This window comes from Frankia umida, from assembly GCF_023242945.1.
In the GTDB taxonomy this organism is placed as follows: Bacteria; Actinomycetota; Actinomycetes; order Frankiales; family Frankiaceae; genus Frankia; species Frankia umida.
This window is the reverse complement of the sequence record NZ_JALKFT010000038.1, coordinates 1-42,901: the sequence shown is the minus strand read 5'-3', so window position 1 is coordinate 42,901 and position 42,901 is coordinate 1. Positions and strand designations below refer to the sequence as shown.

Genomic DNA, 42,901 nt, shown 5'->3' with positions numbered 1-42,901 from the left:
TGGTTGATGGCGGTGCCGCGGATGACGGCGTGGATGGAATGGCCGAGGCGCTGGGCGTCGCTGAGGCGTTCCAGCACAAGAACGGTGACTCCTTCTGACCAGCCGGTGCCGTCGGCGTCGGCGGAGAAGGAACGGCAACGTCCATCCGGGGAAAGACCGCGTTGCCGGGAGAACTCCACGAAGGTCTCCGGGGTCGCCATCACCGCCACCCCGCTGGCCAGCGCCAGGGTGGATTCCCCCGAACGCAGGGACTGCACGGCCAGATGAACCGCTACCAGGGATGAGGAGCAGGCGGTGTCGACGGTGACCGCCGGACCTTCGAAACCAAGGACATAGGACACCCGGCCCGACGCCACGCTGCCCGCGCTGCCGGTGATCCGGTGACCCTCCAACGATTCCGGCGTCGCCCCCTCGCCCGCGGCGTAGTCGTGGTACATCAGGCCGCTGAAGACGCCGGTGGGGGTGCCGCGGAGGGTGTCGGGGTCGAGGTGGGCGTGTTCGAGGGCTTCCCAGCTGGTTTCGAGGAGGAGGCGTTGTTGGGGGTCCATGGCGAGGGCTTCGCGGGGGCTGATGCCGAAGAACTCGGCGTCGAAGGCGGCGATGTTGGTGAGGAAGCCGCCGGTGTGGGTGTAGGTGGTGCCGGGGTGGTCGGGGTCGGGGTGGTAGAGGGTGTCGAGGTTCCAGCCGCGGTCGGTGGGGAAGGGGCCGATGGCTTCGTTGCCGGTGTCGAGCAGGTGCCAGAGTTCGTCGGGTGAGGTGATGCCGCCGGGGAGTCGGCAGGCCATCCCGACCACGGCGATCGGCTCCCGGGAAGCGGCGGGCTCACCGGTCCGCCCCGACGCCGCACCGGTGGCCGCCGTGGCGTCAGCGCCCACAAGCCGTTCCAGCAGGTGGCCGACGAGCCGGTCCGCGGTGGGATGGTCGAACAGGATGCCCGCGGGCAGCCGCTGGCCGGTCACCGCGGCGAGCCGGTTACGCAGCTCCACCGACAGATGCGAGTCGAGCCCGAGATCCTTGAAGGTCCGGGTCAGGTCGGTCGCTTCCCCACCGCCGAGGACCGCCTCCACCTCGGCGCGGACCAGCCGCAGCAGATGGGCGTGCCGGTCGCCGCGGGGCAGCGCCGCGACCTGCGCCGCCAGCGAGTCGTCCGCCGGCGGATCGGCCACCGGTCCGCGGTCGGCGTCGACCGTCGGGGCCGTGCTGTCCGCGGCCGTGCTGGTGGGCACGGCGTTGGTGGGCACGGCGGCGTCCAACCAGTGCCGGCGTCGCTGGAAGGCGTAGGTGGGCAGGTCGACGGGTCGCACGGGATGACCGGCGAACGCCGGCTGCCAGTCCACGGTCAGGCCAGCGGCGAACGCGTCGCCCACCGCGCCGTGCCAGCGGGTCAGATCGCCGTCGTTACGGCGCAGGGTCGCGAACGCGCGGCCGTCCACCCCGGCGTCGTCGAGGGTGTCCTGGACGGCGACGGTCAGCACGGGATGGGTGCTGGACTCGATGAACAGCCGATGCCCGTCGCGGGCGAGCGCACCGACGGCGTCGTGGAAACGCACGGCCTGGCGCAGGTTGGTGTACCAGTAGTCGGCGGTCAGGGTGGTGGTGTCGGCGATCAGGTCCCCGGTGACGGTCGAGTAGAAGGGCACCTGGGCCGGCTGGGCGGTGATGTCCGCCAGCGCCGCCAGCATGGGCTCGCGGACGGGCTCGACGAACCGTGAATGCGAGGGATAGGCGATCGGGACCAGCCGGACGAAGATCCCGTCAGCCTGGGCGCGGGCGATCAGTGCCTGCAGCGCGTCGGGTGGGCCGGCCACGACGCAGGACCGGGGACCGTTGACGGCGGCGAGGGTCAGCTGGCCGTCCCAGCGGGCGACGTACTCGGTCGCGTCGGCGGGGGGCAGCCCCAGGGTGGCCATGCCACCCAACCCGACCAGCGTGGTCAGCGCCTTCCCGCGCAGCGCGACGACCTTCGCCGAGTCCGCCAGCGACAGGGCACCGGCCAGGTGCGCGGCGGCGATCTCACCCTGGGAGTGGCCGACCACCGCCGCGGGGATCACGCCGTAGGACTCCCAGAGCCTCGCCAGGGAGATCATCGCGGCCCAGAGCAGCGGCTGGACCACATCGCTGCGTTCCAGCAGCCGCGGGTCGTCGATCGCCTCGTCCGGGGACCAGTCCAGGTAGGGGGCCAACGCCTCCAGGCAACGGTCCCAGGCCGCGCGGAACCGGTCAGACCGTGCGCGCAGCTCCCGGGCCATGCCGACCCACTGCGAGCCCTGGCCTGGAAAGACGAGCACCGGACGGTCGGCGCCGGCCAGCGGCGGGCCGAAACCCGCGATCGTGCGGCCCTCGGCCAACGCGGCGAGCTCCGTGCGAAGCGTGTCACGGTCCGCCGTGACGATCGCGGCTCGATGTTCGAACGTCCGCCGGGTGGCGGCCAGCGAGTAGGCGACGTCGGCGAGGCCGGCGTCCGGGTGCGCCGCGAGATGCTCGTGCAGCCGAGCGGCCTGCCCGCGCAGCGCCTGGCGGCTGCGGCCCGACAGGGTGAACACCAGCGCGTCCGAGCCCGCCTCGGTGGCACCGCTGGTCGGCGCGGTCGACGGGGGTGCCTCGGCCAGCACCAGGTGGCAGTTGGTGCCGCCCATGCCGAACGAGCTGACCCCCGCGATCAGGGGGCGTCCGGTCGTTCGGATCGACTGGGTGCGGACGTTGACCCGCAGGTTCAGCTCGTCCAACGGGATGCGCGGGTTCGGGGACTCGAAGTGCAGGCTGGCCGGCAGTGTCCCGGCCGCGACGCTGAGAACCGCCTTGAGCAGCCCGGCGATGCCGGCGGCGCCCTCGAGATGACCGATGTTCGTCTTGACCGAACCGACGAGCAGAGGCTCGTCCTGGCCACGGTCGCGGCCAAGGACGGCGCCCAGCGCGGCGGCCTCGATCGGGTCGCCGACCGGGGTCCCGGTGCCGTGCAGCTCGACGAACCGGGCCGCGGATGGTGCTACCGCGGCGCGGGCGTAGGCGGCGTGCAGCACCTCCTCCTGCGCACCCTGGCGGGGGACCGTCAGCCCCTGACCGCCGGCGTCGTTGTTCACGGCGCTGCCGCGGATGACCGCGTGGATCCGGTCGCCGTCGGCGATCGCGTCCCGCAGCGCCTTGAGGGCGACCAGGCCGCCGCCTTCGCCGCGGACGTACCCGTCGGCGCGGGCGTCGAAGGTGTGGCAGCGCCCGGTGGGCGACAACGCGCCGAACTTCTCGGCGGTCCGGAAACCGGTGGCGTCCAGGTGCAGGTCGATGCCGCCGGCCAGGGCGAGCCGGCTCTCCCCGCGGCGGATGCTCTCGCAGGCGAGGTGCACGGCGACCAGGGATGAGGACTGGCCGGAGTCGACGACCAGGCTCGGCCCGGACAGCCCCAGCAGGTAGGAGACCCGGTTGGCCAGCAGGCCGCGGCTCTGACCGGTCAGGGTGTGCGGGCCCACGGCGGCCTCGCCCTGGCCGAGGGCGAGGCGGGCGTAGTCGTCCGCGATCGCACCGAGGTACACCCCGACCGGGCCCACCGGCGCCGCCGGCGGCTGGGAGCGGGTGTCCTCCAGCACCTCCCAGGCCAGCTCCAGGGCGAGCCGCTGCTGCGGGTCGAGGCTTGCGGCCTCCCGGGCGGAGATGCCGAAGAAGTCGGCGTCGAACGTGTCCACCTCGGCCAGGAAGCCACCGCGCAGGGGCCAGCCGCCGCTCGCTCGAGCCGGCAGCGGGCCGGCCGGCGCCACCCGGGCCGCCGGGACGTCACCGACCGCCTCGACCTCGTCGACCAGCAGCCGCCAGAACGCCTCCGGCGAGGCGGCACCCGGCAGCCGGCAGGCCAGCCCGATGACGGCCACCGCCTCGTCGGCCACCGAGCGGTCGGCCACCGAGCGGTCGGCCACCGAGCGGTCGGCCACCGTCCTGTCGGTCACTGTCCTGTCGGGCACTGTTCTGTCGGGCACCGTCGACTCGGACGGCGGCCGCGGCGTGCTGGTGGGGTGTTCGATGCTCATCGCTGTCCCTTCGGGACGAGCCGGACCGGAAGGTCGACGACCACTGCGTGCTTGTTGCTCGGGGTCCAGGCCACCGGCCCGGTCAGCTCGATCCGCTCGACCCGGTCCAGCAGTTCCTCCAGCAGGACGCGCAGCTCCAGCCGGGCGAGTTCACCGGCGAGGCAGCTGTGCTCACCGGCGCCGAAGCTCAGGTGCGGGTTCGGGTCGCGGCGCACGTCGAACCGGTCCGCGTGCGGGAACACGGACTCGTCCCGGTTCGCCGAGGCCCACCACAGGGTGACCTTCTGGCCGGCGCGGATGTGCGTGCCACCGAAGTCGACGTCGCGTCGGGCGGTGCGCCGGTTGTAGGGGTTCGGGGGGGCCCAGCGCAGGATCTCCTCGATCGCGCGGGGCAGCAGCGACCGGTCCGCACGCAGCAGGTTCCACTGGTCGGGATGCTCGGCCAGGGCCAGCACGCCGCTGGCGGCGGTGTTGCGCGGCTGTTCCACACCGGTCAGGAACAGCAGGTTGAGGTTCGCCGCCCGGTCGTACTCCGTCAGCGGTCGATCGGCCGCTCCCGCCGCGGCCGCCGCCGGCGTGCCGTCGGTCGCCAGCTCGCCGTTGGCCAGCCGCGAGACGACGTCGGCGCCGGGACATCCCCGCCGGCCGACCAGCAGCGTGCCGCAGTATTCGCCGACGCTGAGGCCGATGGCCTTGGACTGGTCGTCGACGACACCGGTGGTGCGGTTGACCAGTCCGGCCACCGCGTGTGTCCATCCGGTCAGGGTGGGCCAGTCGGTGCGGGGCGCGTCGAACAGCAGGCCCACGACCTCGGTCGCGAACGGTCCGGCGACCTCGGTCGCGAAGTTGCCCGTCCCACGTTCGACCGCCGCGTCCAGCAGCGCCGCCGCCCGTGCGCGGATCTCCGGTTCCAGTGCCCGCGCCGCCTCATGATCGAAAGCCGGCTGTAGCAGGTCGCGTAGCCGGGCATGGCGAGGATCGTCGGTCATCCCGATCAGGACGCCGGGGTGGACGCCCAGGGGCAGGTCGTCGAGATGGGTGCCGCCGCCGGAACGGCCACCGCCGCCCTGCGAGGAGAACACCGGGTCGGCGGCGACCGCGGCGATGTCGGCGTACCGGGTCAGGACCCAGAAGGCCTCCCCGTCCACCGAGGATCCCGGGGGGTGCAGCAGGACCGGTGCCTCGGCGCGTAGCCGGGCAAGCAGGTCGTAGGGGATGCCGTCGGCGAACCTGGTCCCATCGGTGAGATCGAGGTCGCCAGGCGTCGCCGGTGGTCCCGCGATCCCTGCGCCGCCGGGCGTGGACAGGGCGGTAGCGGTCGGTGCGCCCGTGCTGGGGGCGAGGTGTGCAGGTGTGCTCACGGGGCGAGCTCCTTCGGTCTGGGTCCGGGCAGCCGCAACCGGAGTGGTTCGCCTGCGCGGCTGGGCCGCCGTAACGCCGTGGGGGAGCGGCGCGGGAAAACAACGAGGGCCATGGTGCAGGCGATCAGCCGGACGAGCTGTGTGTGATCGGCGAACTGTGCGTGGGATCAGTGCGTCCGGTCCGTGCTGCGATCCCGACCCGCATTGCCAGAATGAGAATGCCGCCGCCAACGGTCGTCATTGCCGTAGCTGCCAGCCGGATACGACGTTAGTCGGGGTACACCCCTAGCGCCAACCCCAAGAGGCCCGGATGGCACCCCTGTGACCTGGGGTCTATTAGGGTCGCCAGGCCGACACTGTCGTGTTCCTGAAACAATCTCGCCGAAGTTCGCTGGGGTGTGTGCCGTATCACAGAAGAGTCGGTTTCCGCCCTGAGTAGGTGCGGTTAAGCTCTGTGAACTGCCTGGCAGGCGGGGTTTCCCACCGCACCCTGACGCCTCGGCTCCGGCTTCGGAGACTCGGCTGTCACTCGTTTCCCGGTTTTTTCTGTGCTGCATTTCCGTGTCTCTGGAGCAGATGTATGCGCTTTTCTCGAAGTCGCCGTCGAATTTCACTGTCCTTCGTTGTCGCCGCGACGCTGCTGGCCGCCTGCAGTTCAGGCGGTGGTTCGACCGCGGACCGGGCGACCACCCCGGTCCACGGTGGTTCCCTGACGTTCGCGACCGACACCGAGCCGATCAACTTCGACATCCACGTCAGTCCGCAGGACGTCACGGCGCTGATCCAGCGCAACGTGTTCGACTCACTCGTCTACCAGGACGCCAAGGGGGCCCTGCGGCCGTGGCTGGCCAGCTCCTGGGAGATCTCCCCGGACGTCCGCAGCTACACCTTCCACCTGCGCCAGGGCGTGAAGTTCAGCGACGGGACCAGCTTTGACGCGGCCGCGGTCAAGGCGAACTTCGACCACGTCGTGGCGAAGTCGACCAAGTCGCAGTACGCCGCCAGCCTGCTGGGCCCGTACGCGGGCACCGAGGTGATCGACCCACAGACGGTGAAGATCAGCTTCACCCGGGCGTTCGCCCCGTTCCTCCAGGCGGCCAGCACCGCCTACCTGGGTTTCTACTCACCGAAAACGCTCGCGGCCAATGCCGCCAAGCTCAGCGCCGGCGGGCCGACATCCGTCGGGACCGGTCCGTTCGTGTTCACCAGCTACACCAAGGGCCAGAGCGTGGTCCTCACCCGTAACCCGGCCTACGCCTGGGCCCCGCAGGGCGCCGGGCACACCGGCCCCGCCTACCTGAACACGCTGACCATCCGCTTCCTGCGGGAGAACTCCGTCCGGGTCGGCGCGCTGACCAGCGGGCAGATCGATGTGGCCGGCTCCCTGCCACCGGCGAACGTGCGGACCGTGAGCGCCAACAGCGGCCTGCAGGTCCTGCGCCGCGACGCCGCGGGCGGCAACTACAACATCTACCCGAACATCTCCCGCGCCCCGCTGAACGACGAGAAGCTGCGCAAGGCGCTGCAGCTGGGCATCAACCTGTCCACCGATGTGCAGACCGTGTACTTCGGCCAGTACAAGCGTGCGTGGAGCCCGATCGGGGCCCTCACCCCGTCCTATTCCTCGGCGGTCGAGAACAGCTGGCCCTACGACGCGGCCAGGGCCAACCAGCTGCTCGACCAGGCCGGCTGGACCGGGCACGACTCGGCCGGCTACCGGACGAAGGACGGTAAGCGACTCACCCTGCGCTGGCCGATCGTGCCGTCGCTGATCCGCGAGCAGCGTGACGTTCTCGGCCAGGCCATCCAGGCGGACCTGCGCAGGATCGGTGTCGAGGTGGTGCGGCCAAGCCTGGACCCGGGCACGTACATCGACGCCATCTACTCCGGTGACTACGACCTGCTCGACCTGAGCTGGGCCCGTTACGAACCGGACGTGCTGCGGCTCGCCTTCCACTCGAAGAGCACCGCCGCGAGCGGTGGGCAGAACATCTCCTTCCTGAACGATCCGCAGGTCGACACGTGGACCGAGACCGGCGAGGGAACGTTCGACCAGAAGGTGCGTGACCAGGTCTACGCGCAGACCCAGCAGCGGGTGATCGAACAGGCCGCGGTCATCCCGGTGTACACGCCGACCTACATCGTGGGGGCGGCGAAGTACGTGCGGGACCTGGGCTTCGACACGAACGCCTGGCCTCGTTTCTACGACGTGTGGCGGGACAAGAAGTGACTGCCCGGCTGCTGCTGTTCGGCTCCAGGCGACTGGCGGCCGCGCTGGTGGTGATGCTGGGGGCGGCGACGCTCGCCTTCGGCGCCCTGCACCTGATCCCCGGCGACCAGGTGGCGATCCTGCTGGGCCCGAACTCGGCGGCCTCGCCCGAGATCCGGGCCCAGATCAGGGCTGACTACGGCTTCGACCAGCCGGTCGTGGTGCAGTACGTCCACTATCTGGGTGATGTGGTCCGGGGTGACCTGGGGCAGTCGTACCAGCAGCAGCAGCCGGTGACCGCCCTGATCGGCGACCAGTTGTGGCCCACCGTCCAACTGGCGCTGGCCGCACTGGGCCTGGCCGTCCTGTTCGCGGTGGCCTCCGCGGTGCTGACAGCCGGACGGCGGCCGCCACTGCGCTCGGTGGCCTCGGCCTGGGAGCTGGTCGCGGTCTCCACACCGCCGTTCTGGATCGGCCTGCTGTTGCTGACCGCGTTCTCCTTCCAGCTCTCGCTGTTCCCGGTCGCCGGTGCCGGCGACCTGCGGTCGCTGGTACTGCCGGCACTGGCCCTGGCCCTGTCACTGGCCGGGGTGCTCGGCCAGGTGCTGCGCGAGGGGCTGGAGGCCACGCTCACCCAGCCGTTCGTGATGACCGCGCGGGCCCGCGGCCTGAGCCAGCTGGGGGTCACCACCCGGCATTCGCTGCGCCACGCCACGGTCCCGTTGCTCACCCTCGCCGGCTGGCTGACCGGCACGTTGATCGGTGGAGTGGTGCCCGTGGAGACGGTGTTCGGCCGGCCGGGGATCGGCGCGCTGATCCTTCAGGCGGTGGCGACCAAGGACATGCCGGTGGTGATGGGAGTGGTGCTGTTGTGCGCGCTGGCCTTCGTGGTCATCTCCACCCTGGTCGACCTGCTCGCGCTGGTGGTTGACCCCCGGCTGCGGGCCGAGGCGGTGGCGGTATGACCGTCCTGGACGCCACCGGGGCCGAGCGTTCCGGCCGGCTGCGCCGCGGTGCCGGTGCCGGTGCCGGTGCCGCCCGGGCCGCCCGGGCGGCCCGGGCCGGGCTCACCGGCGCGCCGGTGCCGGTGCTGATCGCCGCCGCGGTGCTGGTGCTGGCGGCCCTGCTGGTCGTGGCGCCGGGGCTGGTCGCCGGCTCGCCGACGCAGACCGACCCGGCCGCGGCGCTGCGCGGCCCGACCCCGCACCACCTGTTCGGCACCGACCAGCTTGGCCGGGACGTGTTCAGCCGGGTGGTGCACGGGGCCCGGCCCTCACTGCTGCTCGGCTGCGGCGCGACCATCATCTCGGTGCTCGGTGGGGCGCTGCTCGGCCTGGTCGCCGGACTCGGCGGCCGGTACGGCGACCAGGTCCTGATGCGGGTGATGGACATGCTGCTGGCCCTGCCCCCGCTGCTGGTCGCCCTGGTGGTGATCTCGGTGCTGGGTTCCGGCACGGTCAACGTGCTGATCGCGATCGGGGTGGCGTTCATCCCGCCCTACAGCCGGCTGGTGCGGGCGGAGGCGCTGCTGGTGCGGCGCTCCGGCTACCTGGAGGCGGCGGTGGGACTCGGCCTGTCACGCCGGGTGCTGACGGTGCGCCACGTGCTGCCGAACGCGCTCGGCCCGCTGCTGGTGCTGGCCAGCGTCGGTTTCGGTACGTCGCTGATCTACGCCTCGTCGCTGAGCTTCCTTGGCCTCGGCACCCGCCCACCGGCACCGGAATGGGGGGCGATGCTCTCCGACGGCCGTGACTTCCTGCAGACGTCCTGGTGGATCGCGCTCTTCCCGGGACTCGCGGTCACCGTGTCGGTGGTGTCCATCAACCTGGTCGGCCGCCACCTCCAGGGCCGCTACACCGGACGGACCGGCCGATGACCACCACCAGCGCATCCGACCCGTCCCTGACCGCCCGGACCGCCGCCGTCGGCGAGCCTCCCTCCGGCGGGGACGGCCGTGGCCTGGTCGTCGACGGGCTCGCGGTCACCTTCGACACCGGCGGGCAGTCGGTGCCGGCCGTGCGCGGGGTGTCGTTCGGCATCGAGGCCGGCCAGACCCTGGCGCTGGTGGGCGAATCCGGGTCGGGCAAGAGCGTCGTCGCCCGCACGATCATCGGACTGACCGGTGGACGCTCCACCGTCGCCGTGCGGGAACTGTCGTTCGACGGGCAGGACCTGACCGCGCTGCGTGAGGCGCAGTGGCGCACGGTCCGCGGCGGGCGGATCGCGCTCATCCTCCAGGACGCGCTGGTCTCCCTGGACCCCATGCGCACCATCGCGGCGGAGATCACCGAGGTGTTGCGCCTGCACCGCACGGTGCGGCGCGACCAGTACGACGAGCGGGTGCGCCAGCTGCTGACCGACGTCGGCATCCCCGACCCGCGGCGGCGGGCCCGCCAGCGTCCGCACGAACTCTCCGGCGGGCTGCGGCAACGAGCACTGATCGCCGCCGCCCTCGCCGCCGGCCCGCGGCTGCTCATCGCGGACGAACCGACCACGGCCCTGGACGTCACACTGCAGGTCCAGGTGCTCGACCTGCTGGGCCGACTGACCGACACCGGCGTGTCGCTGCTGCTGATCAGCCACGACCTGACCGTCGTCGCACGCCTCGCCGACCGGATCGCCGTCATGTACGCCGGGCGGATCGTGGAGCACGGGCCGGCGGACCAGGTGCTCGGGGACGCCCGCCATCCCTACACCCGCGCCCTGCTCGGTGCCGTCCCCTCCGCCCGCACCCGGGGCACCCGGCTGTCGGTGGGCCGGGCGACGGACCTGACCCTCACCGGGCCGGGCTGCCCCTACGCCGCCCGCTGCCCCGCGGCCGACGATCACTGCGGCACCCACGAGCCGGCGCTGACCGAGATCGCCCCCGGACAGTCGGTGGCCTGCTGGCATCCGACGCCCGGTACGGCGCACCCGCCGCTCGTCGGGCTCCCCGCGCCAGCCGTCCCAGCGGCTGTGGCGGCGACGGTGCCGCGTCCGGTTCCCGCGGGGGAGGAGCCGTTGCTGCGCGCGGACGGGCTTGGCCGGCGGTTCCGCTCGCCGGACGGGACCTGGCAGTCGGCCGCCCGGGACGTGACGTTCGAGCTGCGGGCCGGGCAGACACTCGGCATCGTCGGCGAGTCCGGCTCCGGCAAGACGACCACCGCGCGGATCGTGCTCGGCGCCCTGCGACCGGACGAGGGCACCGTCCACTTCGCCGGACGCCTGTGGAACGGCCCGGACGTCGCCGAATCCGCCCGGCGCGCCCACCGCCGCCGCATCCAGGCCGTCCACCAGGACCCGCTGAGCTCGTTCGACCCACGGTTCACGGTGGCACGTCTGGTCGCGGAGGCCGTCGCGGTCGCCGGTGTGCCCCGCGGCGCCGCCCGGCGGGCCCGGGTCGTGGAGCTGCTCGACACCGTCGGGCTCAGCGCCCGGCTGCTCGAGCGGCGTCCCCTCGAGCTCTCCGGCGGCCAGCGGCAGCGGGTCGCCCTCGCCCGGGCGATGGCCCCCGGCCCGGACCTGCTGGTCTGCGACGAGCCCGTCTCCGCGCTGGACGTCTCCATCCAGGCGCAGATCCTCGACCTGCTGGCCGACCTTCAGGCCGAGTTCGGTCTCGCCCTGCTGTTCATCTCGCACGACCTGGGAGTGATCGGGCATGTCAGCGAGCACATCCTGGTGATGCGCGGCGGCCTGGTCGTCGAGGCGGGGCCGGCCGAAGGGCTGCTCGCCGCGCCCGCCCATGACTACACCCGTGAACTGCTGGCCGCGGGCACCCTGCGGTGATCCCCGGACGATCACCGCGGAGTGCAGGGGCCGCCGAAACGGCCGCGGCTCGCGGAGGTGGGCGTCCCGATCGGGGGGAACCGGCTCAGAACAGGAAGTAGCGCTGGGCCATCGGGAGCTCGGTGGCGGGGTCGGCGTCCACAGGGTCACCGTCGATGCGGACGGTGAAGGTGTCCGGGTCGACGCGGATGTCGGGGGTGGCGGTGTTCTCGGGCAGGTCGGCCTTGCCGCGGCGGCGGACGTCGGCGACCGCGACGACCGGGGTGGCCAGGCCCAGCCGTTCGGCCAGGCCGTCCTCGACGGCGGCGGGGGCGACGAACGTCAGCGAGGTCGAGGCCGCCGGGCCACGCGCGGCCCCCCACATCGGGCGGGGCAACACCGGCTGCGGGGTGGGGATGGAGGCGTTGGCGTCACCCATCGCGGCCCAGGCGATCAGGCCACCCTTGAGCACGACCGACGGACGGACACCGAAGAACGCCGGGTCGTAGAGGACCAGATCGGCGAGTTTGCCGGGTTCGACCGAGCCGACGTGGGCGTCCAGACCGTGGGCGACCGCGGGGCAGATCGTGTACTTGGCGACGTAGCGGCGGGCCCGGGCGTTGTCCGCCGCGCCGTCACCGGGCAGGGCGCCGCGGCGGCGCTTCATCACATGGGCGGTCTGCCAGGTGCGCAGGACCACCTCGCCGATGCGGCCCATCGCCTGCGAGTCGGAGCCGATCATCGAGATGGCGCCGAGGTCGTGCAGGACGTCCTCGGCGGCGATCGTGGACGGACGGATGCGGCTCTCGGCGAAGGCCAGGTCCTCGGCGACGGCCGGGTTCAGATGATGGCAGACCATCAGCATGTCGAGATGTTCGTCAAGGGTGTTGACGGTGTGCGGGCGGGTCGGGTTCGTCGAGCTCGGCAGCACGTTGCCGGCCGCGGCCACGGTGATGATGTCGGGCGCGTGCCCGCCTCCGGCACCCTCGGTGTGGTAGGCGTGGATGGCTCGTCCGGCGATGGCGGCGAGGGTGTCCTCGACGAAACCGGCCTCGTTGAGCGTGTCCGAGTGCAGCGCGACCTGCACGCCGGCGGCGTCGGCCACCCGCAGGCAGGCGTCGATCGCGGCCGGGGTGGTGCCCCAGTCCTCGTGCAGCTTGAAGCCGGCCGCACCGGCCCGCAGCTGCTCCCACAACGAGTCCGGGTTGACCGTGTTGCCCTTGCCCAGCAGGACGATGTTGACCGGGTGGTCGTCCATCGCCGACAGCATCCGGGCGAGGTTCCACGAGCCGGGCGTCACGGTCGTCGCCTTCGTGCCCTCCGCCGGCCCGGTGCCGCCGCCGATGAGCGTGGTGATGCCGGCGCCGAGTGCCTCGGGGATCTGCTGCGGGCAGATCAGGTGGACGTGGCAGTCGACCGCGCCCGCGGTGAGGATCTTCCCGTTCCCGGCGATGATCTCGGTGCCGGGGCCGATGACGAGATCGGGGTGGACGCCGTCCATCGTGTCGGGGTTGCCGGCCTTGCCGAGAGCGACGATCCGCCCGTCGCGCACACCGACGTCAGCCTTGACCACCCCCCAGTGGTCGAGCACGACCGCACCGGTGATGACCAGGTCGGGGGCGCCCTGGGCGCGGGTGGCCAGCGCCTGGCCCATCGACTCGCGGATCACCTTGCCGCCGCCGAACACCGCCTCGTCGCCGGTGCCGGCGAGCTCGGGGCCGCGGCTGCGGTCCTCGGTGACCTCGATGAACAGGTCGGTGTCGGCGAGTCGAATCCGGTCCCCGACCGTCGGCCCGTACAGCGATGCGTAACGGGCCCGGTCCAGTCGGCTCACGCGCGCTCCCGCGACTCGTCGATGCGGCTGCCGGCACTGCCAGGGCTGCCAGCACTGCCAGGGCTGGCGGGGTCCTCTGGACGGCGGTCCAGGGGGCCGGCGGATTCCAGGCGCAGGCCCGGCACGATCCGGGCGCCGGCGAGCGGGACGAGATCGACCTCGCGTTCGACACCAGGTTCGAAACGGACGGCGGTGCCGGCGGGGACGGCCAGGCGATGACCCCAGGCGGCCGTCCGGTCGAAGTGCAGCGCCGGATTGGCGGCGGCGAAGTGGTAGTGCGAGCCGACCTGCACCGGCCGGTCGCCGGTGTTGCGCACGACCACGGTCAGCACCGGGCGTCCCGGGTTCGTCTCGATGCTCCCGGCGCCGGCCACGATCTCGCCGGGAACCATGCGTTCAGCGGTGCTCGTGGGCTCGCCGGTGCTCGTGGGCTCGCCGGTGCTCGTGGGCTCGGTGGCGCTCATGGGATCGGCTGGTGGACGGTGACGAGCTTGGTGCCGTCCGGGAAGGTCGCCTCGACCTGGACCTCGGCGAGCATCTCCGGCACCCCCTCCATCACGTCCTCGCGGGTCAGCACGGTACGCCCGGCGTGCATCAGATCGGCGACGCTGCGTCCGTCGCGGGCACCCTCGAGCAGGTACGAGGTGATGAGGGCGGTGGCCTCGGGATGGTTGAGACGTAGCCCGCGGGCACGTCGCTCCCGGGCGAGTCCGGCTGCGACATGGATGAGCAGCCGTTCCTGTTCATGGGGGCTCAGCAGCACGAAGGCGAAGCCTAGCAGTCGCCGGCCGCGGGCCGGCCAGGTTTCATCCGTGTTTCGTTCAGTGGTATTGCCGGGGGTCCCGGCGGACAGTGGACGGGTGGCCGGCGAGAATGGAGTTACTGGTAATTCACACGGGTGCGACTCGATCGATACTCCTCCTTTCTAACGTCCGGAGGATCGCCCACCGGTCCGGTGAGCCGGACGACGTCGGGAGTGTGGTGACAACAGGTCCGGATCGCGTCGGCGCGGGGGCCGGCTCGTGCGTGCGGCCGACTGTCCGGCGCTCGTGGCCGTGGCCGGCGTCGGACCGGGCGGACAGGCCCGGTCCGCCCTCGACCGCGAGGCTGTCTCCCGAGCCCGATCCGCGCCCGCCGGTCACCGACCCGGTGGACGGCCGGTTCTCGTTTGTGACGAACGAACCGAACGTGTTGTGGGTAAAAAGCTTCGACGTCACCACCTTTCTGCGCGCCGACGCCAATTATCCGCGGGCGTCCGGGACATTCATGGCCGGCGGGGTGTGGGTGCCCGCCATGGTGGTGAGCGTGGCCGGCATCGTGCGGTTCGCTGTGGCCGGCTTTCTCGAGGTGATCGTCCCCGCCCGGTACGAACCGAACCCGGCGGGAGGTCGCACCGGACGCTGATCGATCCGTTCGACCTACCTGGACCGTGGTGACCCTGATCCTTGTGACCCTGATCGTTATGACCCTGATCGTTGTGGCCCTGATCGTGACAGCAACCATTGTTGTGGCCCCCGTAGTGAGGGACGGCATGTGAACGTCGTACGCACCAGCCGCGGACCCCGGCTGATGTCGACACCCCCGCACGCCCCGGCGCGTACCCAGACGCCGGCCGTGATGCCCGGCGCCGATCGGGAGGATCCTCCCGCCCGGACCGGGGGGCCGCCGATCAGATCGGCGCCGCCGTCCACCGTCAACGTGCAACGACATGTCGCGTCGCCGGCCCAGATCGCGCGGCTGCGCCGGGTGGCCGCCGGGGAGGAGGAGGCCGACCTGGTCGTGCGCGGCGGCCTCGTCATGGTCGTGCACGACCAGAGCGTCCCCGACCAGAGCGTGCTCGAACGGGACATCCTCATCGTCGGTCGGCACATCGCCGCGGTGACCAGGCCGGGGGCCCTCGGCGGGCGGCGTTCCCTGGACGCCGAGGGCCGGTACGTCCTGCCCGCCTACGTCGACGCGGGCCTGCGGATCGAGGACACGCTGCTGAGCCCGGGCGAACTCGCCCGCCTGCTGGTGCCGCGCGGCACGGGCACCCTGCTCATCGACCCGACGGCGCTGGTCGCCTTCGGCGGGCCGGCCGGTGCGCGGTTCGCGACCGAGTCGACGACGCCACTGCGGGTGCTGGCCCGAACGGGCCAGGCCGCACCGCCCACCTCCGGCGATCCCCGGACGGTCACCGAACTCGCCGCCCGCGGCCACCTCGACCACGAGGTCCACCACGCCGTCGCCCGGGGCGCCACCCCGTGGGAGGCGATCCGGCAGGTCACCCTGCGACCCGCCCGCCGGCACGCCGTCGATCACATCCTGGGTTCGCTCGCTCCCACCCGACTCGCCGACCTTCAGGTCGTCACCAACCTGGCCAGCCCCGCACCACCCGACGTCGTGGTCCTGGGCGGTCGCATCGCCGCCGAGGCCGGTCGGCCGCTGTTCGACAACCTTGACCCGGCGCCGACCTGGGCCCTCGGGCGCATCCGGCTCCCGGAGACCCTGTACGCCGGTTCCTTCCCCTGTCCTGTGCCGGACCCGGCCGGGTCCGCGGCGGTGAGCATCGAGTCCGGTGGTTCGGGTTCGTCGTCCCGCCCTGGGCTGCGGATCGTCCGGCTGGCGCCGACCGCACGCGGTGGACGTCCCGTCGCCGACCCGTCCCGTGACCTGCAGAAGATCGCCGTCATCGGCGGCCCGCCGGAGGCGGTCACCGTCGATGTGGGGCTGGTCCGCGGCTGTGGGCTGGTCCGTGGCGCGCTCGGGTTCACCACGGCGCAGGCACCCGGGCAGCTGATCGTCATCGGTACCAGCGACGATGACCTGCTCACCGCGGCGCGTGCGGTGGAGGGCATGGGCGGCGGGTTCGTCGTGGTCGATCAGGGCTGGGTGCGGGCGGCCTGCCCGCTGCCGGTGCTTGGTCTGATGAGCGAGGCGCCCTGGGAGGCCGTGCTCGGCGAACTGGCCGCCGTCGACGCCGCCGCCGCCGACCTGGGTTGCCGTCTCGCGCAGCCGCTACGAACCCTGGCCGGCTTCGGCTGCCTGCTGCACACCCATCCCTGACTCCTGGCCGGACGTGAGCTGGGCGCGGACGTGGGTGGCACTGTCGTGCAGGTCCTGACGCAACCGTGTGCTGGCCTGCCAGGTACGCCCCGCGCCGTCAGCGTGGACGGTGACCAGACCGGCGCGCAGCAGGCCGAACAGCTTCGCGCGGGCCTGGGCGCGGTCGGTGGTGAGCAGCGCCGCCGCATCGGCGGTACGTAGCGCGCCGCGCTGCGTCACCGCGGTGAGCAGTTGCAGGTCGGCGCGGTCCAGCGGTTGACCGAGCCGGTCCCGCGCGACGACGAACCGGGCGAAGGCCAGGTCAGCGGGCCGTGCGGGCAGCTCCGCCACCACCACCCGCCGCTGGTCCGGGTGGTCGAACCGGGGGGCGGCGAGCCCGAGCCGCAGCTGGTCGGCGACGGCACGGCCGATGCCCGAACCGGTGCGCCGGGCGATCCCGGCCCGGCGGAAGGCATCCACCAGCAGGGCGTTCGGGGCCTGCGGCAGGCCGGCCAGCGCAGCCCCGGGACGGGCCGTGACCCTCGGATCCACCGGATTGGCGATCGTGATGGTGGCGTCCTGCCAGCGGACGTGCACCACCCCGGGTACCGCGTAGTCCCGATGGGTGAGGGCGTTGGCCAGCAGTTCCCGAAGCGCCGCCTGCGACCAGTCCGGCACGCCCACCCGGACCAGTTCGAACCGGATGACCAGGCCGCCGTGTCCCGCCGCAGGGGCGTCCGGCGGACAGATGCCCTAAGCTCGCCCTTCAACCGGGCGAGTGAGGGATCAGGGTCATCGAGCAACGCACGGGTACCGACGAACGCGACGATGGTGAGGCCTTCCTCGCCGCGTGGCGGGAGCTGCTGCGCGCGGTGCAGCGAGCCCGTGGTCGAGCCACCCAACGCCAGGACAGCAGCGGTCTGTCGATCGCGCAGTACATCATCATGGCTCCGCTGCGCGGCGGTTCGCAGACCATGTCGGACCTCGCGATCAGCGCCGGTGTGAGCGGCCCGACGGCCACCCGCGCGGTGACGAACCTGGTCGGTGCGGGCCTGGTCGAGCGGGTTCCCTCCGGTCATGACCGGCGTCAGGTGGCGGTCCACCTGACGCCCGCCGGCGAGCAGGCCCTCGCGCTCAAGGAGCAGGCGGTGCGCGCCTCCGAGGGCCAGTTCATCGCCAGCCTCACCCCGCAACAGCACCAGGAGGGCGCGATCCTGCTGGAGCGGATCGCCGAGCTGCTGGACGAGATCTCCACCTCCTGGTAGCCACCGAACTCCTGGTAGTCACCGAACTCCGGGTAGTCACCGAACCGCCTGCTGTCAGGTCGGGGTGGCCGCGGTATCGCCGCCCCGGCCGTCCGCACCGGCCCGGGAGACCAGAGCCGCGAGTGTGCGGCGCAGTGCCACCCCGGCCGCGTCCGCCCGGATACTGACCTCCTCCGGCACCGACGCCCGCACGGACACGGAGCCTGGGTCGGAGCTGGGGTCGGAGTCGGGGTCGGGCAGCGGCAGGCCCTCGAGGTCGAAACGTTCCTGCAGGGCGAGATCCTCGTCGAGCACCGCCTGCTCGAACGCGATGGCCTGGGCCATCCGGTCGGGGTCGGCGCCGAGGTCGTCCCGCAGCAGCAGGGTGTAGATCCGGGTGGCGCGCTCACCCTGCGGTTGCAGGCAGAACAGGATGGTGCTGGTCGTCGCGGCGTCGGGATACTCCAGGCGCAGCCGCAGCATGAACGGTGGCTGGTAGGCGTAGGTCGACCAGCGTCGCTGCACCAGCGGGTGCTCCCCGGTGGCCACCAGGGGATCCTCCGGATTGGCCACGTCCTGCTCCAGACGGACCAGGAAGCCCGCGCCGTCCGGCGCCACCCGGTAGGGGGCGACGAGGGTGTCCTCGCCGGCGCCGATCGTCGCGGCGTGCACGAACGGGAAGTGCGCGGTGTCGAGGAAGTTGTCGGCGAGCAGGCCGGCGCAGGCGCTGCTGTGCGCGGGGGGCAGCCACATCACGTCGAAGCCGGGCCGCGCCGCGTCGGGCAGGTCGATCAGGTCGGCCACCGGCGGCGCCGGGGCGATCCAGAGCAGACCGTGGCGCTCAGCCACCCCCCAGGCCGGGGTGGCCCTGGCCCGTCTGGGCGGTGGAACCCCGGGGCCGAGCGCCGGAATGGACGTGCACACCCCGTCCGGGCCGAACCGCCAGCCGTGGTAGCCACAGCGCAGCTCGCCGTCCTCGACCTGGCCGGCGGACAGTGGTGCGAACCGATGTGGGCACCGGTCGGTGAACGCCGCGAGCGCACCGCCCAACCGGACCACCACCCAGGCCTCGCCGAGCAGCAGCACCCGCAGCGGAGCGTCACCGAGTTCGGTCGCCAGAGCCACCGGATGCCAGCCGTGCCGCAGCGCCGGCTCGGTGTTACGAAGCAGCCACGCCATGATCACCTCGCGCTCGCCCGGTGCGGCGCTCGAGCCCACGCGGCGTCCGAGTCGCCGAACATCACTGTAACGTCGCGCCGCTAGGGTCGGCTGCCATGGGCTGGTCCACCTCTCCCACCAGCACGTCTCCCACCGGCACGTCGGTCGACCTGCCGGAGCGGGCGCAGGTGCTGCGCTCACACCGGGTGGTGCTGCCGGACGGTGAACGGCCCGCGGCGGTGCACGTCGTGGCCGGCCGGATCGCCGCGATCACCGGGTTCGACGAGGTACCCGCGGACGTGCTGGTCACCGACCTCGGCCCGTGGGCGCTGCTGCCCGGCGTGGTCGACAGCCATGTGCACGTCAACGAGCCCGGCCGGACCGAATGGGAGGGCTTCGCCACCGCGACCCGGGCCGCGGCCGCCGGCGGGGTCACCACGATCATCGACATGCCGCTGAACGCGATCCCGCCGACGACCTCGCTCGCGGCGCTCGAGACCAAGCGGGCGGTGGCGGCCGGCCAGATCGCGGTGGACGTCGGCTTCTGGGGCGGCATCATCGGCGCCGACACCCGCGGCCTGCGTGACCTGGCCGCGCTGCACGACGCCGGCGTGTTCGGCTTCAAGGCGTTCCTGGCCCCCTCGGGGGTGGAGGAGTTCCCGCACGTGTCCATGGACGTGCTCGCGGCCGCCACCCGCCACACCGCCCGGATGGGCGCCCTCACCGTGGTGCACGCCGAGGCCCCGGCGGTGCTCGAGGCGGCGCCGCCGGTGGTGGGCCGGGCGTTCGCGAGCTGGCTCGCCTCCCGTCCCCCCGCTGCCGAGCAGCAGGCGGTGGCGGGTCTGGCCGCGCTGTCCGCGGCGACCGGCGCCCGACTGCACGTGCTGCACCTGTCCGCCGCCGACGCGCTGGACGACCTGCTCGCCGCCCGGGCGGAGGGGTTGGCGTTCACCGCCGAGACCTGCCCGCACTACCTGACCTTCACGGCCGAGGAGGTCCCCGACGGGGCCACCGTCTTCAAGTGCGCACCCCCCATTCGGGGGCGGGCGAACCTGGACCGGATGTGGGACGCGTTGACCGAGGGGCTGCTCGCCGGCGTCGTCAGCGATCATTCCCCGTCGACCCCGGAGGTCAAGCGGATCGACACCGGCGACTTCGCCGCCGCCTGGGGCGGCATCGCATCCGTGCAGCTCGGGCTGTCCGCGGTCTGGACGCAGGCGCGCATCCGCGGGCACAGCCTCGCCGATGTGGTCGCCTGGATGTGCGCGGGACCCGCCGATCTCGCCGGTCTGCCGACCAAGGGACGCCTCACGGTGGGTGCCGACGCGGATCTCGTGGTCCTCGACCCGGACGGGTCCTACCTGGTGGAGCCCAGCATGCTGCGTCACCGTCACCCGCTGACCCCCTACGCTGGTCGTAGCCTGGACGGACTGGTCCGGGCGACCTACCTGCGGGGGGTGCGCGCCGACGGCGATCGCCCGCCGCGGGGGCGTCTGCTGGCACGGTGACGGCCCCGGTCGACCCGGAAAGAGGGAATCTGATGAGTGACGAGCCCGACCTGACCAACCTCATCGATCTGGCCGCGTCCCGTTTCGGCGGTACGGTCGTCGCCGTCAACGACGAGTTCTTCGCGTTCGCCGAGCGGATGCTGCTGTCCGAGCCACCGACCGTGCGTCCGGGTGTGTTCACCGAACGCGGCCAGTGGACCGACGGCTGGGAGACCCGCCGCCGCCGCGACCTGCCCGGAGCCGACTGGGCCGTGGTCCGTCTCGGCGCCCCGGGTATCGCCCGGGCGATCACCGTCGACACCACCCACTTCACCGGCAACGCCCCCGAGGCGGTCGAGATCCACGGGGCGACGCTCGCCGGCTACCCGTCCGCCGCCGAGGCCGCCGACCCCGCGGTGGAGTGGGTCGAACTGGTGGGTCACACCCCCATCGCCGCGGACGCGGTGAACGTGCTGCCCGTGGCCGAGCCGGGCCAGACCCGCATCACCCATCTGCGCCTGACGATCCACCCCGACGGCGGCGTCGCCCGGCTGCGGGTGCATGGCACGGTCGTGCCGGATCCCCGCCTGTTCGACCGGGTCACCTCCGACCTCGCCGCCGCCTATCTGGGCGGGGTCGTCGTCGCCGCCAGCGACATGCACTACGGCGGACGGCACAACCTCAACGCCTCCGGCGACGCCCGCGCCATGGGCGAAGGCTGGGAGACCCGCCGCCGCCGCGGTACGGGGCACGACTGGGCCACGGTTCGCCTGGCCACCCAGGGCCAGATCGTGCGGGCCGAGGTCGACACCCGCCACTTCCGCGGCAACGCCCCCCGTGCCGTCGAACTGTGGGCCGCCGACTGCCCCGACCTGATCGACCCGGATGACGTCGACGCCGTCACCGGCTGGTTCCCGCTGCTGCCGCGTACCCGCGTCCAGCCCAACACCCGTCACCTGTTCGACCTGGAGGTGCCCGTCCAGGCCACCCATGTGCGCCTGGACGCCATCCCCGACGGCGGCCTGGCCCGGCTGCGCCTGACCGGTGCCCCGACCCTGGTCGGCCGGGAGGCGCTGGCGATGCGCTGGTTCGACGCGCTGTCCCCGGACGCCGCGCGCGAGGAGCTGCTGGCCTGCTGCGGTTCGGAGGACTGGGCCGAGGCGGTGGTGGCCCGCCGTCCGTTCGGCACGCTCGCGGCGCTGCTGCCCGCCGCCGAGCAGGAGTGGTGGCAGGTGCCCGAATCGGCCTGGTTCGAGGCGTTCACCGCGCACCCCCGGATCGGGGAGCGCCCGGCCCGCACCCCGGCGCCGCCGACGACCGCCCGGGCCTCCATCGTCTCCCTCGACGCCCCCCGTCGGGAGCAGGCGGCGATGGACGAGGCGTCCGAGGAGACCAAGGCCGCGTTCGCCGCCGGCAACGCCGCCTACGAGGAGCGTTTCGGCTATGTCTTCCTGGTCCGTGCGGCCGGCCGCACCGCGCCGGAGATGCTGGATCTGCTCCAGCAGCGGATGACCCACGACGCCGCCGAGGAGCTGCGTGTCGCCGCCGGTCAGCAGGCGGAGATCACCGCGCTGCGCATCCGCCACCTGATCACCGGGGCGTGACGGGATGGGCCTGTCCACCCATGTGCTGGACACGGCCCTCGGTCAGCCCGCGGCCGAGGTCCGTGTGCGGCTCGAACGCGGTGAACCCACCGCAGGCTGGACCCTGCTCGCCGAGGCCGTCACCGACCCCGACGGCCGGATCACCGGCCTGCCCCTGACCGCACCCGGACGCTTTCGGCTGGTGTTCGACACCAGCGCCCGTTCGGCGTTCTTCCCCGAGGTCACGATCGCCTTCGAGGTCAGCGACCCCGCCGACCCGCACCACGTCCCGCTGCTGCTGGCCCCCTTCGGCTACTCGACCTACCTGGGCAGCTGACCGCGACGGTTCGCACTCCGGCGGTTCACGTCTCTGGCGGCCCGGTCTCTGGCGGCCCGGTCTCTGGCGGTTCAGTCCGTGGCGGTGAACTCGGGCTGGTCGAGCAGGCGTAGCCAGGTGCCGTCCGGCTGCCGGCGCACGACCTGCGCGCGGGCGCCGGCGCCGTCGCGGGGTGCGGTGGACGTCAGCGCGATGTCCCCGCTGACCAGGGTGGGCAGCGGCTCCTCCGGCTCGAAACGGGGTGCGTGCGTGAGCACCCGCTCCCACAGGGCACGGATGGCGTCGCGGCCCACCGTCCGCCCGCCCGGCGGGTAGGCCATCACCGCGTCCGGCTCGTAGAGCTCGGCGATGCCGGCGGCGTCCCCGGCGTTGGCCCGTTCGACGAACAGCCTGGTCAGATCCTCCGGCACACGGGCACGTTCCCGGGCGGTCGACAGGTTCGGATGCGACGTCATGGGATTCCTCCTTGGTGCTTCCCGCTGGCTTGGTGCTTCCCGCTGGCTTGGTGCTTCCCGCTGGCTTGGTGCTTCCCGCTGGCTTGGTGCTTCCCGCCGGCTTCCTGCTGCGCTCGGCTCCACGTCCACGCTGCGTCGGACGGGATCAGAAGTCCAACAGCTGGATCTGATGAGAAGTAGAATCAGCGCTTATGGAGCTGCGCCAGTTGGAGTACTTCGTCGCGGTCGCCGAGGAGGCGAACTTCACCCGGGCGGCCGAGCGGGTGCACATCAGCCAGTCGGGGGTCAGCGCGCAGATCCGCGCGTTGGAGCACGAGCTCGGCGCCGCCCTGCTCGACCGCACGGGTCGCGCCGCCACCCTCACCACCGCCGGCGTGGCCGCCCTCGAGCATGCCCGGCAGGCCCTGGCCGCCGTCGCCGCGGTGCGCGGTGCCGTGGACGAGGTGCGCGGGCTCGTCCGGGGCCGCCTGAACGTCGGCATGGTCGCGTCCTGCCTGGTCCAGCCCTGGTTCGAGGCGCTCGCGGCCTTCCACGAGGCCCACCCCGGCATCGAGCTGAGCGTCGTCGAGGACGCCTCCGACCGGCTGATCGGACAGGTCCGCGCCGGCACCCTCGAACTGGCGCTGGTCGGCACCGCCGCGGACGACGCCGCCCGCGACCCACGGATGCTGCCCGTGCTCAGCGAACCGCTGGTCGCGGCGGTCGCCCCCGACCATCCGCTGGCCGCGCGGCCCAGCGTCACCCTCGCCGAGCTCACCGCCCACCCGCTGGCCTGCCTGCCGCCCGGCACCGGCGTGCGCATCGTGTTCGAACGCTGCTGTGCCGCGGCGGGCGTCCGGCCGCGTTTCGCCGTGCAGGCGGCCGCGCCGGCGGCCGTCGCGGATCTGGCCGCCCGCGGCCTCGGCGTCGCGATCCTGTCCACGTCCATGGCCGACGGTCGCGCGGACAGCCTGCGCGCCCTGCCCATCGAGGACGCTCCGGTCTCCGCGCTGCTCGCCCTCACCTGGACCGCCACCCCCAGCCCCGCCCTGCACGCCCTGCTGCGCCACTGCCGCCGCACCTTCGCCCTGGACGATCAGGCGGGTCTGGCCGGGCGGCACGCCGACAGCTCGACGGCCTGATGAGCTGGCCCGATCAGTCGGGGACGCGGCCCGAACCGAACCGTGTCATCAGGTCGGCGACGGCCTCGGCCGGCGGCGCGGTGGTCTCGCCCTCGTCCCGCAGGCCGGCGAGGACGCCGTCGCGGTCGGCGGGGGAACGGTTCTGGCTGAGTTTCGCCTGCGCGACGATCGACTGGACGGCCATCTCGACGCCGACGATGGCCCGCAGCTGGCCGGTGACGAACTCCGCGGGGGCGTCGTCCACCGACCAGGGCCGCGGGCGGTGCCGCTCGTGCCGGTCGGTGAGACGGGTGACGACGTCACGCAGCCAGGCGGGCTCGTGGTGGAACACGACCGGGCCGGTGAAGTGGACGGACAGGTGGTTCCAGGTCGGCACGACCCGGCCGTGCTCGGCCTTGGTGGCATACCAGGACGGCGAGACGTACGCCTGCGGCCCGCGCAGGATGGCGAGCGCCGCGACACCCGGTTCGCTCCCGCGCCACTGCCCGTTGGCGCGCGCGATATGCCCGAGCAGTCGCCCGTGCGGCGCCCCGCGACCCTCGGCCGCCCCACCGGCTGGATCCGCGTCGCCGGAGCGGGTGAACGTGGGGTCGGTCTGGCCGGGGGCGCGGTCCCAGATCACGGGGACGAGGGTGGCGACCAGACCCGTGCCGTCGAAGGTGACCAGGTCGACGGCACCGATCCGCTCGACCAGCTCGGCGACCTGGTCGAGCTCGGTCAGCTCGAACGGGCGCGGCACGTACACGGCTGTGATCATACGACGGCGGTCGCGCGCGACCGCCCTGTCACCGGTGTGGTTCGGTCACCGGTGTGGTTCGGCCAGCGGCCAACCGCCGGCGGCCAGGCGGGCGCTGACCCGGGCGATGTCCTGGTCGCGGGCGGCGCCGTTGGTGAGTTCGGAGATCGCGGTGCGGACCGCGTGCACCGAGGCGGAGTCGTCCGCCTCGGCCAGGGTCGCGGCGAGCTCGTCCACCTCGTCGGCGGTGAGCTTGCGGCGCAGCAACGCGAACAGCGGCAGATAGTCGTGTTCGGGAACGCCCTCGGGATAGCCGGCGCGCAGCCAGCCGACGATCGAGGCCAGGAACGGGGGTAGCGCCCTGCTGCTCATGGTGATAATGGTCCTGTCTGAGGTTCCGGCGGCTTCAGGTTCCGGCGACGACGGAGTAGATGCCCCAGCCGATCCCGGCGAGCACGATCGCGAAGCACAGGGCCCCGGCGGCGATCCCCGCCGGATTCGACCCGAGGATCCGCTCGTCGGCGCCGCTCGTGGTGGCGGCGCCGCCCCGGCCGGGGAGACTGATGGCACGCAGGCCGACGGCGAACAGCGCGGGCAGGCCGGCGCCGGCCAGCAGGCCGAGGACGACGATCTTCCACAGGGCGTCAAGGTCGATCCAGGAGTTCACGGCCAGCCCCTCCTCTCGTGATGGCGCGGCCTCAGGCGGCGATGCGCTCGTGGGTCTCGGCCGGGACCAGAGCGCCGTCCCATTCCGCGTTCACGTTGTGGTGGCTGACCGGGATCTTGCGGGCCTGCCAGTACAGGGCGCCGGAGGCGATCACCAGCACCGCGAAGACGACGACGATTCCGGCCGTCCCGCCGATGCCCTGGGCGATGCCGTAGCAGGCGGCGCCGACCAGCCCGGAGGCGGGCAGGGTGAGCAGCCAGGCGGTGGCCATCCGGCCGGCGACGTTCCAGCGCACCTCGGCGCCGCGCCGACCGAGACCGGTGCCAAGGATCGAGCCGGTGGCGACGTGCGTGGTCGACAGCGAGTACCCGAAGTGGCTGGACAGCAGGATCGTCGCGGCCGAGGACGACTCGGCCGCCATGCCCTGCGGCGAGTCGATCTCGACCAGGCCCTTGCCCAGGGTCCGGATGACCCGCCAACCGCCCAGGTAGGTGCCGGCGCTGATGGCGATCGCACAGCTGACGATGACCCAGGTCGGGGCCTGCGCACCGGCGTTGAGGGTGCCGTTGGCGATGAGCGCCAGGGTGATGACGCCCATGGTCTTCTGCGCGTCGTTCGTGCCGTGGGCGAGGGACACCAGCGAGGCGGAGCCGATCTGCCCGATGCGGAAGCCGTGGTTGCGGGTGCCGTCCGGGACGCTGCGGCTCAGCCGGTAGATCAGATAGGTGCCGGCGGTGGCGATGAGCGCGGCGATAACGGGCGACAGACCGGCCGGAATAATGACCTTCGAGACAACTCCGTGCCATTTGACGCCGTCGCTGCCGGCGGCGGCGATGGTCGAGCCGATCACCCCACCGATAAGCGCGTGGGAGGAACTGGACGGAATTCCGAAGAACCAGGTGAGCAGATTCCAGGTGATTCCGCCGACCAGGCCGGCGAAGACGACGGTGAGCGTCACGTCGCCGGTGTTGACCAGGCCACTCGCGATCGTGGCGGCCACGCTCAGCGACAGGAATGCGCCGACGAGATTCAGTGCCCCGGACAGGGCGACGGCCACCTTGGGTGGTAGTGCTCCGGTTGCGATCGATGTTGCCATCGCGTTGCCGGTGTCGTGGAAGCCATTTGTGAAGTCGAATGCCAGTGCGGTCACGACCACCAGGGCCAGTACGCCGTCGTTCACATCGACTGTTGTAACGGCATGGCCGGCGGATGTCGACCCGTCCGATGCTGTGCGTTTTCCGGGCGACGGTTTTGTCGTGCATCCTTTGCCTGACGTTCACTGCCTGCACCGGAGTCGTTCGGTTTGGAATCCGAAACGGCCTGGCGGTGGCCGACCGCGACCATCCGTGACCGATCGCGGGCACCCTGGGCCGGGTGGCGCCGGGCACCGTCCGGCGTCCGGCGACGGTTGATTCGCCACCTTCGCGCTGGCAGGCTGAGCCCGGCGCGGGGCCGATCACGTGGGACAGGCCGATCACGTGGGACAGGGAGTGCTGGTCGATGACGCAACGGTTCGCCGGTCGGGTCGCCATTGTCACGGGAGCGTCGACGGGCATCGGCGCCGCCGTCGCGGGGCGCCTCGCCGAGGAGGGCGCCGCGGTGGCCGCCTCGGCCCGGCACGAACCGATGGACCCCCTCCCCGCGGGGTCCATCGTCATGCTTTCCTCGCTGTCGGCGGTCATGGGCGTCGGTGAACACGAACTCACCCGTATGGGCGGCATCGTCGACGGTGGCGCGGTGGCCAAGCTGTAGTACCGCCCGGCCCAGGCCGGCCCTGCCGAGACGACCCGAGGAGAACCGGCGATGCTCACCCCTTTCGACGACTACCCGATTCATTCGTCGGCCGATCCGATCGCCCATCCGGCCACCGGCGACCCCAACCACTACGACCGCTACTGGTTCAACGGCCATCAGAAGGACGGCCACTTCTACTTCGGCGCCGCGATGGGGCACTACCCGGTGCGGGGAGTCATCGACGCGGCGTTCAGCGTGGTGCTGGGGGGTGTCGAGCACTCCATCTTCGCGTCGGGAACGATGCCGCTCGACCGTTCCACCACGGTCGGTCCCATCCGGATCGAGGTCGTGGAACCGATGCGGACGATCCGTTACGTCGTGGCGCCGAACGAACAGGGCATCTCCTGTGACCTGACTTTTCGCGCGACCACCGTCGCCGTGGAGGAACCGCGCCAGCGGCGGATCTCGCCCGCCGGCATCCTCACCTCCGACCACACCCGGCTGACCCAGTGGGGCACCTGGGAGGGCACCGTCACCGTCGACGGCGAGCAGCTGCGCATCGATGCGGCGGACGTCTCCGGCACCCGCGACCGTTCCTGGGGAACCCGTCCGGTCGGCCAGCAGCTGACGATGAACATCCCGCGTCCGGAGTTGCAGATCTTCTGGTTGTGGGCGCCGCTGCACTTCGGTGACCGGTTCACGCATTTCGCCGTGCACGAGTACTCCGATGGCACCCGCTGGCTGGAGACGGCACTCGTACTCGACCCCGTTCCCGGGAACGTGGCTCCCTGGCAGGGCACGCCGGCCGGCGGGGTCCGGGAGGGCCGCAACATCCGCCACCAGCTGGAGTTCGAGCCGGGCCGCCGCGAGATCACACGGGCCGACCTGTGGTTCGACGACCCGGCCGAGGGTGAGGTGCACATCGAGCTGGAGAAGGTCCTGACCTTCCGGATGCGTGGCCTGGGCTACTGGCACCCGTACTGGACCCATGGCGCCAACCACGGCGAACTGGAGGTCGGCCGGGAGTCGATCGCCCTCGCCGATTTCGATCCCGTCGCCCGGACCTCACTGCACCTGCAGAATCTGGTGATCGCGAAAATGGGCGACCGCACCGGCGTCGGGGTGCTCGAACAGATCCACCTCGGTCCGCACACCCCGACCGGACTGACCGGAACCGTGGACGGCTTCGGCAGCTGACCCCGACCGGCCGCGGCTAACCCACCAGCCGGAGCACCTGGTCGCGGCGCAGCCCGGCGGAGCCGAGCGCCGCGTCGTCGACAAGGCCGGCTTCCAACGCCCGCAGGACGTGTCCGGCGAGCGCCCGCCCGGTCGCCGGCTCGTCCGCGACGGCCCCACCACCACCACCAGCCCCGCCGGCCCCGCCATCAACGGCCCCGCTGTCAGCGGCGTTCTCGTTCCCGGCGTGGGTGCGCTGGGTGGCGACGTACGCGCCGAGCCGGGCCAGGGTGTCGTCCAGTCCGCTGAGCAGGCAGCCGGCGACGGCGGCGTGCCGGCTCACCAGCTGCCCCGGATGCAGGTCCCAGCCCTGGTAGAGCCCGCGGTGCCAGGCTCGGCGGACCAGATCGGCGTGCCGACGCCAGGCCCGGTGCACGTCGGGGTCGACGGGCAGCAGGTTCGACGAGCCATCGGCGACGTCGATGCCGGTACCTGCCGCCACGAGCTGCATCATCGTCGTCGCGTACTCGACCGCCGGATGATCGCTGGCCTGGTCGGCACCACCGATTCCCAGCGCCGCGGAGTAGTCGTAGGTACCGACGTGCAGGCCGACGAGCCGGCTGGCCCGCCCCGTCACGCTCAGCGCCAGACCGGTCCGGACGAGCTCGGGCAGGGCCAGGACGGCGGCCGGGGTCTCCACCTGGATCTCGACGTCGACCGGCCCCGGCAACCCGAGCTGGTCGGTCAGCGCGGCGAGCACGTCGGCGAACACCCGTAGCTGCGCGGGCGCGCTCACCTTCGGCACGGTGATCACCAGACCCGGCGGTGGGCCGTCGTCCGCGCACAGAGCGGTCAGGAACAGGTCGAGGCTGCGCAGCCCCCGCGAGCGCACCGCGGGGTCCAGCGACTTCGGACGCAGACCGTAACGGGCCGGAAGCAGGCCGGCGGCGGCTGCGGCCCGCAGCGCCTCGGCCGCCCGCACCGCGTCGGCGTCCTCGGCGTCGTCGGCGCGCAGGCCGTAGCCGTCCTCGAGGTCTACCCGCAGGTCCTGCACCGGCTCGGTGGCGAGCACCCGCGTCACCTGGGCGTGGACCGCGGCGGCGATGGCCTCCGCCGGATCGCCACCGGTGGCGGCGGCGAGCGTGGCCGGGTCCGGCGCGTGCCGCGCCAGCAGCCGCTGGGCCCGCGCGCCCCAGATCGCCATGATGTCCGCGCGCATGTGGTCGGCTGGCAGGTAGCAGGTGTGCACCGGCTGCCGGCCGGCCCCGCCGGACGCCCCGGGATGGCGCGCGGCCAGCGCCGCGTCGACCGGTTCGAGAGCGGCGGTCAGCCGCGCGATCATCGCGGCCGGCAACGTCGTGCGCCTCATCCGACCGCGTCCCGCGCGGCGATGCCGACCAGACGGTCCGCGTGGCCAGCTCGGCCTGGGTGGCCTGGGTGGCCTGGGTGGCCTGGGTGGCCTGGGTGGCCTGGGAGTGTGGCGAGGGCCGAGGCCGTCGCCGGCGCTGTGCACACCGATCGGGGGGGTCGATGAGCGGCGCCGACGACGGCGGTTCGGGAGGGCCCGTCCAAGGCCCCACGGGAGTGCGCTCCGGGCGTTCCGGCGCGGCACCCCCTTGCTTTGTACCAAATTTCCCTGCGGACGCACCTGATCGGTCTCAATTGCCGAGAGTGACCGATCGTGTCAAGGTCTTCCGTGAACGAGAAACCACCCGATTGTACCCACAGGACGCTGACCTCGGCATCTCGATCGATCCAAGGGATGCCAGGCGGATCGATGCGACCATCTGTGATTGCATCGAGTGATGTGATCTTGGCGAAAACGTCGTGCGGCCCGCCGTCGACCGCGCACATCGTCGAGGCCGTCTCGGTCAGCGACCACACGAAGCCCTCTGTGCTGAACGGGCTCGTGAGGCTGTGCCGCTCGTGGGGCTGTGCTTGTTGCATGGCTGGACGCGCTCCGTTCCGGGCTGGACGAAGATGGGCAGGCCCGCCGCCCGAGCCGGGGGCGTCACCGCCAGACGATAGGAGCTGGCCGCCCGGCGAGGGAGCGCGTTGGACGCCGTGGCACCCTGGCGGGTGGGCTGGCGCACAGGTGCGGCCGGGGCTCTGGTAGACCTGAGCGTGTGTGTCGCGACCCGGCCACCGCGGATGACGGCACGCGATCCGTCCCGGCGCGGCCCGATCCCCTCGTGATCGACGATGCCGCCGACCCGCGGGTGGACGACTTCGTCGCGCTCACCGACGTGGCCCTGCGTCGTCGGCGGGAGCCGGCCGACGGTCTGTTCATCGCCGAAGGTGAGCGGGTGATCGGACGTGCCCTGCGGGCCGGTTACCGGCCGCGGTCCGTGCTGGTGGCACCGGCACGGCTCGCCGCGGTGCCGGCGGACCTGCCCGCGGACGTCCCGGTCTACGTCGCCGGGCCGGACGTCCTCGCCGCCATCACCGGGTTCGAGGTGCACCGCGGGGCGCTCGCGTCCATGTGCCGACGTCCGCCGCGCTCACCGGCAGACCTGCTCGCCACCGCCCGGCGCGTGCTGGTCTGCGAGGACATCGTCAGCCACACCAACCTGGGTGCGATCTTCCGGTCCGCGGCCGGTCTCGGGATGGACTCGGTGCTGCTCAGCCCGCGCTGCGCCGACCCGCTCTACCGACGATCCGTACGCGTGTCGATGGGGGAGGTGTTCGCCGTCCCGTACGCCCGGCTCGACCCATGGCCCGCGGCCCTCGCCGATCTGCGCACCGCCGGGTTCGACCTGCTCGCCCTCACCCCCGCCGCGGACGCCGACGATCTCGCCACCTACGCCGCGCGCCTGGTCGACCTGCCGGCTCGGGTGGCGTTGCTGCTCGGCACCGAGGGGCCGGGGCTGTCCGCGCCGGCCCAGGCGGCGGCGAGCGCTCGGGTGCGGATTCCGATGGCCCACGGTGTGGACTCCCTGAACGTCGCCGCGACCGCCGCGATCGCCTGCTACCTGCTCGGCCAACGCTGAGTCACCCGCGCGCCCCGGACGGCTAGGCCGCTCCGGATGGTCAGGCCGTCTTGGACGGTCAGGTGGAGCCGGAGGGTCAGGCCGCGAGCCAGGTGCAGCCGGGCAGCGGCAGGTTGCGCAGCACCCAGAAGGCGATCACCAGCACCGGGATCACCGGCAGCAGCCGGGCCGGGACGCGGGGCAGCGGGCGCCGCCAGCCGGCGGCCCGGGCGACCGCCACGAGCCAGCCGGCGCCCAGCACCGGCGCGACCACGACGAAGAAGAGATTGAAGTTCGCCGCCTCCCCGGGATGGCCGTGGAGAAGCTGGTGTGCGGCGCGCAGAGACCCGCATCCGGGGCAGTCCAGCGACGTCGCCCAGCGAAAGGGGCAGACCGGATAGTGCCCCGGATGAGCCGGATCCACCAGGTACACCCGCACCGCGGCGGCGACCGCAATCACCCCGAGTGTCGCGAAACCAGCCAGCCGCGCCCGCGGCCCCCAGGCCCGCGGCGCCCAGACCCGGGGCCGTGTCGCCCAGCCCCCCGGCGCCGTCCCCGGGTCAGGCGCGCAGCCCGCCCAGGCCGGCGGTTGTGGCTGCGGGTCGTCCATCCTGGAGGCCACAGCTGAGAGCGTAACCGGGGTGGCGGGGCGCCGGAGTGGCGGTCATTCGAGGTGCAGAGCGCGCTCCTCGGCGGTTCCGGTGCGCCGGACCCGTCCGTCCCGGTCGCCGGAATAGCCGTTCTCGTCGCCGTCGCCGACGTCCTCCCGGCCGGTGTCGCGACGCTCGGCCTCCAGGTAGGGATCGGGGTCGGGCACCTCGGCGGACAGCAGCCGGTCGAGGGACGCGCCGCGGCGTTCCTCCCGTGGGGTGGCCGGGAAACGCAGGTTGTCGCTGGGGCGGTCAGGTGCGTCCCAGGTGTCGTCGAGGGGGTCCCGGCCGGCCTCGGTCGAACCGAGCTCGTCACTGTCCAGGATCTCCGCGGGTTCGAGCGGGTCGTCCTGGACGCTCCACTCTCCGGACTGCGCGGCTGGCTGTGTCATGGCGGCCTCCCTGGCCGGCCACCCCAGCACGAGGTCCCGGCGTCGGTGTCGGTGCGTTCGGGCTTTTCCCGGCACGCTCTGCTGCTCCACCTTCCCGTGGTCAGCCCGGTCAACCACGGGCTGCCCGCACCACGGACGAGGCGTCCAGCTCGGTCCGTCCGGCCGGCGAAAACACCGGCTGGGCGGACCTCCGAGGTGCGTCGTCGCCAGCCGCCAATCGTGGGGAATCGCTCTTGTCGTGTGTCATGATGCGGCGGTGTCGCAGCCCATGAACATAACTTCCACTACCACGGCGAAAGCCTGGATGTATCTGGCTGTGGTGGCCGGTTTCGGCCCCTATGTGGCGGGTGGAATACGTACGGAACAGGTTGTCGTCTACGGCGGTATGCTCCTTTTCCTGCCGGCGGGTGGAATGTATCGGGGGCTCTCCTCACGACACCTGCTGATGGTGGTTATCTGGGGGTCATTCGCCGCGTTCGTCACCCTCGACGCGATCGGTGTGACGGTTCTCGGTGACTTCGCGCCGGGTTCGCTTCTGGCCGGTATGGACAACTATCTCTATCCGGTCGCCGTGCTGCTCATGGTCGGCCGCTGGCTGGGCTGCGGCTATGACCGGACGGAGGCACTCGACCGGTTCTGTCGGGTGTTCGTCGTACTCATGGTGCTCAACGCCTTCGTGGCGATGCTCGGTCTGGTCACCGACCTGACTCCGGTACTGAGCGCCTTCTGGGGCGGGGTCGCGCTGGACGGGCAGAGCGTGGCGTTGCTGGCCCTGAACAACGGTCGGCTCTCCGGAATCTTCAACCAGCCGGTGGAGGCCGGGGTCGCCTACTCCCTGGCGCTGTTCGCCGTGATCTATCTCCTCGCCCGGCCCGGGCGGGAGGACCGTCCGATGCTGCTGGCGCTGGCGGCGGTTCCCATCCTGATCGGTGGCGTGCTGAGCGTCTCGAAGATCTTTCTGTTGTGCGGGGTACCGGTCGCCGTGTGGCAGGCGGCCCGGCTGGGCCGGCCGCTTCGCCGGGTCCTCGCCCTCGGCGGTGTGCTGATGGTGGGGGCGTTCGGGGCGTCCCAGGCCGGGGTGACCCACTGGAACGGCTCCTGGATGCTGCGGATGCTGGTTCCGGGCGCCGGTTCCAACGGACTTTTCGCTCAGTACACGGCCGATCGTTTCCATTCGGTGGGCGCGTCGGCGCGGGCGTGGGGATACGTCCTGGGCAGCCGACCGTGGCTTGGTTACGGCGTCAGCGGCCTCGCCGTGCCGTATGACTCCGCCTGGGCGGAGGCGGTGGTCGTCGGTGGGCTCGTCGGTGTCGCTCTGCTGGCTCTGGTGCTGGTCGTCGTGGTCCTGTCCTGGCGGCGGGTGCGTCGGGCGCGCACACCCGCGCAGCGCCGCTTCGCCACGTCCGTCACCGTGCTGAGCGTCGTCGGGACGATCGGACTACCCATGATGACCGCCAACCGGGTCGGCCTTTTCCTGTGGGTTCTGCTCGCCCTGCTGCTGTTCGCCGATGATCCCGCCACCTCCTGCGTCCCGGTCGCGTCGCAGCGCGGCGCTCTGTCCGTCGGCCCGGACGGCATCGCTCGCGGTGGCACCGCTCTGGGCGGTGTCGCCGCCGGCGGGATCGCGCCGGGTCGGGTCGCGTTGGACGGGGATGACCGCGGTGGTGTCCCGGGCGGTGCGCCGGCCGGACACCGGGAGTGGGCGTCCACGCCGCACCGCCGCCAGCACGGCGGCCGGTCCGGCAAGGACGTCGTTCTTGTGCCGTAGCGCCGGTGCCTCGACGAACCGCCAGCTGGCCAGCGCCACCAGCAGCGTGCCCGCGAGCGAGATGAGCACCCATGCCGCGACCCCCAGCCGGTACAGGCCGTAGACGGCCAGCAACTGCTGCACCGGCGCGGAGTAGATGTAGACGCCGTAGGACAGATCGGTGCTGACGCCGACCCGGTGCGGCGCGAGGGTCCGTCCCCCCGGCAGCGGCACCAGTGGCGCCCGCAGCGCCGCCCAGACGCAGGCGTAGGCCATCGGCAGGCTGGCCGCGGCATGCCCGTCCGGGAGCGCGAGCGCGCCGATGGCCAGAGCGGCGGCCAGCGGGCCGAGCCAGGCCCGGTCCGGGATGCGATCGGCGTACACGCACAGCGCCGCACCCGCCAGAAACAGCGACCCGAGCCGGACGGCCGCGGCCACGAACTCGTTGTTCAGCGCGGTCGGCAGCACCGCGGGATCGAGCCAGCGCACCACCCACAGCAGCCACAGCGAACCGGCCAGCGCCCACAGCACCCAGGGCCGACGACGCAGCAGCCCGGTCGCGCCGAGCGCGGCGACGCCCAGATAGCACAGCGCCTCCCAGAAAAGGCTCCACAACGACCCGTCCCACGCCACCGGACCGTTCGGCAGCGCCGTGATCGGCACGTTGTCGGGGGTGCCGGCGATGTCGTAGAAGTGCATCAGAAGCAGGCAGTTGGCGCGAACATAGGAGAAGGGCCCGTGGACGTCGGCGGTGAAATATCCGTGCAGCGTTCCACGCGTATACAGCCAGCCCAGCGGAGCTATGACCAGGGCCGTGACGACGAGGCAGGCCCAGAATGCCGGAAGAATGCGCAGAAAGCGGTGCCACAGGAAGCGCCAGGACGACCTGATGCGCAGCCGGCTTCGGGTGATGAGGAAACCGCTGATCGCGAAGAAGCAGTCGACCGCGATCGCGGCCAGGTCGGTGTGGGAGTGCGCGCCCGGAGCCGGTGCGAACCCACCCGCGATCAACCCGTGCTGAAAGAAGACCAGCAGCGCGAGGACGATCCGCAGGAACCCGAAGGAGTTGCGTCGCGGGTCGAAGCTCGATCCCAGCGTGGGCCGCGGATCACAGGTGGTCATACAGGCATCCCCTCGGCATTCGGCAGGCGGCACCTCCCGGCGAAATATAGCTCTCCGTGGTCTACCAGTCATTGAAGGTGAACGGCGATGGCGTGGGCCCGCGGACCGCCGCGCGGACGCCCGTCGCGCCGGGACGGACACTCTGCCGTCGCTGGAGACCCCGCTTGCCGCCGATCCTCAGATGGCGTATAGCGTCCGCTTTGTGGCTACTGTTGCTGACCGGATCCTCGACCAGCTTGCCCAGGTCCCCGAGGGAATGGACGACGGCCGGCTGGCCGCCGCGATCGGGGCGAACCGGGGCACGGTGAACCAGGTCTGCCGGCGACTGGTGCAGTCCGGCCAGCTCAGTCGCACCCTGGGCGACGGCGGCCGGATCGTGAACCGACTGGTCGTAGCCCCGGTGACCCCCGCGGCCACCCCCGTGCTCCCGGCCCCGACGACGGACCCGTCCGTTCCCATCGGTCCGGACGGGCTCACTGGTCCGGACGGGCCGACAGCCCCCGAGGCGGCGGCGTCCACGTCCGCCGAACTGGACGTCGCCCCCGGCGCACCCGAGCTCCCCGAGGCCCCGGCCCTGGCCGAGGCGCTGGAAGAAGTGGCACCTCAAGCTCCGATCCTGCCGGTTGAGCCGGTCGTGCCGGTTGAACCCATGAACGAAGTGGCCGCGCCCGACCTGCCGGAACCCGCGTTCGAGCCAGCCGAGCCAGCCGAGCCAGCCGAGCCAGCCGAGCCAGCCGAGCCAGCCGAGCCAGCCGAGCCGTTCGAGTCCGACCTACTGGATGCCGACGCGGCCGCATCCGAGCAACCGAAGGACGCCGAACTCGACACCGTCGATGCCGATGCCGATGCCGATGCCGACACCGACATTGACGCTGCCGTTGACACCGCCACCGAGGTCGATGGCCAGGTGGCGGTTCCCGCGCCGGTCGTGGCCGAGCTGGAAGCGGTCGAGTCGGCCGTGGCGGAGCTGGCCGCCGCCGCTGCGGCCAGGCCGGCCGTTGCCGCGCCGGAAGCAGCCGTTGCGCCCGTCGCCGAGCCGTCCGCAGCCGAGCCTCGGGTGGCCGAGCTGTCCGCCGCCGAGCTGTCCGTCGCCGAGCTGTCCGTCGCCGAGCTGTCCGTCGCCGAATCGGCTGTGGCGAAGGCCGGGCAGGTTGTGGCGTTGCCGGCTCAGGAGGCTGGGACGGGCCCCTCGCAGGACACGGTCGCCGCGATCGGGCAGGCGCTCGCAGCTCTCGACGAGGCGATGGCGAAGCTCGGCGTCCCGGCCTCCACGCCGAGGGCACCGAAGGTCACCGTCGAGTCGCCTGAAGCGACGACGTCCCCGTCGGCGGCACCGTCGGTGATGGCGGCTGCGGGTTCGGCACCGTCGGGTGCCGCGCCAGCACGGACGACCGAGGTCGGCGGTACGGTGTCCGAGCCCGTCGACCGGACCAGGGTCACGCCCACGAATCCGGTCACCGACAGTGACGTCGGACCGGAGGACGGCGGGCCGGTGAACGTTGGATCGAACGGTGTCGGCACGATCGGCACCGGGTCGAGCAGCGCCGGGCCGAGCACCAGCAGGTCGACCGGCGGCGGGGTGAACGGCACCCCACCGTCGGACGCCGAGCGCAGCAGCAGCGCCATCGGGAGCCAGCGCGCCGTGAACAGCGACGCCGGGTACGGGGAGCCCGGGGCTCTGGACGACGGACCGGTGGGCACCGGTGCGGACACTCCGTCCGGCCACGGCGCCCCCGCGGACAACGGGAGCGTTCCCCCGGTGCGTCGAAGCTGGTGGCGCCGGATGTTTGTCCGCAACACAGGATGATGTAACTGTGCGTAGTCTACGGTGGCATCGGCGCCGCCGTCAGGACGACGTGTCGAGGACGTCGACCCGGTTGTGCAGGTCGCGCGTCACCGATCTACCAGGGGAGATCATGTCCATGCGAGCGAAGTCGCTCGTCGCCGTCGTTGCCCTGTCGTCGCTGGCGCTCGTCGCCTGCGGCAGCCGGGCCGGCAGCTCCGGCTCCGGTACAACGGCTTCCAACGCACCGACGAGTGCGTCAAACAACACCGCATCCGATGTGGGAGTGACGCCCACGGAGATAAAGGTCGGGTCGATCGCTGGTCTGAGCAGCGGTTTCGGCCCGGACACATTCTCGGCGTCGCTGTACGGGGCGCGGGCCTACTTCAAGGCGCTCAACGCCGCAGGCGGGGTCAACGGTCGCCAGATCAACCTCGTCGAATGCGATGACAAGGGCTCGGGTGACAAGAACGCCGAGTGCGCCCACAAGCTCGTTGACGACGACAAGGTCTTCGCGCTGGCAGGTGTGACCGCCTTCAGCTACGGGGGCGCGCAGTACATCAACTCCAAGGGCGTCCCGGACATCGGCGGCCAGCCCGTCGACAACTCCTACGACCAGTACCCGCACCTGTACTCGATCTACGGCAGCTCCTACCCGCGCGACGGCCAGCGTCCCGGCTACAACGGCACGTTGTACGCGGGCACCGAGATCTACCGCTGGTTCAAGGAGAAGCTGCAGGCGAAGGTCGCCGGCGTCGTGTACTACAACGTCGCCCAGTCGCAGCGGTACGCCACGTCGATCGTGAACGGCCTGGAGAAGGAGGGCTACACGGTCGTCAAGGAGGAGATCAACCTCGGCGCCCCGGCGTGGGACTCCGCGGTGCTCGACCTCAAGCGCCGCGGCGTTCAGGTGGTCTTCGACGCGATGGACGACGGTGGCAACGCCCAGCTGTGCAACTCGATCGAAAGCCAGCGGATGCCGTTGCAGGCGAAGGTCGCCACGGCCCAGGGCATGGCGAACAACATCGGTCAGATCTACAACGCGTCACCGAACTGCCGTAACGTCATCTACGGGACGAGCCAGTCCGCGAACTACTCGGACACCTCCATTCCGCAGGTCGCCCAGTACCAGAAGGACCTTCAGGCCGCGGCACCCGACCGGGTCGCCAAGGAGAACCTGTGGATGATGGAGGGTTACGCGTCGGCCCAGTGGCTGACCGATGCCATCCGCTCCTGCGGTGCGGATGTGACCCGTAAGTGCGTCGAGGCCTTCATGAACAGCGGCAAGGCCTACAACGGTGACGGCCTGTTGATCAACCGCTCGTTCACGCACGCCGCGACGCCGTCGACGCAGTCCCGTGCCTGCCTGAACGTCACCCGCTGGCAGGACTCGGCGAACGGCGGCAAGGGTGGCTGGGTCAGCCAGGTCAAGGACATGAACACCAACTGCTTCGACGTCCCGTACCTGCCGTACTCCGCCGGCTGACCGATTCCACCGCACCACCGCACCACGAGCTTCAGCGGGCCTCGTCTCCACCGGGCCTGATCACCGGGCCCCGACCGGACCCCGCGCCTCGGCGCGGTGGCAACCGGTCGGGGCCCGCTGTCGTGTGTGGCGTACCTGGCCCAGCCATGGAACGTCGATCTCAGCGGACCGAGACCGACGGACGCCATGGCACGGACGCCATGGCACGGACGCCATGGCACGGACGCCATGGCACGGACGCCATGGCACGGACGCCATGGCGAGGACACCAGCGGCGGTGGCCGCAGCGTGAGCCCGTGGCAGGGCAGGGCAGAGCCCGGGTCGGGCCGCGAGCCGGTGGGGGAGCCGGGCCGCGAGCCGTGCGGGGTCAGACCGAGGCGGTGGTGGCCGTGGCGGTGTAGGTGACGAACTCCGCGGGAGTGCCGAGGAAGGACCGTTCGCCGCGGTGCAGCACGTAGACCAGGTCGGCCATGGCCAGCGCCTGCTCGGTGTACTGGTCGGCGAGCAGCACGGTGGTGCCGGAGGCGGCGACGGTGGCCAGCCAGCCGAACAGGTCGGCGGCGATCTTGGGGGACAGGCCGAGTGAGAGCTCGTCCACCATGAGGACCGACGGGCGGGCGAGCAGGGCCCGGGCGAGGGCCAGCATCCGGCGTTCCCCACCGGACATCGAACCGGCCCGCTGGGAGAGCCGCTCCTTCAACCGGGGGAACGACTCCAACGCGGGGCTGATGTCCGGATGGCCGCTGGCCTCGGCGATGATCTGCAGGTTGTCGCGGACGGACAGGGTGGCGAACACGGCCCGCTCGTCCGGCACCAGCATCAGCCCACGCCGTGCCCGGTCGACGGTGGACATCCGGGTGATGTCCTCACCGCGCCAGGTCAGGGTGCCCGAGCGCAGCGGGATCAGCCCGGCCAGCACCCGCAGAGTGGTGGACTTGCCGGCGCCGTTGGTGCCCAGCAGCGCGGTCACCTTGCCGGCGGGCAGGGCCAGGTCGATGCCGTGCAGCACCTCGATGGTGCCGTAGCCGGCGCGGGCGCCGGAGAGTTCGAGCTCCGCGGTGACCGAGGTCATGATTTCTCCTGAGCCTGCCCGGCGGCGGCGAGCGGCGCCTGGGCGAGGTACACCGACCGCACGGTCGGGTCGTCGCGGACGGTCTGCGGGTCCCCGGAGGCGACGACCTTGCCGCCGACCATCGCGTACACCTGGTCGACGACCGAGAAGACCAGGTCGACGTCATGGTCGACGATGAGGATGCCGACACCGCGGGCGGCGGTCTGGCGCAGCAGCTGGGCGAGTTTCGCGGTCTCGGCGTTGTCCAGGCCGCTGGCCGGCTCGTCGAGCAGCAGGACGTCCGGCTGGGCGCACAGGGCCCGGGCGAACTCGACCAGCCGCAACGCGCCGGTCGGCAGCGTACCGGCGACCGTGTCCCGGATGTCGGACAGACCCAGCGACGCGAGGACCTCCTCGACGACCTGGTCCACCGGGCCCTTCGGGGCGAGCCCGGTGCGTTCGAGCAGGCCGGCCAGCGTCCGGCCGACCCGGCCGCGGCCCTGCGCGGACAGGCCCAGCAGGCCGCCGGCGTAGTCGCGGCGACGGTTCTCGGCCCCGACGAGCAGGTTGTCCGCCACGGTGAGGGTGGGGAACAGCGACGGCACCTGGAAGGTCTGTACCAGGCCGCGCCGGGAACGGATGTCCGGGCGCATCCGGGAGATGTCGGTCGTGCCCAGCAGTACCTGGCCCTCGTCGGGCTGTTCGACGCCGGTGAGCAGGCTGAACAGGGTCGACTTGCCGGCGCCGTTCGGACCGATCAGACCCGTGATCATTCCGGGTGGGGCGACGAGGTCGACATGATCGACCGCGGTCAGGCCGCCGTAGCGGCGAACCAGACCCACACCCTGCAGGACACCACGGCTCATCGCCGAACCCCCGTCCCAGCACCTGAACCAGCACCTGAACCAGCACCCGTACCTGTACCCGACGCCGTGCTCGGCCTCGCGGCCGTGCTGGCGGCGGGTGCGGAGCCCGTGGCGGCGGCCGAGCCGACGAGCGCCCCGCCCGACCCCGACCCGTTGGTCGACCCGGAGACGCGGGTGGCCTGGTCGGCCTGGGCGGCGTACCGCGCCACGGCGGCCACCAGGGCGGCGCCGAACGGGGTCGGCGCCGGTGCGCCGGCGAGCGGCCCGAGGGCCCCTTCGGACAGGGGCCAGCGCGTGACATGGCCTGATCGGGCCGCGCCGAGCGTCGCCCCGATGCCGGGCAGTCCGGTGTTGCCCACGATGCCGGCGGTCGCCGGCAGATGGCCGACAGCCGAGATGCGCACCGGCACCGGCCGGGGGGCACGCTGGTTGGGGTCGACGAAGCTGTCGGCGAGGTACTGGGCGAGCAGCCGCAGCACACCGCGCACCGCGGAGGCCAGACCCCCCGGCATCCAGCCCAGTGCCAGCGCCAGGATGCCGATGGCCAGCGTCGAGCTGCCGGCGGGGGCGAGCACGTCGATCGTGACGATGAACGCGGCGGCGACGATCGCGCCGATGGCGCTGTCGGCGCCGAACACCACCACCGCGGTGAACCACAGCAGGCTCTGCAGCGGCGCGAAGTCGTCGGCGGCGAACGAGTAGCTGGAGTGCACCAGCAGTGCCCCGCCCAGCCCCGCGACCACCGAGGAGACGGTGAACGCGAGCAGCTTGAGGTTGCGGACGTCGACGCCGACCGCGGCCGCACCGCTGGAGTGGTCACGCACCGCGAGCAGCGCCCGGCCGAGCCTGCCGTGGTGCAGGTTGCGCACCACCAGCAGGCCAAGCCCGAGGCTCAGCAGTTCGAGGATGTAGAAGGCCTTGTCCGACAGGGCGTGCCCGAACACGGTCAGCGGGTCGATGTACAGGCCGCTGGCGAACGTCGGCTGCTCGAAGACGAACCGGCTGACCACCGCGCCGACCGCGAACGTGGTCAGCGCGAGGGTCAGTCCGCGGCGGCGGATCGCCGGATAACCGGTGATCAGGCCGACCGGGGCGACCAGCAGCGCGCCGACGAGCATCGCCCAGATACCCGGCAACGCCGGCAGACCGAACAGCTCGCCGTTGGCGAGCTTGAGCGAGAGCAGCGCGCCCAGACCGGCGAAACCGGCGACGCCGAGCGAGATCTGCCCGCTGTACCCGGTGACGATCACCATCGACAGGAAGATCAGCGCCAGGGCCGGCACCTGGAACGCCGAGCGCAGGTCCGAAGGCGCGAACGTCAGGGGGGCGAGCAGCAGCGCGAAACCACCGAGCTTGCCGAGGTAGTCGCGGCGGTACCGCGCCTCACCGACCCGCCCGGACGGCGGAGCGCCCCGGCTGGAGAAGCTCGCGGTCGCCCCCGAGTCACCGCCACCGAGCTCCCGCAGTTTCGGCACGGCCAGCAGCAGGATCAGCAGCGCGACGATGAACAGGTTCGACTGCAGGACGGTCAGGATCTGCCCGGCGTCGCCGTCCAGGGTGAACTGGCGCAGCTCGCTCTGCAGGATCGAGATGCCCAGCGCCGTGAGCACCGCGACCGGCATGCTCGAGAGCCGGGCCGCGACGACGACCGCGAAGGTCTCCAGCACCAGCAGTGTGAGGCCGTAGGGGTTGAGCTGGAAGCGGGGTGCCAGCAGCACACCGGTCAGGCCGGCGAGCGTGGTGCCGGCGGCCCAGCCTGCGGCGGCCACCCGGTCGGCGGGAACGCCGGAGAGCTCGGCGAGCTGCCGGTCGTCGACGACGGCGCGGATCTGGCGGCCGAACGAGGTGCGCGCGCTGATCAGGCCGAGCACGATCGCGAACACCACGACCATGGCCAGTTCGGCGAGGGCGTCGACGCCGATGCGGGTCTGACCGAACAGCCGCACCGAATCCGCCGGGAAGATGCTCGGTGCGTCACTTCGCGAACCCAGCCCCCACAGCCCGGCGGTGATGCCGAGGATCAGCACCAGCACGCCGAGGCTCGCGACCAGCGATTCGGCGGCTGAGGCGCGCCGACGAGCCAGCGGCCGAAAGACCAGCCGTTCCAGCAGCAGGCCGATGCCCGGAGACAGCACCCCCAGGGCGAGGACGGCGGCCAGCCAGATCGGCAGGCCCCACTCGACGACCATCTCCCGGAAGACATAGGCGACCAGCGTGGCGATCCCGCCCTGGGCGAGGTTGAGGACGCCGTTCGTGCGGTAGGTCACCAGCAGGCCGATGCCGGACAGCGCGGCGATCGCGCCCAGGGAGATGCCGGCTAGCCCCAGGTCGATGCTGGTCACCGGTTAGCCGTGCCGGGCGGGTGCGGTGCCGGGTGCGCTGGCGTAGGCGTTCTGCTGCGGGTAGGCCTCCGCCCCGGGCTGGGCGGTGCCGCCCTCGGCCTCGAGGCCGGTGGTGGCCGCGGCGATGATCAGCGAGTGCAGGTCGTCCACCTGGGCGGAGGCGCGAGCCTGCGCGGCCTGGGTGGCCTCGACCCGGTCGGCGACCAGCAGCGCACTGCCGATGAGCACCAGGGCCAGGCCGCCGAAGCCGCCCGAGACCACGTACGGCAGCTGCATGGAGACATCCGTCTGCTTGGAGACGCCGAGGTAGCAGCCCAGGAGAAGCACACCGCCGGCCGCTGCCACCACCCATCCCCGCAGCGCACGGACCACATCAACCACCAGACGGGTGGTAGGCCGCGCCTTGCCGGGCCCAGCGGTCTGCTCGTCCACTTTCGTCTCCCCCAAGGAGCGTTTCGTCGTCGGTCGTGCGGACGTCCCCCGCTGGCGCCCGTCCCGGTTGAGGATCCGGGTCTCGACAGACGTCAGATTAGCCTCGGGCTTTCACCGGGGTGATCGTCTGTTGGGGTGCCGGGAATAGGAAAGTGCTCCTGAGCTGGGAGGATTG

At 72.1% G+C, this 42,901-nt stretch carries 37 protein-coding genes; 16 read left to right on the top strand and 21 right to left on the bottom strand.

From position 1 onward, the window contains the following. Together MXD59_RS23120 and MXD59_RS23115 are read right to left on the bottom strand one after the other, a co-directional pair. The coding region (locus tag MXD59_RS23120) for a type I polyketide synthase (RefSeq protein ID WP_248826704.1) at window positions 1-4,016 on the bottom strand (4,016 nt) is incomplete at its 3' end. After that, a complete protein-coding gene (locus tag MXD59_RS23115) occupies window positions 4,013-5,377 on the bottom strand; it encodes a cytochrome P450 (protein ID WP_248826703.1) in 1,365 nt (454 codons plus the stop codon). The genes MXD59_RS23120 and MXD59_RS23115, both read right to left, overlap by 4 nt. 580 nt (window positions 5,378-5,957) lie before the next feature. On the opposite strand from MXD59_RS23115, the gene MXD59_RS23110 reads away from it, so the two are divergent. The 4 genes from MXD59_RS23110 to MXD59_RS23095 are packed head-to-tail and all read left to right on the top strand — an operon-like array spanning window position 5,958 to window position 11,351. After that, window positions 5,958-7,607, top strand: coding sequence for an ABC transporter substrate-binding protein (locus tag MXD59_RS23110; protein WP_248826702.1), 1,650 nt, complete (start codon window positions 5,958-5,960; stop codon window positions 7,605-7,607). Beyond that, a complete protein-coding gene (locus tag MXD59_RS23105; RefSeq protein WP_308301770.1) occupies window positions 7,604-8,551 on the top strand; it encodes an ABC transporter permease in 948 nt (315 codons plus the stop codon). The genes MXD59_RS23110 and MXD59_RS23105 overlap by 4 nt, the downstream gene beginning before the upstream one ends. Beyond that, the gene (locus tag MXD59_RS23100) at window positions 8,548-9,462 is read left to right on the top strand and encodes an ABC transporter permease (protein WP_248826701.1); all 915 of its coding nucleotides are present in this window, start codon (window positions 8,548-8,550) and stop codon (window positions 9,460-9,462) included. Before MXD59_RS23105 ends, MXD59_RS23100 begins: the two co-directional genes overlap by 4 nt. After that, window positions 9,459-11,351, top strand: a complete 1,893-nt coding sequence (locus MXD59_RS23095) for a dipeptide ABC transporter ATP-binding protein (protein ID WP_248826700.1) — start codon at window positions 9,459-9,461, stop codon at window positions 11,349-11,351. The genes MXD59_RS23100 and MXD59_RS23095 overlap by 4 nt, the downstream gene beginning before the upstream one ends. Window positions 11,352-11,436: 85 nt before the next feature. Here the strand turns inward: MXD59_RS23095 and MXD59_RS23090 are convergent, their stop codons facing one another. The 3 genes from MXD59_RS23090 to MXD59_RS23080 form a co-directional block, all read right to left on the bottom strand. Next, complete coding sequence (locus MXD59_RS23090) at window positions 11,437-13,164, bottom strand: urease subunit alpha (protein WP_248826699.1); 1,728 nt, start codon at window positions 13,162-13,164, stop codon at window positions 11,437-11,439. Beyond that, window positions 13,161-13,556 (bottom strand): urease subunit beta, encoded by a 396-nt coding sequence (locus MXD59_RS23085; protein ID WP_248826706.1) that lies wholly within the window; start codon window positions 13,554-13,556, stop codon window positions 13,161-13,163. Before MXD59_RS23085 ends, MXD59_RS23090 begins: the two co-directional genes overlap by 4 nt. 68 nt (window positions 13,557-13,624) lie before the next feature. Then, window positions 13,625-13,927, bottom strand: coding sequence for an urease subunit gamma (locus MXD59_RS23080; RefSeq protein ID WP_248813744.1), 303 nt, complete (start codon window positions 13,925-13,927; stop codon window positions 13,625-13,627). A 386-nt stretch (window positions 13,928-14,313) separates the two neighbouring features. Between MXD59_RS23080 and MXD59_RS23075 the strand changes: the two genes are divergently transcribed. Together MXD59_RS23075 and MXD59_RS23070 are read left to right on the top strand one after the other, a co-directional pair. Next, window positions 14,314-14,568 carry a hypothetical protein gene (locus tag MXD59_RS23075; protein ID WP_248826698.1) on the top strand — a complete coding sequence of 85 codons (255 nt, stop codon included), beginning with the start codon at window positions 14,314-14,316 and terminating at the stop codon, window positions 14,566-14,568. 129 nt (window positions 14,569-14,697) lie between these two features. Further along, entirely contained in the window at window positions 14,698-16,209 is a 1,512-nt protein-coding gene (locus MXD59_RS23070) for an adenine deaminase C-terminal domain-containing protein (RefSeq protein WP_248826697.1), read from the top strand. On the opposite strand, the gene MXD59_RS23065 is transcribed toward MXD59_RS23070, so the two are convergent. Further along, window positions 16,162-16,872 carry an ATP-binding protein gene (locus MXD59_RS23065; RefSeq protein WP_248826696.1) on the bottom strand — a complete coding sequence of 237 codons (711 nt, stop codon included), beginning with the start codon at window positions 16,870-16,872 and terminating at the stop codon, window positions 16,162-16,164. The genes MXD59_RS23070 and MXD59_RS23065 overlap by 48 nt on opposite strands. 188 nt (window positions 16,873-17,060) lie before the next feature. Here MXD59_RS23065 and MXD59_RS23060 point away from each other — a divergent pair, with 188 nt between their 5' ends. Then, on the top strand, window positions 17,061-17,453 hold the full coding sequence (locus MXD59_RS23060; protein WP_248826695.1) for a MarR family winged helix-turn-helix transcriptional regulator: 393 nt from the start codon (window positions 17,061-17,063) through the stop codon (window positions 17,451-17,453). A gap of 54 nt (window positions 17,454-17,507) precedes the next feature. On the opposite strand, the gene MXD59_RS23055 is transcribed toward MXD59_RS23060, so the two are convergent. Beyond that, window positions 17,508-18,611, bottom strand: a complete 1,104-nt coding sequence (locus tag MXD59_RS23055; RefSeq protein WP_248826694.1) for a Rieske 2Fe-2S domain-containing protein — start codon at window positions 18,609-18,611, stop codon at window positions 17,508-17,510. Between the two features lie 95 nt (window positions 18,612-18,706). Here MXD59_RS23055 and allB point away from each other — a divergent pair, with 95 nt between their 5' ends. From allB to uraH, 3 genes are read left to right on the top strand one after another with little or no spacing between them, the layout of a single operon-like run. Then, complete coding sequence (gene allB, locus MXD59_RS23050) at window positions 18,707-20,098, top strand: allantoinase AllB (protein ID WP_248826693.1); 1,392 nt, start codon at window positions 18,707-18,709, stop codon at window positions 20,096-20,098. Between the two features lie 32 nt (window positions 20,099-20,130). After that, window positions 20,131-21,681 carry an allantoicase gene (locus MXD59_RS23045; RefSeq protein WP_248826692.1) on the top strand — a complete coding sequence of 517 codons (1,551 nt, stop codon included), beginning with the start codon at window positions 20,131-20,133 and terminating at the stop codon, window positions 21,679-21,681. A gap of 4 nt (window positions 21,682-21,685) precedes the next feature. After that, window positions 21,686-21,997: a hydroxyisourate hydrolase gene (uraH, locus tag MXD59_RS23040; protein ID WP_248813731.1), complete on the top strand. Its 312-nt coding sequence runs from the start codon at window positions 21,686-21,688 to the stop codon at window positions 21,995-21,997. A gap of 71 nt (window positions 21,998-22,068) precedes the next feature. Here uraH and MXD59_RS23035 read toward each other — a convergent pair whose 3' ends face one another. After that, entirely contained in the window at window positions 22,069-22,452 is a 384-nt protein-coding gene (locus MXD59_RS23035; RefSeq protein WP_225437951.1) for a YybH family protein, read from the bottom strand. 191 nt (window positions 22,453-22,643) lie between these two features. Here MXD59_RS23035 and MXD59_RS23030 point away from each other — a divergent pair, with 191 nt between their 5' ends. Beyond that, complete coding sequence (locus MXD59_RS23030; RefSeq protein ID WP_248826691.1) at window positions 22,644-23,573, top strand: LysR family transcriptional regulator; 930 nt, start codon at window positions 22,644-22,646, stop codon at window positions 23,571-23,573. Window positions 23,574-23,586: 13 nt separating this feature from the next. Here the strand turns inward: MXD59_RS23030 and MXD59_RS23025 are convergent, their stop codons facing one another. Genes MXD59_RS23025 through MXD59_RS23010 form a run of 4 tightly spaced genes read right to left on the bottom strand, consistent with a single transcriptional unit; the run spans window position 23,587 to window position 26,156 of the window. After that, the gene (locus MXD59_RS23025) at window positions 23,587-24,318 is read right to left on the bottom strand and encodes an FMN-binding negative transcriptional regulator (RefSeq protein WP_248826690.1); all 732 of its coding nucleotides are present in this window, start codon (window positions 24,316-24,318) and stop codon (window positions 23,587-23,589) included. A gap of 57 nt (window positions 24,319-24,375) precedes the next feature. After that, window positions 24,376-24,681 (bottom strand): DUF3349 domain-containing protein, encoded by a 306-nt coding sequence (locus tag MXD59_RS23020; RefSeq protein WP_248826689.1) that lies wholly within the window; start codon window positions 24,679-24,681, stop codon window positions 24,376-24,378. A 34-nt stretch (window positions 24,682-24,715) separates the two neighbouring features. Next, window positions 24,716-24,976 (bottom strand): hypothetical protein, encoded by a 261-nt coding sequence (locus MXD59_RS23015; protein WP_248826688.1) that lies wholly within the window; start codon window positions 24,974-24,976, stop codon window positions 24,716-24,718. A 31-nt stretch (window positions 24,977-25,007) separates the two neighbouring features. Then, entirely contained in the window at window positions 25,008-26,156 is a 1,149-nt protein-coding gene (locus MXD59_RS23010; RefSeq protein ID WP_248826687.1) for an inorganic phosphate transporter, read from the bottom strand. Between the two features lie 320 nt (window positions 26,157-26,476). Between MXD59_RS23010 and MXD59_RS26705 the strand changes: the two genes are divergently transcribed. Together MXD59_RS26705 and MXD59_RS23000 are read left to right on the top strand one after the other, a co-directional pair. After that, window positions 26,477-26,728 carry an SDR family NAD(P)-dependent oxidoreductase gene (locus tag MXD59_RS26705; protein ID WP_283097351.1) on the top strand — a complete coding sequence of 84 codons (252 nt, stop codon included), beginning with the start codon at window positions 26,477-26,479 and terminating at the stop codon, window positions 26,726-26,728. A gap of 51 nt (window positions 26,729-26,779) precedes the next feature. Next, entirely contained in the window at window positions 26,780-27,907 is a 1,128-nt protein-coding gene (locus MXD59_RS23000; protein WP_248826686.1) for an Rv3169 family protein, read from the top strand. A 16-nt stretch (window positions 27,908-27,923) separates the two neighbouring features. On the opposite strand, the gene MXD59_RS22995 is transcribed toward MXD59_RS23000, so the two are convergent. Further along, complete coding sequence (locus MXD59_RS22995; protein WP_248826685.1) at window positions 27,924-29,255, bottom strand: DUF6986 family protein; 1,332 nt, start codon at window positions 29,253-29,255, stop codon at window positions 27,924-27,926. 823 nt (window positions 29,256-30,078) lie between these two features. Between MXD59_RS22995 and MXD59_RS22990 the strand changes: the two genes are divergently transcribed. After that, window positions 30,079-30,876, top strand: a complete 798-nt coding sequence (locus tag MXD59_RS22990; RefSeq protein WP_248826684.1) for a TrmH family RNA methyltransferase — start codon at window positions 30,079-30,081, stop codon at window positions 30,874-30,876. A gap of 76 nt (window positions 30,877-30,952) precedes the next feature. Here MXD59_RS22990 and MXD59_RS22985 read toward each other — a convergent pair whose 3' ends face one another. The 3 genes from MXD59_RS22985 to MXD59_RS22975 all read right to left on the bottom strand — a co-directional run bounded on the left by MXD59_RS22985 (window position 30,953) and on the right by MXD59_RS22975 (window position 34,766). Beyond that, complete coding sequence (locus MXD59_RS22985) at window positions 30,953-31,477, bottom strand: DUF2752 domain-containing protein (RefSeq protein WP_248826683.1); 525 nt, start codon at window positions 31,475-31,477, stop codon at window positions 30,953-30,955. 42 nt (window positions 31,478-31,519) lie between these two features. Beyond that, window positions 31,520-31,897: a hypothetical protein gene (locus tag MXD59_RS22980; protein WP_248826682.1), complete on the bottom strand. Its 378-nt coding sequence runs from the start codon at window positions 31,895-31,897 to the stop codon at window positions 31,520-31,522. A 1,438-nt stretch (window positions 31,898-33,335) separates the two neighbouring features. Next, entirely contained in the window at window positions 33,336-34,766 is a 1,431-nt protein-coding gene (locus MXD59_RS22975) for an acyltransferase family protein (RefSeq protein WP_248826681.1), read from the bottom strand. A 202-nt stretch (window positions 34,767-34,968) separates the two neighbouring features. On the opposite strand from MXD59_RS22975, the gene MXD59_RS22970 reads away from it, so the two are divergent. Beyond that, window positions 34,969-36,573 carry a hypothetical protein gene (locus MXD59_RS22970; protein WP_248826680.1) on the top strand — a complete coding sequence of 535 codons (1,605 nt, stop codon included), beginning with the start codon at window positions 34,969-34,971 and terminating at the stop codon, window positions 36,571-36,573. A gap of 39 nt (window positions 36,574-36,612) precedes the next feature. Here MXD59_RS22970 and MXD59_RS22965 read toward each other — a convergent pair whose 3' ends face one another. After that, complete coding sequence (locus MXD59_RS22965; protein WP_248826679.1) at window positions 36,613-36,816, bottom strand: hypothetical protein; 204 nt, start codon at window positions 36,814-36,816, stop codon at window positions 36,613-36,615. Between the two features lie 19 nt (window positions 36,817-36,835). On the opposite strand from MXD59_RS22965, the gene MXD59_RS22960 reads away from it, so the two are divergent. Next, a complete protein-coding gene (locus MXD59_RS22960; RefSeq protein ID WP_248826678.1) occupies window positions 36,836-38,035 on the top strand; it encodes an ABC transporter substrate-binding protein in 1,200 nt (399 codons plus the stop codon). Between the two features lie 367 nt (window positions 38,036-38,402). Here the strand turns inward: MXD59_RS22960 and MXD59_RS22955 are convergent, their stop codons facing one another. From MXD59_RS22955 to MXD59_RS22940, 4 genes are read right to left on the bottom strand one after another with little or no spacing between them, the layout of a single operon-like run. Further along, window positions 38,403-39,107, bottom strand: coding sequence for an ABC transporter ATP-binding protein (locus tag MXD59_RS22955; RefSeq protein ID WP_248826677.1), 705 nt, complete (start codon window positions 39,105-39,107; stop codon window positions 38,403-38,405). Further along, on the bottom strand, window positions 39,104-39,952 hold the full coding sequence (locus MXD59_RS22950) for an ABC transporter ATP-binding protein (RefSeq protein WP_248826676.1): 849 nt from the start codon (window positions 39,950-39,952) through the stop codon (window positions 39,104-39,106). Before MXD59_RS22950 ends, MXD59_RS22955 begins: the two co-directional genes overlap by 4 nt. After that, window positions 39,949-42,294, bottom strand: coding sequence for an ABC transporter permease (locus MXD59_RS22945; protein ID WP_248826675.1), 2,346 nt, complete (start codon window positions 42,292-42,294; stop codon window positions 39,949-39,951). Before MXD59_RS22945 ends, MXD59_RS22950 begins: the two co-directional genes overlap by 4 nt. Window positions 42,295-42,297: 3 nt before the next feature. Further along, window positions 42,298-42,726 (bottom strand): transporter, encoded by a 429-nt coding sequence (locus tag MXD59_RS22940; RefSeq protein WP_248826705.1) that lies wholly within the window; start codon window positions 42,724-42,726, stop codon window positions 42,298-42,300. Window positions 42,727-42,901 lie beyond the last annotated feature (175 nt).

Coding starts and splice junctions, on each gene's coding strand:
- MXD59_RS23110 (WP_248826702.1), top strand. CDS start 5,958: ATGCGCTTTTCTCGAAGTCGCCGTCGAATTTCACTGTCCTTCGTTGTC.
- MXD59_RS23100 (WP_248826701.1), top strand. CDS start 8,548: ATGACCGTCCTGGACGCCACCGGGGCCGAGCGTTCCGGCCGGCTGCGC.
- MXD59_RS23095 (WP_248826700.1), top strand. CDS start 9,459: ATGACCACCACCAGCGCATCCGACCCGTCCCTGACCGCCCGGACCGCC.
- MXD59_RS23085 (WP_248826706.1), bottom strand. CDS start 13,556: ATGGTTCCCGGCGAGATCGTGGCCGGCGCCGGGAGCATCGAGACGAAC.
- MXD59_RS23055 (WP_248826694.1), bottom strand. CDS start 18,611: ATGGCGTGGCTGCTTCGTAACACCGAGCCGGCGCTGCGGCACGGCTGG.
- allB (WP_248826693.1), top strand. CDS start 18,707: ATGGGCTGGTCCACCTCTCCCACCAGCACGTCTCCCACCGGCACGTCG.
- MXD59_RS23045 (WP_248826692.1), top strand. CDS start 20,131: ATGAGTGACGAGCCCGACCTGACCAACCTCATCGATCTGGCCGCGTCC.
- uraH (WP_248813731.1), top strand. CDS start 21,686: ATGGGCCTGTCCACCCATGTGCTGGACACGGCCCTCGGTCAGCCCGCG.
- MXD59_RS23035 (WP_225437951.1), bottom strand. CDS start 22,452: ATGACGTCGCATCCGAACCTGTCGACCGCCCGGGAACGTGCCCGTGTG.
- MXD59_RS23030 (WP_248826691.1), top strand. CDS start 22,644: ATGGAGCTGCGCCAGTTGGAGTACTTCGTCGCGGTCGCCGAGGAGGCG.
- MXD59_RS23020 (WP_248826689.1), bottom strand. CDS start 24,681: ATGAGCAGCAGGGCGCTACCCCCGTTCCTGGCCTCGATCGTCGGCTGG.
- MXD59_RS26705 (WP_283097351.1), top strand. CDS start 26,477: ATGACGCAACGGTTCGCCGGTCGGGTCGCCATTGTCACGGGAGCGTCG.
- MXD59_RS23000 (WP_248826686.1), top strand. CDS start 26,780: ATGCTCACCCCTTTCGACGACTACCCGATTCATTCGTCGGCCGATCCG.
- MXD59_RS22995 (WP_248826685.1), bottom strand. CDS start 29,255: ATGAGGCGCACGACGTTGCCGGCCGCGATGATCGCGCGGCTGACCGCC.
- MXD59_RS22980 (WP_248826682.1), bottom strand. CDS start 31,897: ATGACACAGCCAGCCGCGCAGTCCGGAGAGTGGAGCGTCCAGGACGAC.
- MXD59_RS22975 (WP_248826681.1), bottom strand. CDS start 34,766: ATGACCACCTGTGATCCGCGGCCCACGCTGGGATCGAGCTTCGACCCG.
- MXD59_RS22955 (WP_248826677.1), bottom strand. CDS start 39,107: ATGACCTCGGTCACCGCGGAGCTCGAACTCTCCGGCGCCCGCGCCGGC.
- MXD59_RS22950 (WP_248826676.1), bottom strand. CDS start 39,952: ATGAGCCGTGGTGTCCTGCAGGGTGTGGGTCTGGTTCGCCGCTACGGC.